This is a genomic window from Rodentibacter heidelbergensis (genome assembly GCF_002000125.1).
Lineage (GTDB): Bacteria > Pseudomonadota > Gammaproteobacteria > Enterobacterales > Pasteurellaceae > Rodentibacter > Rodentibacter heidelbergensis.
The window spans coordinates 1-57,671 of the sequence record NZ_MLHH01000002.1; the positions used below are offsets into that span (position 1 = coordinate 1).

Below are 57,671 nucleotides of genomic sequence, written 5' to 3' on the forward strand. Positions count from 1 at the left end.
ACAGATATTCAGCTTGTGACCGGAGAAGAGAGCGATTGCGGGTAGACGAGGATGAGTGTTTAATGTAGTCGTTATCGTTAAAGAAGAATAATAGTCATCGCAATAGAGCGATGTTGTGATAGAGCAAACAGATTAAGTTATCGAAGAATTATCCCGGCGGCGAGAGTGCGGTGGTCCCACCTGAATCCATTCCGAACTCAGAAGTGAAACGCTGTAATGCCGATGGTAGTGTGGGGTATCCCCATGTGAGAGTAGGGCACCGCCGGGTACAATTGAGATTAGAATTAAAATTGAAATTAAGATTAAAATTAGAAGAGTAGACAAGATATCCCCTGAGCAGAGCTTGGGGGATTTTTTATTGGGGTGGAACGATAAAAGATGAAAGATAAAAAATAAAAGGTAAAAAATAAAAGTGGTACAGGTGTCATAGGGCTGCAAACATCACAGATATTGTAGACATCACAAATATCGCGGGTATTACAAGCATCATAAACATCACAAAATAACTACCATAAGTGCCATAACTATCATATAAGCATTATCAGCACTGTAAGAACCATAAACATTGATACTAATACCAAGCCTCTCTCATATAGACTTGTATAACCAATCAACCAATCAACCAATCAACCAATCAACCAATCAACCAATCAACCAATCAACCAATCAACCAATCAACCAATCAACCAATCAACCAATCAACCAATCAACCAATCAACCAATCAACCAATCAACCAATCAACCAATCAATCAACCCCACTCTCCAATTTCCTTACTCCCTCTGAATGAACTTACCAACATAAAAACACCGGAAAAACTGACCGCACTTTCTGACGGTTTGTTGGTATGCGATTTCATTTTTGGCATGCAGGGGATGTTTGTTTTTGAGAAATAATAGTCTTTCAAATCTCATATAGTTCGAGTTCAAATTTAACGTTAACCTTATTAATCTTTTTGAGGAGATTAAAAATTAAGATTTGTTAATCAAGTTTTGTAACTTGATTAAAGTGTAAATCCTATTAAGTTTTGAGTTGTATGTTTTTTGTTCTCTAATATAATTACTTCCGTTTTTACGTTAAACAGGAATTTAATTATGAAAAAAATCTTTTTTAAATTGACCGCACTTGCACTCTCTACTTTTATTTTGAGCGCTTGTGGTGAGAAAATTTCGAGTGAAAAAGTGGAACAAACAAAGCCTAAAGTAATTTTCTTAGCTGGGGCGACGGGGGTGATTGGAGAGCCTTTAAGCAAAGCCTTGGTAGAAAAAGGGTATAAAGTTTATGGTACAACACGCAGTGAGAATAAGGCTAAAACTCTTGAAGAAATCGGGGTGACGCCGGTTGTTGTTGATGTTTTTAATGCACCGTTATTAGAAAAAGCTGTATTTGATGCCAAACCTGATGTCGTGATTAATGAGCTGTCTTCCTTACCAAAAGGGCTGAAGGAAGAAGAAATGGCAGAAGGTTTAAAACGTGATAGCAGAATTCGTATTGAAGGAACAAAAAATTTAGTCGCAGCTGCTGAGAAAGCGGGCGTGAAAAAATATATCGCTCAAAGTTTTATGTATTATGCACCAAGTGATAAAGCGGTAACAGAAGAGGGGGCATGGTATGACGAAAATGATGCGACTTATGGTGAGTCGATAAAATCGATCAAATCACTAGAAGCGCAGACGTTAGCAGGTAAATTTACACCCGTCATCTTACGCTATGGTTGGATCTACGGTGGTAAATCAGGCTTTGATATGGCACCGGAAGGTTATGCGGGAATTCATATTGATGCTTTGGTTGATGCCACGGTCCGAGCTGTCGAAGCAAATTTGAATGGGGTATATAATGTTGCAGAAGAGGGTCCGGTAGTGGATTCAAGCAAATTCAAAAAAGCCGTACCGGAATGGAAAGTAAAGTAAAATAAAATAATTTCTCTTTAACCTTATTGCTGAACCGCTCAATATCCTATGAGAGCCGGTTCAGCTGCCATTTTTATTTCACGATTTTATGAATAGCTTTTTTAAAAAACTTGTTGATGTTAAAGAGAATGAGGTCAAGGTATTGGTTTGGTCTTGGTTTTATGTGTTTGCTCTTTTTTTAGCCTATTATACCCTTCGCCCAATTCGTGATGAACTCGGGGCAGCAGGGGGTGTGAAATCCCTTCCTTGGCTTTTTTCCGGTACACTCGTTGCCATGTTGCTTGTTACGCCACTTTATGGCTATTTGGTGAAACGTTGGCCTCGTGAAAAATTTATCATGATTGCCTACCGTTTTTTATGTTGAACCTTGCCGTTTTCGCCTTCCTGATGGCAACCGCAAGCGGTGATATACTTGTATGGACCGGCCGTATTTTCTTTATTTGGGTATCGGTTTTTAATCTTTTTGTGGTTTCTGTATTTTGGTCATTAATGTCTGATGTGTTCACGACAGAACAAGGAAAACGCCTATTTGGTTTTTTAGCAACAGGAGCAACAATTGGGGGGATCACAGGCTCGGCTTTTGTTTCCTCTTTTGCCGCAACATTTAATCATTATATTTGGCTTGCTTTTTCCGTTTTACTGTTAGAAGTGAGTGTTTTTGCAACAAAACGTATCTCTGTTTTAGGCGCAAAAGAGGCACAAGACAATCATCATAATAAACCCATTGAGGGAAATATTTGGTCCGGTTTAATCCGTGTATTCCAATCTCCTTATTTACTCGGTATTTCTGCCTTTATTTTGCTTTATTCCATCACATCAACGGTGTTGTATTTCCAACAGGCCGACATTGTGAATGCGAATATCACAGATAAAGCGGAACGGACGGCATTTTTTGCCAATATTGATTTATGGGTAAATAGTCTAACCTTGCTTTTTCAATTAGGCTTAACAGGTCGATTGATGAAGTATTTTGGGATTGTTCCTGTATTAGCCATATTGCCATTACTCAGTGCTGGAAGTTTTGCCTTATTAGCAACCTATCCTAGTGTGATGGTTTTTGTTTTTGTTCAAGTTCTCAGACGGGTGAGTAATTTTGCATTTACCCGTCCGTCCCGTGAAGTGTTATTTACCCGTCTCAATCGTGAAGATCGTTATAAAGCTAAAAATGTAATTGATACATTAATTTATCGTTCAGGGGATCAAATTAGCTCTTGGGGCTATGCGGGTCTAACAGCCTTCGGATTAAGCCTAACAACAATTTCGTGGATAACCGTACCGATTTGTGGTGTTTGGTTTCTCTTAGCCCTTTGGTTAGCGAAAAAAGCGCAGCCTTACAAAAATTAAAAAACTTAAATAGAGTGGGGCGAGTTATTCGCCTCAAATTTAAACAACGTCCATTGATAATAAGGGCTACCGGCTTTTTGAATTCCCCCATAATTTTGCCATTCTGGATGATTGGGGGTATCCGGTAAACATTGCGTTTCTAATGCGATACCTGAAAAGTCGGTATATTCTCCGCCTTCTCTTGTTGGTGTGCCTGCAAGATAATTTCCCGTATAGACTTGTAACGCTGCTTGAGAAGTTCGGACTTCAAGCGTTAAATCCCCATTTGGCGAAATCAGCAAAACACAGGGTTTTTGCCAGGCTTTATTTACAATAAAAGAATGATCATAGCCTTTGGTTATTTTTTGCTCTTCTTGTAGAAAATCCTGTTTAATCGGTTTTAGCTGGCGAAAATCAAAACTCGTTCCAACAACATGTTTAAGAGGTGAATTGGGAATTCCTTCTCCATCTACCGGTAAATAAAAATCGGCATTGAGACGTAAATGATGTTCACGCACGTCCGAAGCCTGCACGGCATTTTCTAAGTTGAAATAGGCGTGGTTTGTGAGATTAAGAGCGGTATCTTTGTCACTTGTTCCTTCATATTCAATTTTCACCTCATTGTCTTCGGTGAGAGTGTAAGTTACTGCTACTTCAACATTGCCGGGAAAGCCTTGATCGCCATCAGGTGAAGAAAGGAAAAAACGAACCGAATTTTCACCGCACTTTTGCATTTCCCAACGGCGTTTATCAAAGCCTTCTCCTCCGTGAAGTTGATGTTCTCCTTGATTGGCCACCAGTTGGACTATCTCACCGTTTAATTCAAATTGTGCTTTGGCAATGCGGTTAGCATAACGCCCAACCGTTGTGCCTAAATAAGCTTGTTGAATGGGGTAATGTTCTATTTTACATCCTAATAAGACTTCTCGTAATTCCCCTTTGACAGGCACTTGGCAAGAAAGCCAAGTGGCTCCCCAATCCATTAATTGAATACGCATCCCTTTTTCATTTTGCAAAGAAATAAGCTGATAGGGCCTACCATCGGGTGCATTGAAGGTCGTTTTTTCTAGCATGATTTTCCTTAAAGGGTACGAACACCTTGCGATGCGGTGCAAACGTAAAATGTTTCTTTTAATCCTGTCGTTTTTTCGTAATTATCGGCAATAATCTGGCGTATTGCTTCTACTTTGTCATGAGGAGCAAGGGCAACAATACAACCCCCAAAGCCTCCGCCCGTCATTCTTGCTCCACCGGATTGGCCGATCACCAGCTGGGCTAGTTCGACCAAATAATCAATTTGTGGCACGGTAATTTCAAAATCATCACGCATTGAAGCATGGGATTGCCCCATTAATTCCCCTAATCGGGTTAAATTATTTTGGTTTAATGCGATGACCGCATCCAGTACCCGCTGATTTTCTGTCACGACATGGCGGGCCCGCTTTGCTACTAAAGGATCAAGTGCGGTCAATTTTTTCTCTTTTTCTTTAAATTGAGAAACGGAAACATCACGCAACGCTTTTACACCAAAAAATTCTGCGGCACGCTCACATTGTTGACGGCGGGTATTGTATTCACCGGTCACTAAATCATGGGGGACGTTAGAATTAACGATAATCACGGCAATGTCTTTCGGTATTGGTGTTGCTTTCGTTTCGAGGCTACGACAGTCGATCATCAAGAGGTGATCTTGAAGGCCCAATGCGGAAATGAGCTGATCCATATTGCCACAATTTGCGCCAACAAACCGGTTTTCTGCCTTTTGCCCAATCAAGGCAATATCCGTATGGGAAAGGGATAAATTCGACAATTGTTGGCAGAATTTGCCCACCGCCACCTCTAATGCGGCTGATGAGCTTAAACCGGAGGAAAGTGGGACATTGCCTGAAATCACTAAATTTGCCCCCTGTTTGAAATCAGGGCAACATTCTTGAATAAATTTCACCACGCCACGCACATAATTTGCCCATTTCTGAGGGCTTTTTTCTATTGTTTCATTAAGAGAAAATTCGTCCGTTTCATTTAAATCAGCCGCATAAACCTGCCAAATATGATCATCCCGTTTTGTTCCGCTAATTGCCGTACCAAAATTGATGGCACAAGGCATTACAAAGCCGTCATTATAGTCGGTATGTTCACCGATGATATTCACTCGCCCCGGTGCATAAACGGTAAGTGAAGGAGAAGTATGGTATTTTTGGCTGAAAATATGCTGTGATTGTTGGATTGGATCGGTCATATTATATCCTTTCATTTTCTTTATTTAGTATGGGTTGTTTCACGTTCTTTGTAATGAATTTCACTTAATGCACGCAATCTTTCTGCCGCTTGTTCAGCCGTTAAATCCCGCTGACTTTCTGCCAGCATTTCATAGCCCACCATAAATTTACGCACGGTTGCAGAGCGTAATAGTGGTGGGTAGAAGTGTCCATGAAGTTGCCAGTGGGCATTGTCTTCATCATTAAAAGGTGCTGCGTGAAATCCCATTGAATAAGGAAAGGAGGTTTCAAACAAATTGTCGTATTTCGTGGTTAATTTTTTCAATATCACTGCGAGATCTTTTGATTGTTCATCCGTTAATTCCGTTAAGCGTTTCACATGGTTTTTAGGAAGCAGCAGGGTTTCAAAAGGCCAAGCTGCCCAATAAGGGACAAGCGCCACCCAATGCGATGTTTCCACCACGATACGTTCTTTTAAGGCTAATTCACGTTCAACATAATCGACTAACATAACTGAACCGTATCGTTGGAAATAATCACGTTGGGTGCGATCTTCACGAGCGATTTCATTCGGTAAAAAACTGTTTGCCCAAATTTGCCCATGAGGATGAGGATTCGAACATCCCATAGTTTCGCCTTTGTTTTCAAAAATCTGCACCCATTGATATTTTTTACCCAGTTCTTGTAGCTGTGCTTGCCAAACTTTGATGACCTCTTCAATTTCAAGTGCGGTCAATAATGGCAAGGTTTTACTGTGATCCGGTGAAAAACAAATCACTCGGCTTTCACCACAGGCTTGTGAGCTTTGAAAAAGCGGATCATGAGATTGTTCCGGTGCGGGCGTGTCTTCTAAAAGTGCAGAGAAATCGTTTTTGAACACATAGGGTTTGTGATAATCAGGATTGCTCTCTCCGGTTATCCGCTTATTATTTGGGCAGAGATAACAAGTGGGATCATAATGAGGTTTTTGTGCTTCATTGATTTTTTCTTGCTGACCTTGCCATGGTCGCTTTGCCCGATGAGGGGAAATCAATATCCACTGGTCGGTGAGCGGATTATAGCGACGATGCGGATGATTCGTCGGTTCAAACACTTGCTTATTCATAATTTGACGTCCTCATTATTTTTATTAATTTGTAATCGATTACATTTTATAGGCTGTTAAGATACTCAACTTCATCAGAAAAAACCGTGATCAACCTCACAAAATCAAAATTAAGCCTGTGGATTTTGTGATCAGGGTTACAAAATGAAAAAGTAACCGTTTTCAAATTAGTGCGAAGTCTTTATGATAATGCCAGTTATTTGGAGAATATAATGATGAGTACTATTCATGATGTGGCCGAGCTTGCAAAGGTTTCTGTGGCAACGGTATCACGCGTATTAAATAATCATTCCTCTGTCAGTCCCAAAGCCCGGCTTGCCGTGCAGAATGCGATTTCACAATTAAACTATCAACCTAATGCCAATGCACAGGCACTGGCGGTACAAAATACCGATACGATTGGTGTGGTGGTGACGGATGTGACGGATGCTTTTTTTGCGATTTTGGTGAAAGCGGTAGACAAAGTGGCAGAGGCGCATCATAAAACGATTTTGATTGGTATCGGTTACCATCATGCGGAGAAAGAGCGTGAAGCGATTAATACCCTGTTGCGTAAACGTTGTAGTAGCTTGGTGGTTCATTCAAAGGCACTTTCCGATCAAGAATTGATTGATTATTTGAATAATGTAAAAGGCATGGTGATTATTAACCGTGTGATTAAGGGCTACGAACATCGTTGTGTGAGTTTAGATAATCAAAAAGGCACTTATATTGCAACGGAAATGTTGATTCGCCATGGTCATAAAAATATTGCTTATATTGGCTCAAACCATGCTATCTTCGATGAAGACGAACGCCGAACAGGTTACCTTGAAGCATTGAAAGCACATCATTATCCCATTGTCGAACATGCGATCACGCATAACTCACCGGATTTTGAAGGGGGCGAGCAAGCAATGATTGATTTGCTTAGCTATAACAAGGATTTAACCGCTGCCATTGCTTACAATGATTCTATGGCGGCAGGGGCGATTTCAGTATTAAATGAAAACAATATCAATGTACCTAGTCAGTTTTCGATTATTGGATTTGATGATATGCCGATTGCCCGTTATTTAATTCCTAAACTTACCACTATTCGTTATCCCATTGATTTAATGGCGAGTTATGCGGCTAATCTGGCATTGAGTTTGGTGGATCAAAAAGTGGAAACCCCGCCGGTTATTCAGTTTAATCCCACGTTAGTGCGTCGTTTTTCTGTTGAAACGGTCAGTTAAAATGTGATGGAAGTCACAAATTTCAATATTGTTTTGTAATCGTTTTCATTTATGTGAGTTTGATCACAGACTAAAAGGCGTTTTTTCAGTATGCTCGCTGACGAGTTGTAGAAGTAAATACATATTTTTGTTCACATCAACCTTCCAAGTAGGAGAGTTTTATGAAAAAAACAGCAGTATTAAGTGCAGTCGCATTGGCAATCGGTTTAAGTTCAGCAACAGCGGGTTATGCCGCAGATAACCGTATCGGTGTCACAATTTACAAATATGATGACAATTTTATGTCATTAATGCGTAAAGAAATCAATAAAGAAGCAGAGGCGTTAAAAGGTATTGAATTATTAATGAATGATTCTCAAAACGCCCAATCGATCCAAAATGACCAAGTGGATGTTTTACTTTCTAAAGGCGTGAAAGCGCTTGCAATTAACTTAGTCGACCCGGCCGCAGCACCGACCATTATCGGCAAAGCCAAACCGGATAACATTCCTGTGGTATTTTTCAATAAAGATCCGGGCCCAAAAGCGATTGGAAGTTATGAGCAAGCCTATTATGTGGGAACCGATCCAAAAGAATCCGGTATTATCCAAGGTGATTTAATCGCAAAACAATGGAAAGCAATGCCTGAATTAGATTTAAACAAAGACGGCAAAATCCAATTTGTTTTATTAAAAGGCGAACCGGGTCACCCTGATGCAGAAGCGCGTACCAAATATGTGATCGATCAATTAAATAAAGTGGGTATTCAAACTGAGCAACTTTTCATTGATACCGGTATGTGGGATGCGGCAATGGCGAAAGACAAAGTGGATGCTTGGTTATCTAGCTCAAAAGCCAATAGTATCGAAGTAATTATCTCCAACAATGACGGTATGGCATTAGGTGCTTTGGAAGCGACAAAAGCCCATGGCAAAAAACTCCCTATTTTTGGTGTAGATGCGTTACCTGAAGCCTTACAACTTATCAAAAAAGGTGAACTTGCCGGAACAGTACTCAATGACGGTGTTAACCAAGGGAAAGCGGTGGTGCAATTAGCCAACAATCTTGCCCAAGGTAAAGCCGCAACGGAAGGCACAAAATGGGAATTAAAAGATCGTGTTGTGCGTATTCCTTATGTTGGGGTAGATAAAGATAATCTGAATGAATTCTTAAAATAATAACGAATAATATAACCTTAGGGGAAGGGCATCTCTTCCCCGTTTTTAAATGAGGTTGATATGACGACTCAAAATTTAAGTCAAGATAGTGAAGTGCTACTCACTATGACGAATGTCAGTAAGTCCTTTCCCGGTGTAAAAGCCCTAGATAATGCAAATCTTACCGTCCATTCACATTCTGTTCATGCCTTGATGGGAGAAAATGGTGCGGGAAAATCCACATTATTAAAATGCTTATTTGGTATTTATGCGAAAGATGAGGGCGAAATTCTTTTTCTAGGGAAACCCGTTAATTTTAAAACATCAAAAGAAGCTCTTGAAAACGGTATTTCCATGGTGCACCAAGAGCTTAACTTGGTACGCCAAACCAGTGTGATGGATAACCTATGGCTTGGACGCTACCCTGTTAAAGGGCCCTTTATCGATCACGCTAAAATGTATCGGGATACCAAAGAAATTTTTGATGAATTGGATATTGATATCGATCCGAGAGAAAAGGTAGCGAAACTCTCTGTTTCTCAAATGCAGATGATTGAAATTGCAAAAGCCTTTTCCTATAACGCCAAAATCGTGATTATGGACGAACCCACTTCCTCTCTTTCTGAAAAAGAAGTGGAGCATCTGTTTAAAATCATTCAAAAACTAAAAGAAAGAGGTTGTGGCATCATTTATATTTCTCACAAAATGGATGAAATTTTCAAGATTTGTGACGAAATTACCATTCTACGCGATGGAAAATGGATTAACACGGTTTCAGTTAAAAATTCCACTATGGAAGAAATTGTGTCAATGATGGTGGGACGTGAGCTGACACAACGTTTTCCTGAAAGAACCAATGTACCAAAAGAAGTGGTACTAAAAGTTGAGCATTTAACCGCATTAAACCAGCCTTCTATTCAAGATATTTCTTTTGAATTGCGTAAAGGTGAAATTTTAGGCATTGCCGGTTTAGTCGGTGCGAAACGAACGGATATTGTCGAAGCCATTTTTGGTGTGCGAGAGCTAAAAAGTGGCACGATTAAGCTCAATGATAAAATTGTGAAAAATCGAACCGCACTTGAAGCCATTAATAACGGTTTTGCCTTGGTGACCGAAGAACGTCGTTCTACCGGTATCTATTCTAATCTCAGTATTGAATTTAATTCTTTGATTTCAAATATGAAGTCTTACCTTACCCCTTGGAAATTACTGAGCGATAAGAAAATGCGTAGTGATACGCAGTGGGTAATTGATGCAATGAATGTGAAAACGCCTTCACATAAAACCTCTATCGGCTCACTTTCAGGGGGAAATCAGCAGAAAGTCATCATTGGCCGTTGGTTACTTACCCAGCCGGAAGTGCTCATGCTCGATGAACCGACACGAGGTATCGACATTGGCGCAAAATTTGAAATTTATCAACTCATTCAAGAACTTGCCAAAAAAGACAAAGGTATCATTATGATATCTTCTGAAATGCCGGAGCTTTTAGGCACAACGGATCGTATTCTCGTCATGAGCAATGGCAGAATGGCGGGTATTGTAGAAACCGCAAAAACCTCTCAAGAAGAAATTTTGCAGTTAGCAGCGAAATATTTATAACAGAAAAGGAACGAATTATGAGTGCCTTAGACAAAAATAAATCCCTTGATCTCTTAAAACAAAATGCGATCTATTTTGTGTTGCTGATTTTGCTCGGCATCATCATTGCACAGGATCCTACATTTTTAAATTTAATGAATTTCAGTAATATCCTCACTCAATCCTCTGTACGTTTGATTATTGCGTTAGGGGTGGCAGGCTTATTGGTGACCCAAGGCACAGACTTATCTGCCGGTCGTCAAGTAGGGCTTGCGGCGGTGATTTCTGCAACCTTGTTGCAATCTATGGAAAATATGAATCGGGTTTTCCCTGATTTAGGCGAAATTCCTATTCCTGTTGTGATTTTGACGGTTTGTGCCGTTGGTGCGGTTATCGGCTTAGTGAATGGTTTGGTGATTGCTTATCTCAATGTTACCCCATTTATTGCTACAATGGGCACCATGATTATCGTCTATGGTTTCAACTCGCTTTATTATGATGCCGTAGGCGGCTCGCCAATTGCAGGATTTAACGAGAATTTCTCCGCTTTTGCACAAGGCTTCTTCCGATTTGGCAGTTTCAAACTCTCTTATATCACGATTTATGCCTCAATTGCGGCGTTCTTTGTCTGGGTAATGTGGAATAAAACCCGTTTCGGTAAAAACATCTTTGCAATTGGGGGAAACCCAGAGGCGGCTAAGGTTTCTGGGGTTAATGTGGCACGCAATCTTGTGGTGATCTATATTATTGCCGGGATGTTTTATGCTTTTGGTGGGATGTTAGAAGCAGGTCGTATCGGCTCGGCAACGAACAACTTAGGTTTTATGTATGAATTGGATGCGATTGCCGCTTGTGTGGTGGGAGGCGTATCATTTGCCGGTGGTGTAGGTACGGTAATTGGGGTGGTCACCGGGGTGATTATTTTCACCGTCATCAATTATGGATTAACCTATATCGGCGTTAACCCTTACTGGCAATATATTATTAAAGGAAGCATTATTATCCTCGCCGTTGCTATTGACTCCTTAAAATATGCGAAGAAAAAATAATAGAAGTAGATAAAATAATCAAGTTATCACAAAAAAATCCACCCATCGTTTGATGAAGGTGGATTTTTTTGTTCTCTTATTTTTGTGATTTCGTTGATCTTTTTCAATCCTACTGGCTGATTGTATGAGGTATTTTCACAGATATTGGAAAATTCTCTATGAAAATCGACCGCACTTTTATCCTTTCAAATTCCGATAAGTCAGAAAATAATAAGCCAGTGCGGCAATGATGACACAAGCGCCCATTGTCAATAGCATTGGGGCTGCGGTGTCCATTTTCATGGTGGCGACCAAACTCCCCATTACCGCACCGGTGGCAAAACGCACACTTCCTACCAAGGAGTTGGCGGTGCCGGACATGGTGGGGAATTTTTCTAAAATAGAGGCCATAGCATTAGAGGAAATCAGCGGATTTTGCCCAACGAAGAAAGCCACACCGATTGCCATCGCCCAAAAACCGAAATCAAAAAGTGCGGTTAAAATAAGCCACATTCCCGATAAAAATTGAATACTTAACCCAATACGAAGCATGGTTTCCGCCCCAAGTTTGGTGACAAACCGTCCGTTAAGGAAAGAGGCAAAAGTCATAATGGCGATATTCAGCATAAAGAAATAACCGAATTGATCCACCGGAATGCCATAAATCCCGATATACACAATAGAGCCTGCCGTGACAAAGGCAAATAATCCGCCAAATCCGAACGATGCGGTGAACATATAGCCCAGCACTTCTTTTTGCTTCCATAGGCTGATAAAGTTTCGAGCAATAATGTTCAAACGTAGGGGAATGCGATTTTCTTTTTTGTGGGTTTCGGGAATAATAAAAAATACCAGTAGGGCAGATAATGCGCCCATTAGGGCAATGACATAAAAAATCGCATGCCAATGAAAATATTTGACAATATAACCACCGATAATGGGCGCAATCAAAGGGGCAATCATAAATACCAAGGTGATGGTGGACATCACTTTTGAGAGTTCATTTTTGCTAAATAAATCTCGTAATAATGCGCCTGAAAGCACCACTGGTGCGGCACCAAAGAAACCTTGCACAAAACGAAGTACGGTGAAATTTCCAATCGCATTGATTTCTGTTAGCACCAAAGCGGTGATAGCACCAATAATCACCCCCAGCAAAATGATGGGTTTCCGTCCAAAGCTATCGCCGAAAGGCCCCCAAAATAATTGTCCGAACGCCATGCCATAGGCAAAGGCTGTGAGGGTATGTTGAACTTGTTCCGGACTAATTTTCAGATCTTTGGCAATTTCTAAAAAAGCGGGCAGATACATATCCACACCAAAAGGCGGCAACATGGATAATATGCCGAGGGTGACAATGAAGATAAAAGTCGGTTTAATGGTTTTACTCATTTTAGCTTCCCAGACTAGCAATTTCTTCAGGGGTGAGAGCGCGATATTCCCCTTCTTCTAGGTTTTCGTCTAAGATCACAGCGCCGATTTTCCAACGGTGTAATGCCTCCACTTTATTGCCAAGGGCGGCAAACATTCGTTTTACTTGGTGATAGCGCCCTTCCGAAATGGTGAGATTCACATTGTAATCATCTAAAATTTCAAGTTTTGCGGGTTTGGTGGGTGTTTTTTCTCCCCGTAACAAAATCCCCTCTTCAAAGGTTTGGGCATAATGCGCTTCAACCGGATCAGCCAAGGTGACCAAATAGGTTTTTTCACAATGATGTTTAGGTGAGGTGATACGGTGCGACCATTGTCCGTCATCGGTGAGTAAAACCAGTCCGGTGGTATCCACATCTAAACGTCCGGCACTGTGTAATTTCCCCGCCAGAGGATAATCAAAAAATTGATAAATGGTCGGATAGTCGCCATCCTCATTGGAACAAATATAACCTTGTGGTTTGTTCAACATAAAATATTGTCCGCTGTCCAGCCAAGTGAGCAAGGTTTCTTCAAAGTAAATCTCATCCTCTTGGGTGATTTTACGGGCGCTGTTTTTTTCAATTTCACCATTAATTTTGACCGCACTTTGGCGAATGGCTTTGGTGGCTTGAGAGCGGGTTAAACCGGTATTTTCGGCAATGAATTTATCTAATCGCATAAGGCATTCTCTTGCTTGAAATTGAGGTATTTTAAAGCATTTATATTGCTATCATGAATTGGCTTGGTTAAACCAAGCGACATAATCAAATTGATCATAATATTTCCTGCCATTCCAGCCTGAAAAGGCAAATAAATCGCCCACTTGATTTTGCTGTTCAAACCCTTTGATATAAAACGCACTGCGTAGCTCAGGATAAGGTTTGTGGGTGAAAACCACCTTGTTTTTAAAAGGAAGTTGATCAAATGCCACCAGATCGTCATAGGCAATGCCTTCAGCCCCGTCTTTATCGGTCATCATAATAAATAAATTATCCGGATTAATCCGAGCAGAACGGATTTGCCACTTTTCAGCGGCTTCTTGGGCATTGTGATAATGCATAAAATGAATACAGATATCCGCCAATTTAGCGACAGGATAGGCTTTATCTGTGGCGATAAATTCAAGGGATTGCAGCTGATAAAAATCGATATTTTGCAAATAACGAATAAAGTCTTTCGGGCTGATATAAAGATTAACAAAAGGCGAATTAAAGGGTTGGTTGAGATCGTGCAAAATAAATGCACCGACACAATTGGCAGAAAGCACGCTCATTCCCTGATTGGTTAAGCGTAATTTTAATTGATGATTGAGCGATTTTCTTTGTAATCGGTTGACGATATTTTTGACTTTTGAACGACACATACTTCCTCCTAAACTGCTTATCCTATCCTTTTTGGGATGCCGAATTCAATCAATAAATTTTGTAACCGATTTGTAAAAATTTGCGGTTCATCACAAATTTGAAGAATGAAAGCGAGTATAATCAGGCAATTTTTTCGATTTGGTTCTTAATGAACCAAATTCTGTATTACCACAACGGAGTATTGATATGAGCGAACAATTACGCCAAGCAGCATTGGATTTCCACGAATTTCCTATTCCCGGAAAAATTGAAGTCACCCCAACCAAATCATTGGCAACCCAACGTGATTTAGCCTTAGCTTATTCTCCCGGTGTGGCAGAACCCTGTTTAGAAATTGAAAAAGATCCCTTAGCCTCTTATAAATATACCGCAAGGGGTAATTTGGTGGCGGTGATTTCAAACGGTACAGCGGTGCTTGGATTAGGCAATATTGGTGCACTTGCCGGTAAACCGGTGATGGAAGGCAAAGGCGTATTATTTAAAAAATTCGCCGGTATCAATGTTTTTGATATTGAGGTGAATGAACATGATCCAGATAAATTAGTGGATATTATTGCTTCTCTTGAACCCACTTTTGGCGGGATCAATCTTGAAGATATTAAAGCACCGGAATGTTTCTATATTGAACAAAAACTGCGTGAACGAATGAATATTCCGGTTTTCCACGACGATCAACATGGCACGGCGATTATTAGTGCGGCGGCGATTATTAATTCACTTCGCATTATTGGTAAAAAAATTGAAGAGGTTCGTCTTGTGGCTTCCGGTGCCGGAGCCGCTTCAATTGCCTGTTTGAATTTATTGCTTTCCCTCGGAATGAAACGTGAAAATATCACGATTTGTGATTCAAAAGGGGTAGTTTATAAAAATCGTGGCGATCGCATGGATAAAACAAAAGAAGATTACGCCATTGAAGATAATGGTTGGCGTAGCCTTGCTGATGCTATTCCGAATGCGGATATTTTCCTTGGCTGTTCCGCAGCCGGCGCATTAACACAGGATATGGTCAAAACCATGGCGGCACACCCGATTATTCTTGCCCTTGCCAACCCTAATCCGGAAATTACGCCACCGGAAGCCAAAGCGGTACGTCCTGATGCCATTGTTTGTACCGGTCGCTCTGACTATCCAAACCAAGTTAATAACGTGCTTTGTTTCCCATTTATTTTCCGTGGGGCGTTAGATGTGGGGGCTACCACTATTAATGAAGAGATGAAACGTGCGGCAGTTTATGCCATTGCAGATTTAGCCTTAGAAGAACAAAATGAAGTGGTCACTTCAGCCTATGGTGGTGAAGGGGCAACATTCGGTGCGGATTATGTGATTCCACGTCCTTTTGATCCACGTTTGATTGTTCGTATTGCCCCTGCTGTGGCAAAAGCGGCAATGGATTCCGGGGTGGCGACACGCCCTATTTCAGACTGGAATGAATATAGTGAAAAATTGACGCAATTTGTTTATAAAACCAGTTTATTTATGCGTCCAATTTTTAGCCAAGCCAAATCGGCAAAACAACGCATTATTCTTGCTGAGGGCGAAGAAACCAAAGCCCTACATGCGGTACAAGAAGTGGTTTCTATGGAGCTTGCCTCACCGATTTTAATTGGTCGTAAAGCAGTGATTGAGGAAAAAATCAAAAAACTGGGTTTACGCTTGGAAGTCGGGGTAAACGTTGAAGTGGTGGATAATGAAAATAATCCACGTTATGAAGAATGTTGGAAATATTATTACCAACTCACCAAGCGCAAAGGCATCACCCCTGCCATTGCTAAACGTGTTGTGCGTTCAAATACCACGGTGTTGGCTTCTGTATTGGTGAATTTAGGCTATGCGGACGGATTAGTCTGTGGCCTGTTTGGTTCTTATGGTAAACATTTAGATTCTATTAGAGATATTATTGGCTTAAAAGAAGGCGTAAAAACCGTCGCGGCGTTAAATAGCCTTGTGTTGCCAAGTGGTAATGTTTTCTTAACGGATACCCATGTTAATGATGACCCAAGTGCCGAGGAATTAGCGGAAATTACCTTAATGGCGGCAGATGAAGTGCATCGTTTTGGTATTGAACCGGCAGTCGCCTTGCTTTCTCATTCCAATTTTGGCTCATCAAATACCCTTGGCGCACCAAAAGTGCGTGAAGCCTTGAAAAGGGTGCAAGAACATCATCCACAGTTAATGATTGATGGTGAAATGAGAGGGGATATTGCACTCTGTGCTGCACAACGCACAGAAGTGATGCCGGATAGCCCGTTAAAAGGTTCGGCAAACTTGCTTGTGTTCCCGAATTTAAGTGCCGCACGCATTAGTTATAGTTTATTGCGGGGCACTACCACGGCAGTGACCGTAGGGCCTATTTTGATGGGAATGAACAAATCAGCCCATATCTTAAACCCGAGTGCTTCTGTTCGCCGCATCATTAATATGGTGGCGTACGCGGCAGTAAAAGCCCAACAAGACTGATTTTATTCAGTTCAAAAGTGCGGTTAAAATGCTTAATGTTTTTTCGGTATTATGTAGCAGTTGCACAAAAGCCAAATTTCTTGTCTGATATGGGTAAGTTCTTTCCTCTCGCCCGCTTGCGGGAGAGAGACCGACGGAAATTGCGTTCGGCAATTTTCGTCAGAGAGAGGGAATTCGATGTAAATTTCCCCCCTCTCCCTCCGAAAATTCTACGAATTTTCTCCACCCTCTCCCGTAAACGGGCGAGGGGACTGAGAAGTATGCTCCATAATTTGTGCATTTGCTACATAATGTCGTGTTTTTGGCCGCACTTTTATTTTTATTTATCGGTTATTTATTCGCCAAAATCAAGGCCCTTGTAGGGGCAGGGTAACCTTCAATGGTTTTGCTGTGATCTTTAGGATCTAAAAAATCAATCAGACTTTCGTTTTCTAACCAATCGGTTTTACGCTGTTCTTCCAAGGTCGTTGGTGCAACATCAACACAGCGCACGTTGGAAAAGCCCACTTTTTCCAACCAGAGAATGAGTGCCGCAACGGAAGGAATGAAATAGACATTTTTCATTTTGGCGTAGCGATCTGCGGGGACAAGAACCGTATGGGCATCGCCCTCTACCACGAGGGTTTCCAGCACCAATTCCCCGCCTTTTTTCAATTGATTTTTGAGTTGGGTGAGATGGTCAAGGGGCGATTTTCGGTGATATAACACCCCCATTGAAAACACCGTATCAAATGCGCCGAGAGGTTGCATTTGTTCTATGCCGAGCGGAATAAGGTTGACACGGCGATCATTATTAAGGAGTTTACGAACCGCTTCAAATTGGCAAAGGAAAAGTTCGGTCGGATCAATACCCACCACCATTTTGGCACCTTCCCCCAACATTCGCCACATATGGTAACCACTGCCGCAGCCCACATCTAAAATGAGGCGATCTTTTAAGGGTGCAAGATGAGGCAATACACGCTGCCATTTAAAATCGGAACGCCACTCGCAATCAATATGAATTCCAAACAAATGATAAGGCCCTTTTCGCCATGGCATAAGCTGTTTTAAATGGTGGATAATACGCTGTTTTTCACCTTCTGAGAGGGGCAAAGTGCGGTCAGATTTTACGGCGTTTTTTAAATCGATACTTTCTGCCTGTAAATCAGGTAAAAAATCCACAATTTTTGACCATTTCCCATAATCACCATGGGTTTGTTTTTCCCATTCTTTTAATTGAAGAGGGAGCGTTTCAAGCCAATCAGAAAGTGGGCTTGTAGCAAGTTGTTGATAAAAAGGGCGAAAATCGATCATTTTGCTTCCTTATAAGCTTTTTCAGCCTGATTGAAGGTGTCTAAAATCTGTGCTTTGGGTTTGGCAGAAAGGAGAGAAACGATAACAATCGTCAGGCTGCTGAGGGCAAACCCCGGGATCATTTCATAAAGCTTAAACCAAGGATTTTCAGCAGGAATAAGGGCTTTCCAAGAGAAGACGGTGAGTGCGCCGATAATCATTCCGGCCATGGCGGCAGAAGCGGTCATTCGCCGCCAAAATAATGAAAACAAGATCACCGGCCCAAATGCGCTACCAAACCCTGCCCAAGCGAATTCAACGAGTTTTAGCACCTTGTTGTTTTCATCTTGCGCAATCCAAATAGCAATCGCTGCGATCACCAGCACCATCGCCCGACCAAGCCAAACCAATTCTTTTTCAGAGGCTTTTGGACGAATAAAGCCTTTGTAAAAATCCTCGGTAATCGAACTGGAGGAGATTAATAACTGTGCACTGAGGGTACTCATCACCGCCGCTAAAATCGCTGAAAGTAAAATGCCACTGATCCAAGGGTTGAATAATAATTTGGCTAATTCAATGAAAACTTGTTCTGGTTCATGGTTGACCGTGCCGGCAATATCGGGATTGGCGAAGAAATAAGGAATGGCAAAAAAACCAATTCCAATCGCACCGGCAAGACAGAGGATCATCCATGTCATACTGATTTGGCGGGCTTTAATAAGAGATTTCACTGAATAGGCTGCCATAAAGCGTGCCAAAATATGGGGTTGTCCAAAATAGCCTAATCCCCAAGCCGCAAGGCTTAATAAGCCTATGGCTGTCGTGCCATTAAATAATTGAGTGAAATTTTTATTTGCTGCCAGTTCTGCTTGTGTTAAAGCGAGAGAAAATTGGTTGAGATCACCAAGGCTGAATAACACAAAAATGGGGGTGAGAATGAGGGCAAAAATCATCAGGGTCGCTTGAATAGTATCTGTCCAGCTGACCGCTAAGAACCCGCCAATAAAGGTATAGGCAATGGTGGCGGCGGCGCCGAACCAAAGTGCGGTTGAATATTCCATCGAAAATAAATTTTGGAACAATTTTGCCCCTGCCACCACGCCAGAGGCACAATAAATGGTGAAGAAAACCAAAATAATGCTTGCGGAGAGGATTTTTAAACCTTTATTTTCCGCTCCAAAACGATGATGAAAATATTCAGGTAGGGTCAGGGCATTATGGTTAAATTCCGTATAAACCCGTAATCTGCCCGCCACTAAACGCCAGTTGAAATAGGCGCCGATAATTAAACCAATGGCAATCCATCCTTCCACTAATCCTGATAAATACACTGCACCGGGTAAACCCATTAATAGCCAACCCGACATATCGGATGCGCCGGCTGACATGGCGGTGACAAAGCTGCCTAAACGGCGTCCCCCTAAAATATAATCGGATAAATTATTCGTATAATAGTAAGCCAATACACCGATAAGGAGCATACCGAAAATATAGATCGTAAATGTGATGAGTGTTGGGTCAAAACCAAACATCAAAATAACCCCAGAATAGATGGAAAATTTGAGAAAGGGCGCATTTTACCCTATTATGCAATCTCTTAAAACAAGATTCAGAGAACACAGAATGGATGCCGTAGAATTATTAATGAATGTCACACCCAACGAAACACGCATTGCCTTAATGGAAATGGGCGTATTGAAAGAAGTCCATATAGAACGCCAAGCAAAGCGGGGGATTGTGGGGAATATTTATAAAGGCCGAGTGATGCGGGTATTGCCCGGTATGCAGTCTGCATTTGTCGATATCGGTTTGGAAAAAGCGGCATTTTTACATGCTTCAGATATTGTTTCTCACACCGAATGTGTTGATGAAAACGAGCAAAAACAATTTAAAGTAAAAAGTATTTCAGAATTGGTTCGGGAAGGACAGGATATTGTGGTGCAAGTCGTGAAAGATCCCCTTGGCACCAAAGGGGCAAGGCTTACCACGGATATTACCTTACCCTCCCGCTATCTTGTATTTATGCCGGAAAACAGCCATGTGGGCGTATCACAACGTATCGAAAGTGAAGAAGAACGGGCACGCCTTAAAGCTTTGGTCGAACCCTTTTGTGATGATTTAGGCGGTTTTATTATTCGTACGGCAACAGAGGGTGCGATGGAAGAAGAGTTGCGACAAGATGCGGAATTTCTCAAACGGCTATGGCGAAAAGTCTTAGAACGCAAAGCGAAATATCCTGCTCGCTCGAAAATTTATGGTGAACCGGCTTTGCCACAACGCATTTTGCGGGATTTTATTGGTACAAGATTGGAGAAAATCCGTATTGATTCCCACCTGTGTTTTAACGAAGTCAAAGAGTTCACCGATGAATTTATGCCGGAATTAAGTGAAAAACTGGTGCTTTATTCGGGAAACCAACCGCTCTTTGATGTGTTCGGCGTGGAAAATAGTATTCAACAAGCCTTAGATAAACGCGTGAATTTAAAATCAGGCGGTTATTTGATTATCGAACAAACGGAAGCGATGACAACAATTGACATTAACACCGGTGCATTTGTAGGCCATCGTGATTTGGAAGAAACCATTTTCAACACCAATATTGAAGCCACCAAAGCCATTGCCCAACAACTTCAGCTACGCAATCTTGGGGGTATTATTGTGATTGATTTTATTGATATGCACCTAGAGGATCATCGAACCCGTGTGCTGGAATCCTTACAAGATGCACTAGCCCATGATCGAGTTAAAACTAATGTGAACGGTTTCACTCAGCTGGGGTTGGTGGAAATGACGCGTAAGCGAACCAGAGAAAGCCTTGAGCATATTTTGTGTGATGAATGTCCAACCTGCCATGGGCGAGGGCAAGTGAAAACCGTAGAAACGGTTTGTTATGAAATTATGCGGGAAATTATCCGCGTTTTTCATTTGTTCAGTAGTGAACAGTTTGTGGTTTATGCCTCACCGTCAGTGGCAGAGTATTTGATCAATGAAGAATCTCATGGGCTACTGCCTGAAGTGCAAATGTTTATCGGTAAACAGGTTCAGGTGAAAACCGAGCCTTACTATAGCCAAGAGCAGTTTGATGTGGTGGTGATGTAAGTAAAAGTGCGGTCAAACAGGATGATAAGGATTGTAATAGGGGCATCATCGCCCCTATTTTTTTATATTATTGTGGTGAGCTTAATCGCCATTCACCTTGCGGGAAAATCGCCAGTTGTTGTGAATGGAAGGATTTCAGTGTGGAGCGGTGTCCTACGCTAATGATCGTCATTTGAGGCAGTTCGGCTTTTAATAGGCGATACATGGCTTCTTCTAACCCTTCATCCAGGCTGGCAGTGGCTTCATCTAAAAAGGCTACTTTAGGCTTATGCAATAATAATCGGGCAAATGCTAAACGCTGTTGTTCCCCAAGAGAAAGAATACGCGTCCAATCTTGCGTTTGGGTTAAGCGTTCTACTAAATGACCCAGAAAGACTTGTCGTAACATCTCTTCTGCCAAAGTGCGGTCGATTTCTGCTTCGTTTTTAGGATAAGCCAAGGCTGTGAGCAAACTGCCTTGTGGTAAATAGGGCTTTTGTGAGAGAAACAGTGCTTCTTGAGGACAATAAATTTTGCCTAAAGAAAAAGACCAAAGCCCGGCGGCAGTACGCAATAGCGTCGTTTTTCCCACCCCTGAATTTCCTTGAATTAACAGACTTGACCCTGCCGGTAAGCGGAGGTTGAGATCTTCAATGAGCGTTTTCCCGAAAGGATTTTTAATGCTTAAATGCTCGAAAATGACCTCATTTTCAGTAGGGTAAATGGCGGTTTGAGATTCTCGGTTTGCCATATCAATGGCATAAGTAAAGCCGGTTAAACGATCAAGGGTCGCTTTATAACCGGCGAAGTTATCATAGGTGTTACGGAAGAAAGATAAATTGGCATGCAATTTGCCAAACACCTGTAATGTTTGCATTAAATCGCCCAATTTGATTTGTTTTTCAAAATAGCGTCCTACTTGAATTAACAGAGGAAAGACCACAGAGGTTTGACTAACAATTAAATTGAACCCTGAGAATTTTAACATTCTAAATACAATATCCCACATATTGCCGATAACGGCACGGAATTGGCGATAAAGTTGATGATGTTCCACTTTTTCGCCGGCATAAAATGCGATGCTCTCGGCATATTCTTTAATGCGAATAAGGGAATAACGATAGTTTGCGTTTAATCGTTCATTGGCAAAATTGAGGTGGATTAATGGTCGCCCGAGCCAAAATGCAATTAATGTGGTTAAGATGACATAACCAAACACTAAAAAGACCATCATATGCGGAATTTCTTTCCCTAATATCATCATTGGACCAGCCAATCCCCATAACAAAACGGTATAGGAAATAATGGAGGTGACCGCATCAATCACGCCGGTGCTAAGTGAAAGGGTGGTTTTAACATAAGATTGAATGTCTTGCTGAATGCGTTGATCCGGGTTGTCTAAATTGGCAGATAAATATTGCGTTTTGTAATAGGCACGGTTTGCCATCCATTTACCAACAAGTTCATCATTGAGCCAACTAATCCAATCAATCACAAAACGTTGTTCTATGTAATAGCTGATTAAAGAGGTGGAAACAGCACTGGCTGCGATCACACAAAACAAGCCCATTTGTTGCCAAAAAATCGGTTCATTAAATTCTTGTAATGAGGTGTACATGTTGTTGTACCACTCAGAATGGACTAACCCAATACGCACGCTGACTAAGGTCAGTGCCACGATCAATAAGAAAAATAAGAGCGGTTTAATACTTCGCTTAGGCGAAAGATAGCCGCCGGCAAACAGCCAAAATTGTTTCCCCCAGTGAGTGAAACGTACTAATAGAAAAATGCCGAAACTAAATACTACGGCCGTTATTGTTAGGGTTTTTAAAATCCATAGGAGTGAGGTAATCGCCTCTTGTCCGTAATCCATAAAAGTATCCGTAAATAAATCCTATTATGTTGCTTTTGTCCAATCTTATTAACTTTATTGGTGTGGCGATGCCTTGCGTTTGACATCATCGGGGAAAAAACAAAGTGCGGTCATTTTAGGTGGAGTTTGTGATTAAGCAAGAAAAAAATGTGATTAAGTTATCATTTTTTGAGTTTGATTAAGTTTTCAAAAAATCAAGTTGTTATAATCCTTTTTAGTTAAATTTAGTTTATGAGGTCATCATGAGTGAAATTGCAATCACGATTAGTCTCCTTGCCCTTGTCGCCGTTATTGGTTTGTGGATAGGGCATTGGAAGATTAAAGGGGTCGGGCTAGGCATCGGCGGTGTGTTATTTGGTGGGATTATTGTGGCCCACTTTACGAACCAATATGGTTTAGCCCTTAATGAGCATACCCTACATTTTGTTCAGGAATTCGGCTTGATTTTGTTTGTTTATACCATTGGGATTCAGGTCGGGCCGGGTTTTTTTGCTTCTTTACGCCAATCGGGGCTAAAGCTTAATGGGCTGGCAATTTTAATTGTGCTGATAGGGTCGTTATCCGTTTTTATTTTACATAAAGCCGCTGATGTACCTTTGGATATCGCCTTAGGTATTTATTCCGGCGCGGTAACCAATACCCCCTCTTTAGGGGCAGGTCAGCAAATTTTGACTGAATTGGGGATGCCACAGGCCACTGCAACCATGGGGATCGCCTATGCGATGGCTTATCCTTTCGGGATCTGTGGCATTTTGCTCGCTATGTGGCTTATTCGTTTGTTTTTTAGAATTAAAATTGATGAAGAAGCCCAACGGTTTAATAAGGAAAGTGGGCAAGATAAAGAAAGCTTGCACACGATTTCTGTGAAAGTGATCAATCGCAATTTAGAGGGCATTAAACTTGTCGAGATCCCGGGCTTTGATGATGAACATGTGGTCTGTTCCCGTTTAAAACGGGGAGAAGAGGTTATCGTCCCTAAAGCGGAAACGGAAATTCATCTTGATGACATTTTACATTTGGTGGGGGATGAGCATGCCTTGAAAAAAATGCACTTGGTGATTGGTGATGAAGTGGATACACCGGTGATTTCCAGTGGCGGCGAAATCCGAGCCGAAAGGGTGGTGGTCACCAATGAGAAAGTGTTAGGGAAAAAAATTCGTTCACTTCATATTCATCAAAAATATGGGGTCGTGATTTCCCGTTTAAATCGGACAGGTGTGGAATTGGTGCCAAGTGGAAATACTTCACTTCAATTTGGTGATGTATTACATATGGTGGGGCGTACCGATGTGCTGGATAAAGCCATTTCGATTATTGGTAATGCCCAACAAAAACTTCAGCATGTGCAGATGCTACCGGTTTTTCTCGGGATAGGGTTAGGGGTTTTATTAGGCTCTATTCCTTTTTATATTCCGGGCTTCCCTGTTGCTCTTAAACTGGGGTTAGCCGGTGGGCCGCTAGTGGTGGCATTAATTCTTGCAAGAATTGGTAGCATTGGGAAACTTTATTGGTTTATGCCGCCCAGTGCAAACCTTGCTTTGCGTGAAATAGGTATCGTACTTTTCCTTGCCGTGGTGGGGTTAAAATCCGGGGGGAATTTTGTGGATACTCTAGTGAATGGCGCGGGGCTTGAGTGGATGGGCTATGGCATGTTTATCACCTTCGTACCACTCATGATTGTTGGCGTGCTGGCTCGTCTTTATGCCAAACTGAATTATCTGAGTATTTGTGGGCTACTGGCCGGTTCAATGACCGATCCTCCTGCTCTTGCTTTTGCCAATGAAATAAAAGAAGACAATGGGGCGGCTTCACTTTCTTATGCCACAGTGTATCCGTTAGTGATGTTTTTAAGGATTATTTCACCCCAGTTATTGGCGGTATTACTTTGGGTGGCTTAAGGAAAGCGTTAGAGCAATAAAAAATGGGTTGGTATTTTTGATACCAACCCATTTTGCTTGGAAAAGTGCGGTCATTTTTGAGATTGTTTTTACTTCACAAGCCCACCGCTGGCTTGAAGATCAGCATGATAAGAGGAGCGAACAAATGGCCCGCAAGCGGCATGTTCAAAGCCCATGGCATTCGCCTTTTCACGGAATTCATCAAATTCCTCAGGCGGTACATAACGTGCAACGGGCAGGTGATGGCGGCTTGGTTGTAAATATTGGCCTAAAGTCAGCATCGTCACTCCGTTATCACGCAGATCTTGCATCACCGCTAAAATTTCTTCATTGGTTTCACCCAGTCCCACCATCAAACCGGATTTGGTTGGAATATGCGGGAACATTTCCTTAAATTCACGCAGGAGTTTAAGCGACCACGCATAATCGGCCCCCGGACGAATTTCTTTATATAAACGAGGCACATTTTCTAAATTATGGTTAAAGACATCAGGTGGATTGTCTTTTAATTTTTCCAATGCTTGGGAAATGCGACCTCGGAAATCAGGCACTAAAATTTCAATTTTAATTCCCGGATTTAATGCCCGAACTTCTTTTACACATTCGGCGAAATGCCCGGCACCACGATCGGCTAAATCGTCCCGATCCACTGAGGTGATTACCACATATTTTAGTTTCATATCTTGGATGGTTTCAGCCAGTTTGCGAGGCTCTTGTGGATCAGGAGGCAAAGGTTTTCCGTGAGCCACATCGCAGAAAGGGCAACGACGGGTACAAATTGCCCCTAAAATCATAAAGGTAGCTGTACCGTGGTTAAAACATTCGTGTAAATTAGGGCAAGAGGCCTCTTCACAGACAGAATGTAAGCCGTGGCGACGCATTCCATTTTTGATACGATCAATTTTGACAGAACTAGCCGGTAGCTTGATTTTCATCCACTCCGGTTTTTTTAGTAATTCTTGGTTTGGATCGATATTTTTAACGGGAATAATGGAGGTTTTGGCTGCATCACGATATTTGACGCCCCGTTCCATTTTAAATGGCGTTGACATGATTTCTTTCCTAAAGAAAAATGCCTAGAAGCGGCATTTTTTATTGTAGAGGTTAAATTTGCGCTGCATTATAGCCCAAAAGTTCGACAAAGTGTTTAATTAATTTGGGCGAGACCTTGTCTAAGGTTGCCTCTTTTTTCTCGATAAAATCAGCAAGTTGACACATTTCCAAACCGGCATAGCCACAAGGATTAATGTAATGGAAGGGGGTTAAATCCATATTGATATTGAAGGCTAATCCGTGAAAGGAACAGCCTTTCCGAATACGCAATCCTAATGAGCAAATTTTTTTTCCATCAATATAGACACCGGGCGCATCGGCTTTGGGGTAACCCTCAATACCGTAATCAGCAAGAGTTTTCACCACCGATTGTTCAAGTGCGGTCACTAATTGACGAACATTTAAGTTTTGCTGGCGACGAATATCAATTAACACATACATCACCTGCTGACCGGGGCCATGATAAGTAATTTGCCCGCCTCGATCCGATTGCACCACGGGAATCTCACTGGTTTGTAGCAAGTGTTCGGGTTTGCCGGCTTGGCCTTGGGTAAATACCGGGGGGTGTTCAACCAACCAGATTTCATCAAGGGTGTCGGTTTGACGATTATCTGTAAAATTCTGCATTTTATGCCAAATTTCTTGATAATCCTGTAAGCCTAGTTGACGTACGATAAGTTGACGTTTGGTCATACTAAATCACCATTTTAACGCCTTCAACTTTAGCGAGTTCCTTATAGAGGGTTTCCACTTGTTCGAAATTTTGAGCAATCACATCAATGGAAACCGAATTATAAGTGCCTTTGCTGCTGCGTTTTTCTTTGGGAATATAATCCCCGGGGAGATATTTTTGCACGACGGCAATTAAATCCTGTGCTAAATTTTCACGATTAATGCCTGCTACTTTAAAGGTCATCGGTGCAGGAAATTCCATTAATTCTTTCAGTTTTTCGTAATCTTGTTCTGTGGCCATAATTATGCTCTATTTTGAGTGAGATAAAGGGCAGATCTGAAATCTGCCCCGTTTGAGATCATCGGTACCCTCATAAAATGGGGAAGTGCGGTTAAATTTCAAGGTGTTTTAGAAAAGGCTTTTTACGGTGAGGACTAACCAATCCCAAGCATTGCCAAAAAATCCGCCTTCTTTGACTTCTTGCATTGCCTGTAAATTCACCACCGCCACATCTTTGCCATCAAGTTGATAAATCACTTTACCCACCACTTGACCTTTTGCCAATGGGGCTTGTAAGTATTTGTTATCCAATTCATAACGGGCTTTTAATTCCGCTTGTTTGCCTTTTGGCACGGTAATGAAACTGTCTTGTAATACCCCGAGTTTTACATTGCTTTCATCGCCATAGTAAACCGGTTGTTCGGAAACCTCTTTATTGGCCTCAAGGGTTTTTAATGTTTCAAAGTTGGCAAAGCCCCATTGCAATAATTTCTTACTTTCTACTTCACGGCCTTTATATGTCGGCACGCCCATCACAACGGAAATTAAACGCATATTGCTTGGATTGGTTGCTGAGGCCACAAGGTTATAGCCTGCCTGACTGGTGTGACCGGTTTTCATGCCGTCTACATTCATGGTTTTATCCCACAATAAGCCATTACGATTAGGTTGTTTGATCTTATTGAAGGTGAATTCTTTTTCCGCATAAATTTTATATTCTTCCGGTGTGTCACGAATAATATGCGCACCGATAATCGCCATATCACGGGAGGAAGAGTATTGGTTTGGATCATCTAGCCCATGAGGCGTTGTAAAGTGAGTATTTTTTAAACCAAATTGCTGGGCGTATTGGTTCATCGTATCCACAAAGTTTAATACAGTGCCTGATGTATGCTCTGCTAATGCCACGCTGGCATCATTACCGGAAACAATAATCACCCCCTTATTGAGATCTTGCACTGAAACCTGTTGATTGAGGTTTAAGAACATTTTAGAGGAATCCGGGAAATTGCGTCCCCAAGCGCTTTCCCCGATGGTAACCATATCGGTATTGTGAATTTTCCCCTGTTTTAAGGCTTGTCCGACCACATAGCTTGTCATCATTTTGGTTAATGAAGCGGGATATTGACGTTGATCCGGATTTAACGCCGCCAGTACGGCACCGGAGTGATAATCCATCAGAATATAGGTTTGCGCATTCACTTGTGGAGGTGTGATGCCATATTGCATCTCTTCTTGGGCGATAGCTGTGGAGGAGGCAGCAAGCATACCTGAAAGAAGAAGGGTTTTCGTGAATTTAGCACTTTGCTTTAACATAGTATTTCCTTAATCAAGTCTTAATTTTTATGAGTATAAACGATGAGCGGGTTCTCACCGGCGATTTTTTGTAATTGCGTTTTTAACTCTGTGGTGCGTTGTTTATCTTCCAATGGCCCAAAATGAATTTCATATTTGCCGTTGCGATGATTAACTTGTGCATTAATATTATCCAGTGCAAGGCGCGAAATCATCGTATTCGCTTGTTTTTCGCTAGAGAAATTTAGCATTTTTAAGGTGTAGCGCTCTTTAAATGTTTTAGGCTCATTTGAGCGATCTTTTCCCTCATTGTTCGCTATGTTGATAAGGCGTTCGGAAGCTGCCTCTGTTTTCGCATGTGCAGCGAGAGTTTGTACGCCTGCGCCGGAAATATTGCCATTAGGGGCAACATGTAATGCTTCCACTTTCACTTTTCCTGTTCCCCGTGCGATCAAGCCGATTTCTTTTGCTGCCGCATGAGATAAATCAATAATGCGATCTCGGCTAAAAGGCCCTCGGTCATTAATACGCACAATGGTTTTACGGTTATTGCTTAAATTGGTGACCAAAGCATAAGAATTCATGGGTAAGGTTTTATGGGCCGCTGTATAGCGTGTTGAGTTATAAATCTCACCGTTTGATGTGCGACGCCCATTAAATTTGTGATGATAATAACTGGCGATCCCTGTTTTGGAATAATTTTTTGCCGTTTTATGGCTGTGAGTGGTATAGGTTTTGCCTCTCACCGTATAACTTGTTGATGAATGCGCCTGTGTGCTTGGCTTAAGGTTTGCCCCTTTAATACCATATAATTTATCCGTATCGTTTTTTGCCTGAGCAGGGGATATACCCATAGAGAGGGTCAAAAAAAGTGCGGTCAATTTTATCAGTGTTTTGAATATCATAAAGTGAGTTTTCCATTAAGTCATATTTTGTATAAGAACCTTAAACACCTCAATTAGTTCCCATTGATAAATTTTGTGCGATGAGTATGGATAGACATCACCAAGCCGAAACTTGCCATAATCGCCACATAAGAGGTGCCACCATAGCTAAATAAAGGTAATGGCACACCGACTACGGGTAAAATCCCACTTACCATACCAATATTAACGAATAAATACACGAAAAAAATCAGCGTGGTAGCGCCGGCTAAAATTCGTCCAAAAGAGGTTTGGGCATTGACTGCAATCATTAAGCCTCGAACGATAATGAACAGATAAATCGCAATGAGAATACCAAAGCCGACCATGCCATGCTCTTCACTCATCACTGCAAAGATAAAATCAGTGTGAGGTTCGGGTAAAAACTCTAATTGGGATTGCGTTCCCTGCATCCAGCCTTTCCCCCAAATTCCCCCTGATCCGATAGCAATTTTAGATTGCAAAATATGATAGCCCGCACCCAGTGGATCTTTTTCCGGGTCAAGTAGGGTTAATACACGGGTACGCTGATAATCATGCATTAAATAAAGCCACATAATGGGGATAAACCCGGCTAATCCGATGATGGCAGCCAAAATGAGCCACCAACTCATTCCTGCAAGGAATACCACAAACAAACCGGAAGCACTGACAAGAATAGAGGTGCCGAGATCCGGTTGGATCGCCACTAATAATGTAGGGATGAGTATCATCGCAATGGCAATAAAGGTTTCGCTTAATTTGGGAGGAAGAGGACGGTTACCCAAATAAACCGCAACCATTAATGGCACGGCAAGTTTTACAATTTCCGAAGGTTGAAAACGGATAAAACCGAGATCTAACCACCGTTGTGCCCCTTTACTGGTTGTTCCGATAGCATCAACCAAAATGAGTAAAATAAAGCCGATGAGATAAAGGTAAGGGGCAATGCGTTGATAAAACTTCGGTGGTAATTGTGCCATGACAAGCAACACGATAAAACCAAGACAAACTTGGATAATTCGGTTTCGGAACATGGTTTCATTGGCGCCGGATGCACTATAAAGCACCAACATGCCATAGCCTGTAATGGCGATAAGCCCCAGTAATAGCCAAAAATCTAAATGTAGCGGCCTCCATAGACGAAGCCAAAGTGGTGTTTTTTCTTCCATTATTCGGTTTGTCCGTTTTCCGGTAATAATTCGTGGGAGGATTTAGGTAATGTATTATCCGTAGCGCTTTTTTGTGCGATTTCCGGCAGGCGTTTATTAAGATAATAATCCATAATTTTACGCACAACAGGGGCGGCATTGCTTGAACCTCCGCCTGCATTTTCCAAGATAATTGCCACCACCATTTGTGGGTTTTCATAAGGGGCGTAGGCGGTAAACCAAGCATGATCGTGTAATTCTTTTTTCAACCCGGCGGCATTGTATTTTTGGTTTTCTTTTAAGCTGAACACCTGTGCTGTACCGGATTTACCTGCAACATGGTAATTAGTGCCCGCAAAGGCTTTTCGACCCGTCCCGGCGGCGGAATTCACGACATTAAACATTCCCCGCTTTGCCGCATCCCAATAGGCCTGTTTCGGTTCGGTAATATCTTCATAAAGTAGGGGATCGCGGTAAGGCTCAATGGTTGCTCCTTCAATAGATTTCATTAAATGAGGCGTATTCACTTTCCCGTTATTGACTAAAATAGCGGTGGCTTTGGCAACTTGGAGTGGTGTGGCCGTCCAATAACCTTGACCTATCCCAACCGAAATAGTATCCCCTTGTACCCACGGGCGTTTATAACGTTTTTGTTTCCATTCTTTGGTGGGCATGTTGGCGGAAACTTCTTCATTAATTTCTATCCCTGTTGGTACACCAAAACCGAAACGTTTCATCCAAGAGGATAGGCGGTCGATCCCCAGGTTATAAGCCACTTGATAGAAATAGGTGTCGGATGATTCGGTAATGGCTTTGTTTAAATCCGTATAACCGTGTCCGGATTTTTTCCAATCACGGAAACGTTTTGTGGTATTTGGCAAGATCCAATAACCGGGGTCAAAGATAGTGGTATTTTGATTGACGATATTTTCCGTTTGTGCCGCCACAGCAATAAAGGGTTTTACGGTGGAGGCCGGGGGGTACACACCTTGGGTTGCACGGCTATAAAGCGGACGGCCAGGATCTTCTAATAAACGCTTATAATCTGCACTGGAAATGCCATCTACAAATAAATTATTGTCATAGCTTGGGGTGGAAACCATGGCTAATACACTGCTGTCTTTAGGATCTAATACCACCACAGCGCCTTTTTGTCCGCTCAGTAAATCGGTGATGTAACGTTGAAGCGCAAGATCGATGGTTAAGTGGATACTTTTTCCGGCTGAGGCGGGTTGTTCCCGTAATTTACGCACCACTTTCCCCCGGTTGTTAATTTCCACTTCCTCAAAACCGGTTGTGCCGTGTAATTGCTCTTCGTAATAGCGTTCAATCCCCAGTTTTCCCATATCGTGAGAACCGGCATAATTGGCGAATTTTTCCTCTTTTTTCAGCCGCTCCACATCTTTATCGTTAATTTTTCCCACATAGCCGAGAATATGGGTCATCACATCACCATAGAGGTAATTGCGTTTAAAATAAGGGCGAACCTCAAGGCTTGGAAATTGGTATTGATTAACGGCAAAACGGGCAATTTGTTCTTCCGTTAAATTCGGTTTGAGCATGATTGAAGTATAACGGGTGCCACGGCGGCGCTCTTTTTTGAAATTTTCAATATCCTCGTCCGTGAGCCCCACAATATAACGGAGTTCATCAAAAGTGCGGTCTAAATTTTCCGTTTTTTCAGGCACGATATAGAGCCCAAAAAAGGTCAGGTTTTCGGCTAAAAGCTCACCATAACGATCATAAATCAGCCCACGGGTTGGCGGAACCGGTAAAAGTTTGATTCGGTTACCGTTAGAGCGGGTCTGGTAGGTATCAAAATTCATGACTTGAAGATGATAGATATTGGCAAATAACACAGTAGTGAGGGCAAGAATACCAATAAATGCCACTAATGTTCGGCGTGCAAAAAGATTTCGTTCCGCTTTTTTATCACGAATCGGCTCATGGGGTGGGGCAATGAAGAACTTTTTTAAATTCATCTAAAATTGACCGCGCTTTATTCTCGATGATAAGGATGGTTTGTTGTCAGCGACCACGCACGATATAAACTTTCTGCCACGACCACACGCACCAACGGGTGAGGGAGGGTTAAAGGCGAAAGTGACCAACTTTGTTCTGCTGCCGCTTTACATTCCGGTGAAAGCCCTTCCGGCCCGCCAATGAGTAAGCACAGATCACGTCCATCATTTTTCCAGGCTTCCAACTGCTCGGCAAGCTCCGGCGTTGTCCAAGGTTTACCGGGAATATCAAGGGTGATGATTTTACTTTTACCGCAAGCATTTAGCATTGCCTTGCCTTCTTGTTCCAAAATCCGCTTAATATCCGAATTTTTGCCTCGCTTTCCGGCCGGAATTTCAATCAGTTCGAAAGGCATATCTTTAGGGAAACGGCGTTGATATTCCGCAAATCCTGTGGTGACCCAGGCAGGCATTTTGGTTCCGACAGCAATTAATGTGATTTTCACAACGTTTCCTTCTATAAATGAGGGATAAATTTAACGGTATTTATGACCGCACTTTATGCCCAAAGTTTCTCTAATTGATAAAGTTCTCGGGCATCCCGTTGCATAATATGAACAATGGTTTGACCTAAATCGACCACAATCCAATCTGCGGTATTCTTCCCTTCTTCCCCAAAGGTTTCGATGCCGGCTTTCTTACATTCAGCGATTAAATTGTCTGCCATCGCCGCCACTTGACGGCTTGATGTGCCGGTACAGATCACCATATTTTCAGTGATAGAGGATTTCCCCCGCACATCAAAATGCACAATATCACTGCCTTTTAATCCCTCTAGGGTGTCTATGATAAATTTAACTAACGACATGATTTTCTTTCCCCATAAAAGTGCCGAATTCTATCATTGAATCCGCCCAAGGACTAGGTCGGGGAAAGAAAAAGTCTGATAAAATACAAAGGATGCTCGCACTTTGTTTTAAAATCCGTAAGATCTTTTTTATGAAAATAGAGGTATTCGAATAATCTAACAATGACATATAAAAATAATCAATCCGTTTTGGTGGTGGTTTATTGTAAACATTCCAAGCGGGTGTTAATGCTACAACGCTGTGATGATCCTGATTTCTGGCAATCGGTTACCGGTTCAATGGAAGAGGGCGAAACCCCAAGGGAGACGGCAAAACGTGAACTGAGGGAGGAAGTTGGATTAAAAATTTCGGAAAATTCGACCGCACTTTTTGATTGTCATCAATGTGTAGAATTTGAAATTTTTCCCCATTTCCGCTATAAATACGCACCGAATGTGACCCACTGTCGTGAACATTGGTTTTTATGTGCAGTGGAAAAAGAATTTGTGCCGCAGTTAACGGAACATTTGGCGTTTAAATGGGTTTCTATCGCTGAGGCGGTAGCAATGACGAAATCGCCGAATAATGCGGCGGCAATAAAACAATATCTCAATTTATTGAAAGATTAAAATATAGAAGGAAATCAAATGGCAGGTCATAGTAAGTGGGCTAATATTAAACACCGTAAAGCGGCACAAGATGCACAACGTGGTAAAATTTTTACTAAGTTAATTCGTGAATTAGTGACAGCAGCAAAATTAGGCGGGGGCGATGTGAGTGCGAACCCCCGTTTACGGGCTGCGGTGGATAAAGCACTGAGTAATAATATGACGCGTGATACGATTAATCGTGCGATTGATCGGGGGGTCGGTGGTGGCGATGACACCAACATGGAAACCAAAGTTTACGAAGGGTACGGCCCGGGTGGCACGGCGGTAATGGTAGAATGTTTAAGTGATAATGCCAACCGCACCATTTCTCAAGTTCGCCCGAGCTTTACCAAATGTGGCGGTAATTTAGGCACAGAAGGCTCTGTAGGCTATTTGTTCAGCAAAAAAGGCTTAATTTTAATTAATGAAGCCGATGAAGATGCTTTAACCGAAGCGGCAATTGATGCCGGTGCAGAGGACATTCAGCCGCAAGATGACGGTTCGTTTGAAATCTACACGGCTTGGGAAGAATTAGGTAACGTGCGTGATAACATTGAAAAAGCCGGTTTTAAAATTCAAGAAGCGGAAGTCACCATGATCCCTTCTACAACGGTTGCCCTTGATCTTGAAACCGCACCGAAACTGCTTCGTTTAATTGAGATGTTAGAAGATTGTGATGATGTGCAAAACGTCTATCACAATGGTGAAATTAGCGACGAAGTTGCTGCACAACTTTAATCTAAATGGGTAGAAAGACTACCCATTTTTTTATGGAAAGTAATGAGTATTATTTTAGGTATTGACCCCGGTTCTCGAGTGACAGGTTATGGGGTGATTCGCCAAACCGGTCGCCATTTGGAATACCTCGGTAGTGGGGTGATTCGCACGCAAGTGGAGGATCTTCCCACTCGTTTAAAACGTATTTATGCCGGCGTTACGGAAATTATCACGCAATTTCAGCCGGATATGTTTGCAATCGAACAGGTTTTTATGGCGAAAAATGCCGATTCGGCCTTAAAACTGGGGCAAGCTCGGGGGACGGCCATTGTTGCTGCTGTCAATCATGATTTACCGGTGTTTGAGTATGCGGCACGTTTGGTGAAACAAACAGTGGTGGGGATCGGTTCTGCCGACAAAATACAGGTTCAAGAGATGGTGATGCGTATTTTAAAACTCTCTGCGAAGCCTCAAGCGGATTCTGCCGATGCTTTAGCCATTGCCATTACGCATGCTCATTCAATGCAACATTCATTGCATATCGCAAGTTCTGTAAAAATAACAGAAACACAAGAAAAAATGACCGCACTTTTAAAGACTCGATATAGTCGGGGTCGCTTTCGATTAAAAATTTAACTGGATGTTCGTCCAGTTTTATTTTATGCTATGGGGCAAATTTTGTGCCTTATGGATAAACTATGATTGGTCGTTTACAAGGGGTTTTGTTAGAAAAACAACCACCCGAAATTTTACTTGATGTTCAAGGCGTGGGCTATGAATTGCTTTTGCCGATGACAAGTTTCTATAATTTGCCGGAAATCGGACAAGAAACCACCTTATTTACCCATCTTGTTGTGCGTGAAGATGCGCATTTACTTTTTGGCTTTGCACAAAAAACAGACCGTACTTTATTCCGAGAACTGATTAAAACCAATGGGGTTGGGCCTAAACTGGCGTTAGCAATTCTTTCAGCGATGTCGGTGGATCAATTTGTTTATGCCATTGAGCGGGAAGAGCTTTCCAAACTGACGAAAATTCCGGGGGTAGGGAAGAAAACAGCAGAGCGTTTACTAGTGGAATTAAAAGGGAAATTCAAAGGGGTGAAACAAAGTGATTTCTTTGTAGAAAGTTCGCATATCCCAGCGGAATCTTCCCCATTATCTGTACAAGAAAACGCCATTGATGAGGCGGTTGCGGCATTGATTGCTCTCGGATATAAACCAACTGATGCAGAGAAAATGGTGAAACGTGTTGGAAAAGCGGAATTAACCAGCGAACAACTTATTCGAGAAGCCTTAAAAGCCGCATTATAATTAGAGTTGAATGATGATTGAAACCGATAGAATTATTAGCGGTCAGGCTAAATTTGATGAAGAAGTGCTTGATCGTGCTATTCGCCCTAAATTATTGGCGGACTATGTAGGGCAACCTCAAGTGCGGGAACAGATGGATATTTTCATCAAAGCCGCTAAATTGCGTCAAGATGCGTTGGATCACCTACTGATTTTTGGCCCACCCGGGTTAGGAAAAACGACATTGGCGAACATTGTTGCCAATGAAATGGGGGTGAATATTCGCACAACTTCCGGCCCTGTTCTTGAAAAAGCCGGGGATTTGGCGGCAATGTTGACCAATCTCGAACCTCATGATGTTTTATTTATTGATGAAATTCATCGCCTTTCTCCCGCCATTGAAGAAGTGCTTTATCCGGCAATGGAAGATTACCAGTTAGACATTATGATTGGTGAAGGGCCGGCAGCCCGTTCGATTAAATTGGATCTTCCGCCTTTTACTTTGGTGGGCGCAACTACTCGGGCAGGTTCTTTAACTTCCCCTTTGCGTGATCGTTTTGGTATTGTACAACGGTTAGAATTTTATTCTGTTGAAGATTTAACCGCCATTGTGGCACGAAGTGCGGGCTGCTTAAACCTTGAGTTAGAAAAAGCAGCGGCTTTTGAAATTGCCCGCCGTTCCCGTGGCACACCGCGTATTGCCAATCGACTTTTACGTCGGGTGCGTGACTATGCCGATGTGCGTAATGGCGGTGTGATTTCTGTGGAGATCGCCAAACAAGCACTTTTAATGCTGGATGTGGATGATGCAGGGTTTGATTATTTAGACCGGAAATTACTTTCAGCGGTGATTGAGCGCTTCGATGGTGGGCCAGTAGGCCTAGATAATTTAGCAGCAGCCATTGGTGAAGAGCGTGATACCATTGAAGATGTGTTAGAACCCTATCTCATTCAACAGGGGTTTTTACAACGTACACCTCGTGGGCGGATAGCCACCTCACAAACCTATCGTCATTTTGGATTACAAAAACTAACGGACTAGATATAAAAAAAGCTTATTGGGATAGCCAATAAGCTTTTTCAGTTTGAAGTTAAAATTAATTATCTTCCTCAGAATAGTTTTTCATATTATTCAATCTTGCCAAACCAATGTTGCAACTTTTTAACTGAGTTGCTAATTCCATCTCAAGAATTTGTTTTTTGCTTTGATTGAGCTTGTTTTTAATTTTGCTCACTTGTGTGTGGGTGCCCGGTTGTTTTTCTGCTTGGGCAATTAAGTTCTCTGTTTCTTTAAATAATTGCGCGCATTGTTGAGGCAATACATCACTTTTTTGTTGTGGTGCCGCAATCACTGAAAATGATATTGCTGAAAAAAGTGCGGTCAAAATAACGGAAATTTTTTTCATTGTAAAATCCTTTAGGGAAATGTCTCCAAAAAAATCTGCCTGAAAATAACAAAATATCCCACCAATGTCTAGCCATAAAGCAAAATAATGGGAAGAAAATAGTATTTTTGTGATATGTATCAAGGAATAGGGGAGGAGAGAAGAAAGGAGAACAATTAAAATAATTTAATAAGTGTTATTAAATATTTTTATGTCATACAAAAAAGTAACGGTTAAAATTTAAACCAATTCTAACCGTACTCTGATAATCACTTCAAATCAATTATTCCGCTTTCGCTTCTGTTTCTTCTGCAACTTCAGGTGAAGTTTGTGCATTGTGATGGTTATTATTGTGATGAGAAACAGAACGAGCGGGAACAACTGTCGATATAGCGTGTTTATAGACCATTTGATTAACTGTGTTTTTTAATAAAATCACAAATTGATCGAATGACTCGATTTGACCTTGTAATTTAATTCCGTTGACGAGGTAAATAGAAACAGGAATACGCTCGCGACGTAATGCATTTAAATAAGGATCTTGTAAAGATTGTCCTTTTGCCATTTTGCTATCCTTTTGTTTTTGTTGTTATGAAATGCAGACAGAAAACTGTCGTTTTTCGATCGCAACCAATATAACAATAAATCCTGAATTTGTCTATTTGCTTTCCCGTAACTTTTTCAGGACCGACTTCATTTTTTCATCAAGCGGGGCATGTAAACGCAACATTTCATCGGTTTTAGGGTGGGCAAAATAAATAGAAAATGCGTGCAAAAATAAACGGTTTAATCCCAATATTCGCATTTTTTCATCAAAATCTTTGTCGCCATATTTGTCATCTAAGGCAATAGGGTGTCCCGCATATTGGGTATGCACACGAATTTGATGAGTTCGCCCGGTTACGGGGGAGGCTTTTACTAATGTGGCGTTCGGATAACGTTCTTCAATTGCAAAACGGGTTTCGGAAGGTTTACCCTGTTCATTGACGCGTACAATACGCTCGCCACCGGCGAGTTCATTTTTAAGTAACGGGGCTTTCACGATTTTGACATGGGATTGCCATTGTCCCCGTACCAGTGCCAAATAATCTTTTTGTACGCTTTTTAGACGAAGCTGTTCATGCAGATTGCGAAGTGCGGAACGTTTTTTGGCAATCAGTAAAATCCCGGAAGTATCTCTATCCAAACGATGCACTAATTCTAAAAAACGGGCCTCAGGTCGTAAGGCTCGGAGGGCTTCAATCACACCGAAATTTAGTCCGCTACCGCCATGTACCGCAATACCGGAGGGTTTATTGAGCACGATTAAACAGTCATCTTCAAATAAAATGTGGTGTTCAAGACTAGCCACTTTATTTAAATTTTTGGAGAGCGGGAGAGGATTTTTTTCAGCCGTTTTCACTGGCGGTAGGCGTACTACATCACCGCTTTGTAATTTATATTCAGGTTTAATTCGTCCTTTGTTTACCCGCACTTCACCTTTACGAACGATGCGATAAATTAAGCTTTTTGGCACCCCTTTAAGTTTTGCCAATAAATAATTATCTATGCGTTGCCCTGCCTCATCTTCACTAATGGTGAGCATTTTTACGGAGGCGTTGATGATATTTTCTTTTTGTTCCGTCATGTTTTTACCTTTTGAAAATTGGTGGGGATCATATCATAAAAGCGTTTTTGAGGGTAATTCTCACCTTGCTAATTTATCGATTTCTATGGATAATAGAGCGTCTTTTTATGCGTAAAATTTAGCATAAGAAATGACAAATTTTAGTTGGTGGAAACTCAATGCAGCATTTGGCATAAGACATTGATAATCAACATTTTTCTCTAAATAAATATGCCGCTTGCAACGCGTGGGAAACATCGCGTTGTTTTATAAAACAATCCTTTCATTGTTTCATAACGTTATCAATGCACCCAGCAACATACAATCGTGAGATTGACTGGCGCGAGAAACACGAGGTCGATAGCGAAGCAAAGTGCGGTTTATTTTGAGGTTGTTTTTACTATTTAAAAAAGAGAATTGACAATGAAAAGAATGTTAATTAATGCAACGCAAAAAGAAGAGTTGCGTGTGGCGCTTGTCGATGGACAACGCCTTTTTGATTTGGATATTGAAAGTCCGGGTCATGAACAAAAAAAAGCGAATATTTACAAGGGAAAAATCACCCGTGTGGAGCCGAGTCTTGAGGCCGCATTCGTGGATTATGGGGCAGAGCGCCACGGTTTTTTACCGTTAAAAGAAATTGCTCGAGAATATTTTCCGGCCGATTATGTTTTCCAGGGCCGTCCGAATATTCGTGATATTTTGAGCGAAGGCCAAGAAATTATTGTTCAAGTCAATAAAGAAGAGCGTGGCAATAAAGGCGCGGCACTGACGACCTTTGTTTCTCTTGCCGGCAGTTATTTGGTTATTATGCCAAACAACCCTCGTGCAGGGGGGATTTCTCGCCGTATTGAAGGCGATGAACGCACAGAATTAAAAGAGGCATTAAGTGCTTTAGAGGTGCCGGAGGGCGTAGGGCTTATTGTTCGAACCGCCGGTGTAGGCAAGTCAGCAGAAGAATTACAATGGGATTTAAAAGTCTTATTACACCATTGGGAAGCGATAAAACAGGCTTCACAGAGTCGTCCTGCGCCGTTTTTAATTCATCAAGAAAGTGATGTGATCGTTCGTGCGATTCGTGATTATTTACGCCGGGATATTGGTGAAATTTTAATTGATAGCCCGAAAATTTTTGAAAAGGCAAAAGCACATATCAAACTGGTTCGTCCTGACTTTATTAACCGAGTAAAACTTTATCAAGGTGAAGTGCCGCTGTTCAGCCATTATCAAATCGAATCTCAAATTGAATCGGCTTTCCAGCGTGAAGTGCGTTTGCCGTCCGGTGGCTCAATTGTCATTGATGTGACGGAAGCGTTAACGGCGATTGATATTAACTCTGCCCGCTCAACTCGTGGGGGCGATATTGAAGAAACTGCGCTGAATACAAACCTTGAGGCGGCGGATGAAATTGCAAGACAATTACGTTTGCGAGATCTAGGGGGATTGGTTGTCATTGACTTTATTGATATGACCCCTGTTCGCCACCAACGAGAAGTGGAAAACCGTATTCGTGATGCCGTACGCCAAGACCGGGCTCGTATTCAAATTAGCCGAATTTCCCGTTTTGGTTTATTGGAAATGTCTCGTCAGCGTTTAAGTCCGTCCTTGGGTGAATCTTCTCACCATATTTGCCCTCGTTGTCAGGGAACGGGGAAAGTGCGAGACAATGAATCCCTTTCTTTATCTATTTTACGTTTAATTGAAGAAGAAGCACTAAAAGAGAACACTAAACAGGTTCACACCATTGTACCGGTACAAATTGCCTCTTATCTTTTAAATGAAAAACGTAAAGCGATCAGTAACATTGAAAAACGCCATGATGTAGATGTGATTGTGGTGCCAAATGAAACCATGGAAACCCCGCACTTTAGTGTGTTCCGAGTGCGTGATGGCGAAGAGGTAAATGAACTCAGCTATAATTTAGCAAAAATTCATTGCTCACAAGATGATGTAGGCGAGGAAGCTTCGGCTTCTCGACACACTGAACCACAGGCAGTACAGGAAGCCGCAGTGGAAAGTGCAGCGGTATCTCTTTCTATTTCGGAAGCCGCACCAACGCCGTCAGAGCGTAAATCCAGTGGTCCTTCATTATTGGCGAAAATAATCGCTAAAATCAAAGGGTTGTTTGCATCTGAGCCTGTTGAGGATGAAAAAAATAAAAAACAGCATCCGCGCAATCATCGCAATAACCGTCAGCGCCGTACTCAGGAACAACGTAATACGCCACGCCGAGCTAAAACAGAAACTCACAACGTGGAGAAGTTAGAAGAGGAAAATGTACGTTTAACGCGTGAGCGTAATCAACGTCGTACTCGCCGCCATCATCCGATGACAGATGATAATCTGACGGAAAGTGCGGTCAATTTGGCGACTGTTTCTGAGAATAAGGGAGAGGAAAAAGTAGAACAAACGCCAGCACGCCGTCAGCGTCGTGATTTAACGAAACGTGTTCGTATTGAGGACAGTGCGCCGAGCGTTGAAGCGGTACAAACCGTTCAAGCGGAAGTAGAAGAAAAACCGACTCGTCAGGAACAACCGGAGCATAAGGAACGTCAAGAGCGTCAGCGTCGTACACCACGTCATCTGCGTGTGGCGAATAATCAACGCCGTCGCCGTTATGAAACAAAATCACCAATGCCATTATTTGCAGCGGTCGTTTCACCTGAATTAGCAAGCGGTAAGGTATGGGTGGATTATTCAACGGTAAACACCTCAACGGAGAAAGAAAATCAATTCTTATCCGTGGATGAATTGCTTGAGCAGGAAAAAACGAAAAAAGGGTTTATCACCCCGGCGACCGGTATTGTGATTGAAAGTAACCCGGTGGAAGTCAAACCTGCTTTAGATTTTATCACTCAACCTGCGAATGAATCGGTACAGAAGAAAGTGCAAGAATCCTTAGATCGTCTTCAAGCGGAGGAAAAAGTGAAAGCAGAAGCTGAAGCCCTTTCACCGATCTCGGTAGAAGCGGAACAGGTTGATACGCATAATACCGTTGAATTTGTTCGTACTTATGAATTCAATGGTCGTTTGGGAACCGTGTCTTCAGCATTGCACACTAAAGCGGAAATGACCTTGGCAAAAGCGAGCGAAGAGGTAAACGATTCTTTCCCTATTGTCGAATGGATGGAATCCCGTTATTACTTCTATGGTAAAGGATCGGCGGGACATCACAGTGCGATAAGCCATGTCTATTCTGAAGCCACTCAAGCTAAGGCGGAATAAGAAAATAAAATTGGTGCGTTATGCACCAATTTTTTTGCCAGAAATTGAATTAAAATTAACCACTTGATAAAAATATTATTTTTTATCCTTGACGAGGTAGGATAAAAACTTTATTATTCACCCCGCTTCAAAACGGAGGAATGGTCGAGTGGTTGAAGGCACCGGTCTTGAAAACCGGCGAGGGTTTACGCCCTCCGTGAGTTCGAATCTCACTTCCTCCGCCATCAAATCTTTAGAAAGTCGTAAGTTAGCTATTTAGAACAATAACTTACGGCTTTTTTATTGCCTATTAATCCCTTTACTACCTATCATTCTCGCTCATGCTTTGTTGGTGGATAACGAAGTGTTTGACGTAAATTTGACATTCAACTAGTGCCAGCATTGGGGGGAATGGTTAGGATTTTTTCTTTTTGTGATTTCTCATTTTCTATTCAATAAATAGCGGCTGTTTTTCGTGGAATTGGCTTTTTAACGGCTTTATCTTTGCGAAATCAGCCAAAATATGATACTTTTCTCGCGCGAATTTGAACTCTCAACACAAAATAATATGAGCGAAGGACAACAACATTTAAGCCAATCTGAAAATACTAAAAAATCTTTTTTTCAATCGTTATTTGGTCGCTTTTTTCAAGGCGAATTAAAAAATCGTGAAGATCTTGTGGAAGTCATCAGGGACTCTGAGCAAAATGACCTCATCGATCAAAATACGCGAGAAATGATTGAAGGGGTCATGGAAATCGCCGAACTTCGCGTGCGTGATATTATGATCCCCCGCTCTCAAATTATCTTTATTAAAGATGAACAAGATTTAAATGCCTGCTTGAATACCATTATTGAATCGGCCCATTCACGTTTTCCGGTGATTGCAGATGCCGATGATCGGGATAATATCGCAGGGATCTTGCATGCGAAAGATCTGCTAAAATTCTTGCGTGAAGATGCAGAAGAATTTGATATGGTAAAACTTTTGCGACCGGCAGTGATTGTGCCGGAAAGTAAACGGGTTGATCGAATGTTGAAGGATTTCCGTTCAGAGCGTTTTCATATGGCAATTGTTGTCGATGAATTTGGTGCGGTATCCGGTTTGGTGACGATTGAAGATATTTTAGAGCAAATTGTGGGGGATATTGAGGATGAATTTGACGAAGAAGAAATCGCTGATATTCGCCAGCTTTCCCGCCATACTTATGCCGTGCGAGCCTTGACGGATATCGATGATTTTAATGAAAAATTCAATACCGCCTTTGATGATGAAGAAGTGGACACCATTGGCGGGCTTATCATGCAAGCCTTTGGCTATTTGCCGAAACGGGGTGAAGAAATCCTTTTAGGTAATTTGCAATTTAAAGTCACTTCTGCTGACAGCCGGCGTTTAATTCAGTTGCGTGTCACCGTACCGGATGAACATTTGTCGGATATGACAGAGGTCGAAGAAAAAAGCGAGTAACGGCCTTTGCTCGAACGGTTTTCCCCTCATTTTGTTGAGGGGATTTTTATGTGATTAAAATAAAATGAAACATTTATTAACTTATTTCATTGCCATTATCTCCGGTATTATCGGGGTTTTTGCCTTTTCCCCTTTTGATTATTGGGCAATGGCCTATCTCTCTTTATTCGGATTACTGTATGTCGCAAAAAGTGCGAAAAAATCTACCGCACTTTTAGGCACTTTCCTATGGGCCATGGGCTTTTTCTGCTTTGGGGTCAATTGGTTGAATGTCAGTATTCATCAGTTTGGTGGTGCATCTCTTGGCGTCAGTTATTTCCTCGTGGCATTGCTTTCTGCCTATCTCTCCCTTTATCCGATGCTTTTCACCTATCTCGTTCAACGTTTTCAAGTGCAAAGTGCGGTGATTTTTGCGGTCATTTGGACATTTACAGAGTTTTTACGGGGATGGGTATTGACCGGTTTTCCTTGGTTACAATTCGGTTACACGCAAATCGATAGTCCCTTTGCCAGCATTGCCCCTCTCTTTGGTGTTGATGGATTAACTTTCTTTACCGTGTGGGGAAGTGCGGTCATTTTTAACGGCGTTTTGGCGTTAGTTAAAGAAAAAAATCTCAAGTTGTTATTGGCAAATGGGGTACTTTTTACCACAGTCGGTGGTTTGGCCGCTTATGCTCAAAAAATAACCTTCGTGAAACCTGTTGAAGATAAAGCCATCACGATTACCCTTGCCCAAGGGAATATTGAGCAAAATTTAAAGTGGGATCCCGAATATTTCTACTCCACCTTGGAAATCTACCAAAAATTAATTGCACAAAATTTAGGGAAAAGCGATCTGATTATTCTGCCGGAATCGGCGCTACCGACTTTAGAAAATCATATTGTTCCTTTTTTTGAAAGCCTTGAGCGTGCGGCAAAAGAGCAGAACACGGAAATAATGATTGGCACGGTGTATCAACATGAACAATCAGGCAAATTGCTGAATTCGATTGTTACGGTAGGTAACCCTGATTTTCCTTATCATCTTTCTACAAATAATCGATATAGTAAACATCATTTAGTGCCTTTTGGTGAATATGTCCCGCTGGAAAAGTGGTTACGCCCGTTAAATTCGGTATTTAATTTACCGATGTCGGCTTTTCAAAGCGGCGAGGCAATACAACCTTCTTTGATGGCAAAACAGCGTGCTTTTTCACCGGCGATTTGTTATGAAATTATTTTTGGTGAACAAGTGCGTGAAAACCTGAAAAAAGAAACGGATTATTTACTGACGATTTCCAATGATGCCTGGTTTGGCGATTCTATCGGGCCTTGGCAGCATTTACAGATGGCGAGAATGAGAGCATTGGAGTTGGGGAAACCTTTAATTCGAGCCACGAACACCGGGATTTCCGTGTTTATTGGGGCGAGAGGTGAAATTTTAGCGCAAGCACCACAATTTATCGAAACGACACTGACTTATCATATCGCCCCAACCGAAGGGAAAACGCCTTATTCTGTATTAGGCAATATGCCGCTTTATGGCTTGTCTTTGTTGTTTTTAATGTTGCGTGGTCTGATGACGTATGTTCATCGCCGTATGAACCTTTCGTTAAAACCATAGTCAAAACGACCGCACTTTTATGGATGAGTTTACTCATCACAAGTTGAATATTATCGGTGGTGTGATAAAACCGCCTCAAAACATGAGATTTGAATGAATCAAAATCTAATTGAAGTTAAAAACCTCACCTTTAAACGAGGTGAAAGGGTGATTTACGATAACCTGAATTTGAAAGTCCAAAAGGGCAAGATTACGGCGATTATGGGGCCGTCAGGTATCGGAAAAACCACCTTATTGAAATTGATCGGCGGACAGTTACAGCCGGAAAAAGGGGAAATTTGGTTCGATGATAAAGAGATTTGTCGTCTTTCCAACAGTGAACTCTATGAGGTTCGTAAGCGTATGGGCATGTTATTTCAATCCGGTGCGCTTTTTACCGATATTTCCACTTTTGATAATGTGGCCTTTCCTATTCGGGAACACACCCGTTTGCCGGAAAAGTTAATTCGCCAGATTGTATTGATGAAATTGGAAGCGGTTGGGCTGCGTGGTGCCGCACAATTGATGCCTTCTGAGCTTTCCGGTGGGATGGCTCGCCGTGCGGCACTGGCTCGAGCGATTGCCCTCGACCCCGATTTGATGATGTTCGATGAACCTTTTACAGGACAAGATCCTATCAGCATGGGCGTGATTGTCAGTTTAATTAAGCGGTTAAATGAAGCCCTTAACTTAACCTCTATTGTGGTTTCCCATGATGTACAAGAGGTGTTAAGTATTGCGGATTACGCCTATATCATTGCGGATAAACGGGTTATTGCAGAAGGGACTTCGGCACAGTTACTTGAAAGCCAAGATCCACAGGTCTTACAATTTTTAAAAGGCGAAGCGGATGGGCCGGTGAAATTCCATTATCCCGCTGGAAATTATGTGGAGGAATTATTCCAATGATCGTTGAAACAATTTCTTCTCTTGGGCGTAAGGTCATTCGTTTTTTTCGTGCTTTAGGACGAGCCGGCTTTATGCTATTTGGGGCATTGGTGGGGAAACCGCAATTGCGCCAACATTTTCCGCTTTTAATTAAACAGCTACACGTTTTAGGCGTGCAATCCTTGCTGATTATTTTACTTTCCGGTTTGTTTATCGGAATGGTGCTCGGCTTACAAGGCTATGTGGTACTGGTGGATTTTTCTGCAGAAACGAGTTTAGGGCAGCTGGTGGCATTGTCGCTTTTGCGGGAATTAGGCCCGGTTGTAACCGCACTTTTATTTGCAGGGCGTGCCGGTTCGGCATTAACGGCAGAAATCGGTTTAATGAAAGCCACCGAGCAGCTTTCCAGCCTTGAAATGATGGCTGTCGATCCATTGCGTCGGGTGATTGCTCCCCGTTTTTGGGCAGGCGTTATTGCGATGCCGATCCTTTCTATTATTTTTATTGCGATCGGTATTTGGGGCGGCTCACTGGTTGGGGTGGACTGGAAAGGTGTGGATGCAGGAAGTTTTTGGTCTGTCATGCAAAATTCCGTAAGCTGGAGCTATGACATTCTCAATGGCTTGATTAAAAGCCTGTTTTTTGCTATCGCAGTGGTGTGGATTGCGTTATTTAACGGCTATGATTGCGTGCCGACTTCGGAAGGAATCAGTCAAGCCACAACTCGAACCGTTGTACATGCTTCGTTAGTGGTACTCGGGTTAGATTTCATCTTAACTGCCATGATGTTTGGGGCAGGTTAAAAGGATATTGTTATGCGACAAACTGTTAAATATGAATTTTGGGTCGGATTATTTTTGTTACTCGGCATTGGCGCACTCGTGTTTTTAGGATTGCGTGTCGCCAACGTGCAAGGTTTTGGAGAGAATAAATCTTATACCGTAACAGCAACTTTTGATAACATTGGTGGACTAAAAGTCCGTGCACCGTTAAAAGTTGGGGGCGTAGTGATTGGTCGGGTGAGTAGTATTGAATTAGATGAGAAAACCTATTTACCGAAAGTGAACATTGCGATTAATGAAGAATATAATGAAATTCCGGAAAATAGCGCCTTATCCATTAAAACATCGGGGCTTTTAGGCGAGCAATATATCGCATTAACAATGGGATTTGATGATGGTGAAACGGCGATGTTGAAAAACGGTAGCCAAATTCAAGATACGAAATCGGCAATGGTATTGGAAGACCTGATTGGTCAATTCCTTTACGGCGACAAAAAAACGGAAGGGAATGCGGAAAACGCAGAACCGACAGGAAAATAACAGTAATCTTTAATGAGGAGATTTATGATGAAATTCATTCATTTGAAAAAATGGTTGGCGGTTTTTGCTTTTGCAATGACAGCCGTTTTTATGACCCGCACGACAATGGCGGCAACCAGTCCTTATGTTTTAATGCAACAAGCATCAGATAAATTGTTTGCTGACATTAAAAACAATCAGGCAAAAATTAAACAAAATCCAAACTATTTGCGTACCATTGTGCGTAATGATTTATTACCTTATGTGCAAGTGAATTATGCGGGTTCCTTGGTGTTAGGTTCACACTTTAAATCTACCACACCGGAACAACGTGAAAAGTTCTTTAAAGCCTTTGGTGATTTTATTGAACAAGCCTATGCACAGGTGTTAACGGCATACAGTAACCAAAATATTCAAATTGAACCGGCAAAAGAGGTAGGCGATAAGAATTTGGTGAGTATTCGAGTGAATATTCTTCAAAATGGTGGCGCAGCACCGATTAAATTAGATTTTAAATGGCGTAAAAATAGCAAAACAGGCGAATGGCAAGCCTATGATATGGTGGCTGAAGGCGTCAGTATGGTGGTAACCAAACAGAATGAATGGAGCGGTATTTTACGCCAACAAGGTATTGATGCATTAACGGCTCAAATTCAAAAATCCGCAGCTCAACCTGTCACATTAAGTAAATAATCTCATGGCGACATTAAATTGGGATTTGGTGCAAAACAATGATAAGATAGCGATCCGATTTTCTGGGGAGCTATCTCGTAACACGTTGCTAGCCTTGTGGCAGCAACGTGCTTCTTTTTTGTCTGAGGCGAGGCTAAGTCAGCCGACGATTGAATGGGATTTAACAGAGATGACAAGAATTGATTCTGCAGGTTTTGCCTTGCTTTGTAATTTCTTGCATATCAGTCAACAATTGCCGAAGAAAAGAGTACGGTTAGTCAATCCGCCTCAGCAATTATTAACCCTTGCGGATTTAGTCAATTTATCCGATTGGCTTTCTGCTTTTATTGAACATGATTAAAATGGAAATCTGAATGGAACTGAAAGAAATCGAACGAATTTTAAAAGAAGCGTTAAAAGTTGATGGAGTCTATGCGCAGGGGGAAAACGCCCATTTTGGTGTGATAGTTGTCAGTGATGAACTGGCTGCACTGTCTAAGTTAAAACAACAACAAGCGGTTTATGCACCTCTTATGCCTTACTTTAGCACCGGTGAAATTCATGCTTTAACCATCAAAACCTACACCACTGAAAAGTGGAAAAGGGATCGTCTTTTACATCAATTCAGTTAAGTTAATATTAGGATTTCTTATATGGAAAAATTTCGTGTTTATGGCGGACAATCCCGCCTAAGTGGTACCGTCACGATTTCCGGTGCTAAAAATGCCGCCCTTCCTATTCTTTTTGCCAGTATCTTAGCGACCGAGCCGGTAAAACTCACTAATGTACCGGAACTCAAAGATATCGAAACCACCCTTAAAATTTTGCGTAAGTTAGGTGTCGTGGTGGAGCGTGATGAAACCGGTGCGGTTTTATTGGATGCGTCAAAAATCGATCATTTTATCGCCCCTTATGATTTAGTTAAAACCATGCGTGCTTCTATTTGGGCGCTAGCTCCTTTGGTTGCACGTTTTCATCAAGGTCAGGTTTCTCTTCCGGGAGGTTGTTCTATTGGCGCACGTCCGGTTGATTTACACATTAGCGGCCTTGAAAAAATGGGAGCGGAGATTACGCTTGAAGAAGGCTATGTTAAAGCACAGGTTGCCGATCGCTTGTTAGGAACCCGTATTGTGATGGAAAAAGTGAGCGTCGGGGCAACATTATCTATCATGATGGCAGCGACTTTGGCAAAAGGCACCACGGTGATTGAAAATGCAGCCCGTGAACCGGAAATTGTCGATACCGCTGATTTCCTCAATAAAATGGGCGCGAAAATCAGTGGTGCGGGTTCGGATCATATTACGATTGAAGGGGTAAACCGTTTAACCGGTTGTGAACATAGTATCGTACCGGATCGTATTGAAACCGGGACATTCTTAGTGGCAGGCGCTATTTCCGGCGGACGTGTTGTTTGTAAAAATACAAAAGCGGATACCTTAGATGCCGTTATTGATAAATTGCGTGAGGCCGGGGCACAGGTTGATATCACAGAAGATACCATTACTTTGGATATGTTAGGCCAACGTCCGAAAGCGGTGAATATCCGAACAGCGCCTCACCCGGGCTTTCCAACGGATATGCAGGCGCAATTCACCTTATTAAATATGGTGGCACAAGGGACGAGTATTATCACCGAAACCATTTTTGAAAATCGTTTCATGCATATTCCGGAACTCATCCGTATGGGGGGAAAAGCCGAAATTGAAGGCAATACTGCAGTATGCCATGGCGTAGCCCAACTTTCCGGTGCGGAAGTGATGGCAACAGATTTGCGTGCATCAATTAGCTTAGTGTTAGCCGGCTGTATTGCAACAGGTGAAACCATCGTTGATCGGATTTACCACATTGATCGTGGCTATGAACATATTGAAGAAAAACTTCGTTGCTTAGGGGCGAGAATTGAGCGTTTTTCTGACGCATAGGAAAAACGCCTTGCCGAAAAGTGCGGTCAAAATCATGAGTGTTTTACGCATTTAGCTTATTTAGAGAAGGGCTGTTCTCTTTATCTTGGGGAGAACAGCCCTTTTTATTTATGGTGATGAACTAGAGCATTGGTGAGCATTCCTATTACTGAGAAAATGTTGTGATTACTCCAAGGTGTTAAGAGGGGGGAAAAATCAGGCTTCCTATTTCATTACCATAAATAACACTAGGTTAATTGACAAATAATGTCTATAATAACTGTAAATTTAAACAGATAATATAATGCTATGGATATTTCTGAATTACTTGACGGTTTGAATGATAAACAACGTGAGGCGGTGACCGCACCGCTTGGCAACTATTTAGTATTGGCCGGGGCGGGAAGTGGAAAAACCCGTGTATTAACCCATCGTATTGCCTGGTTGGTGGCGGTGGAAAATATTTCTGAAGGCAGCATTATGGCGGTGACGTTCACCAATAAAGCCGCAGCAGAAATGCGTCATCGTATTCAAAGCACATTAAATCAATATTCCAATTCAAATTTATTGGGTATGTGGATTGGGACTTTCCATAGTATTGCACATCGTTTATTACGAGCGCACCATTTAGATGTGGGGTTACCACAAGACTTTCAAATTTTGGATTCAGAAGATCAACTTCGTTTGGTGAAACGTTTGTTGAAATTGCATAACTTTGATGAAAAAGCTTTTCCACCCAAACAGGCTTGTTGGTACATCAATAATAAAAAAGATGAAGGTTTACGACCACAAGAGATCGAAGATTTTAATGATCGCCAAGAGCGTGAATGGATTAAAATTTATCAGATCTACCAAGATACCTGTGATCGGGCAGGTTTGGTGGATTTTGCAGAATTGCTCATTCGTGCTTATGAATTATTTGCCAAAAAAACGCTGATTTTGCAGCGTTATCAACAGCGTTTCCAACATATTTTGGTGGACGAATTCCAAGATACCAACAAAATTCAATATCAATGGCTTAAAATTTTTGCAGGGCAAACAGGCAAAGTGATGATTGTGGGCGATGATGATCAATCTATCTATGGCTGGCGTGGGGCTCAGATTGAAAATATCCAAAAATTTCTTAAAGATTTTAAAGGAGAAACCATACGCCTTGAGCAAAATTATCGCTCTACCGCCAATATCCTAAAAAGTGCCAATGAATTAATCGCTAATAACTCCGATCGTCTTGGTAAAAATTTATGGACAGAAGGGGAAAAAGGCGAACCTGTTGGAATTTACGCCGCATTTAATGAATTAGATGAGGCAAAATTTGTGGCCTCCCAAATTCAAGATTGGATTGAAAATGGCGGAAAGTTGGATGACTGTGCCGTGCTTTATCGCAGTAACAGTCAATCCCGTGTGATTGAAGAAGCCTTAATCCGTTGTCAAATTCCTTATCGTATTTATGGGGGGATGCGCTTTTTTGAACGCCAAGAAATTAAAGATGCGTTGGCTTATTTGCGTTTGATTAATAACCGTCAAGATGATGCCGCTTTTGAACGGGTGATCAATACGCCCCCTCGTGGTATTGGTGATCGTACCTTAGATATTTTGAGAAACTTAACCCGTGAGCGACAAATTACCTTATGGCAAGCGATACAGGTTGCCATACAGGAAAATAGGCTCACAGGCCGTGCCAGTACGGCCTTATTACGTTTCCAAGAACTGATCAATGCCTTGGCATTGGATACCTCAGAGATGCCACTTTTTGCTCAAACGGATTTTGTGATTAAACACTCCGGTTTATATGAAATGTATAAACAAGAAAAGGGTGAAAAAGGTGAAGTTCGAATTGAAAACTTGGAAGAATTAGTCACTGCTACCCGTGAATTTGTAAAACCGGATGAGGCTGATGAGATGGCAGAGCTGACGGCCTTTTTAACCCATGCCTCCCTTGAGGCGGGGGAAGAACAAGCATCGCCGCACCAATCTTGTGTGGAAATGATGACATTACATTCCGCCAAAGGGCTAGAATTTCCACGGGTATTTATGGTTGGCGTAGAGGAAGGATTATTTCCAAGTTTCCGTTCTTTTGAAGAACCGGGGCGCTTAGAAGAAGAGCGCCGTCTAGCCTATGTAGGGATTACCAGAGCAAAGCAAAAACTGACGATTTCTTATGCGGAAAGCCGCCGTTTATACGCAAAAGAAGAGCGGCATTTGCCTTCCCGCTTTATCGCTGAGTTACCACAAGACTGCATCCAAGAAATTCGTTTACGGGGAACCGTAACCCGAGCGATGAATTTAGCCAAAGTTGGCACGTTGACTGCTTCCGTAGACAGTGAAAATGAATGGAAAATGGGACAAAAAGTCAAACATGAAAAGTTTGGTTTGGGTACGGTGATCAATGTTGAGGGAACGGATAATAACACAAGATTACAAATCGCTTTCCAAGCACAAGGCATTAAATGGCTGATTGCCCATTTGGCAAAATTAGAGAAAGTGCGATAGGTTTTATCTCCAGAGAATATGGCGGCTGAACCGGCAAAAGCCCCTTGGTATATTCTGGAAAAGCATAATTAATAACAATTGATGATTTGAAAAAAGGGGAAAAAGTGCGGTAGAATCCGAAAGCATTTTATTTTAGGTATAGCGACTTTATGGTAAAAGTGCGGTGAAAATGACCGCACTTTTGCTTTCTATTACAGAGTGATTGCATGTTTAAATTTATCTTCAAACGAATTTTAATGGTGATTCCAACCTTTATCGCTATTACTTTTGTCACCTTTGCTCTCGTACATTTTATCCCGGGAGATCCGGTGGAAATTATGATGGGCGAACGTGGGTTAACACCTGAAGTTCATCAGCAAATGATGCGTCAATTAGGGTTAGATCTTCCTTTGTATCAGCAATATTTCAACTATATTGGCAATGTGCTTCAAGGGGATTTTGGTGCTTCATTTCGCACTCAACAACCGGTTCTGAGCGAATTTTTTACCCTTTTCCCCGCTACGGCAGAATTGGCTTTTTTTGCACTCTTTTGGTCGCTACTCGGTGGCGTGATATTAGGCACGATCGCCGCAGTAAAAAAAGACAGCTGGATCTCTCATACGGTCACTACTTTGTCATTAACCGGTTATTCCATGCCCATTTTCTGGTGGGGCTTAATTCTGATTTTATATGTATCCCCTGCCTTAGGTTTACCACAAGGGGGGCGTTTAGAGAATGATTTTTGGATTGACACGCCAACCGGGTTTATGTTGATTGATACTTGGCTTTCCGGTGTGCCGGGGGCTTTTGAAAATGCAGTCAAATCGCTGATTTTGCCGGCGATTGTGTTAGGTACGATCCCCCTTGCTATCATTACCAGAATGACCCGCTCGGCGATGTTAGAAGTATTAGGTGAAGATTATATTCGCACAGCGAAAGCAAAAGGGTTGAGTTATCCCCGAGTGGTGATTGTGCACGCTTTGCGTAATGCCTTAATTCCGGTAGTGACCGTGGTGGGGTTAATTGTCGGTCAGCTGCTTTCCGGTGCGGTATTAACGGAAACTATTTTCTCATGGCCGGGTATCGGTAAATGGATTATTGATGCCATTCATGCGCGGGATTATCCCGTGCTACAAGGTTCTGTGTTAATTATCGCCACAATCATCATCGTGGTGAATTTAACCATCGATTTACTTTACGGCGTGGTAAATCCGCGTATTCGTCATTAATGGTGGGTGAAAAAATGACAGAAACGACATCAATGTTAGCGCCTAAAACACCTCTACAAGAATTTTGGTTTTATTTTAAGCAAAATAGAGGGGCGCTTATCGGGTTAACTTTTATTTTAATCGTGGCATTAATTAGCCTCTTTGCGCCTTATATTGCCCCTTTTGATCCCGCTGAGCAAAACCGCAGTGCACTTTTATTACCACCGGCTTGGTATGAGGGCGGGAATGCGGCCTATTTACTGGGAACCGATGATATCGGTCGGGATATTCTCTCTCGTATTATTTATGGCACGAGAATTTCCGTATTTGCCGGGTTTGTGATCGTGATCCTTTCTTGTTTATTGGGAACGAGTTTAGGGTTGTTGGCAGGTTATTACGGTGGGCTGTTAGATACGGTGATTGTGCGTTTAATTGATATTATGCTTGCCATTCCTAATTTATTACTGACGATTGTTGTGGTATCCATTCTTGAACCTTCTTTAGTGAATGCAACATTGGCGATTGCGGTGGTTTCCATTCCAAGTTATGTGCGCTTAACCCGAGCGGCGGTGATGAATGAAAAAAATCGGGATTATGTCACCTCTTCAAAAGTAGCGGGAGCCGGTGTTTTACGTTTGATGTTTATTGTGATTTTGCCTAACTGTTTAGCGCCACTGATTGTGCAAATGACCATGGGTATTTCTAATGCTATTTTGGAGCTTGCTACTCTGGGTTTCCTCGGTATTGGGGCAAAACCACCTACACCGGAACTTGGCACGATGCTTTCTGAGGCTCGTAGTTTTATGCAGGCGGCGAATTGGCTTGTCACTATTCCGGGATTAGTGATTTTATCCTTGGTATTAGCATTTAATTTAATGGGGGACGGTTTGCGTGATGCCCTCGATCCAAAACTGAAACAATAGGGGAGCGCTATGGCATTGTTAGAAGTCAAGGATCTTTCTGTTCATTTCGGTGAGAAAGACAGCGCTTTTAAAGCGGTAGATAGAGTGAGTTATCAAGTCGAGCAAGGAGAAGTGCTGGGCATTGTGGGCGAATCCGGTTCGGGGAAATCCGTGAGTTCCCTTGCCATTATGGGGTTAATTGATTATCCGGGAAACGTGTCGGCAAAATCCTTAGTCTTTGAGGATAAAGATTTATTAACGTTGAGTGATAAAGACAAGCGTTCTCTCATTGGCGCCGATGTGGCAATGATTTTCCAAGACCCGATGACAAGCCTTAATCCAGCCTATACGGTAGGTTTCCAAATTATGGAAGCGCTCAAAATTCATGAAGGCGGTTCAAAGCAATCACGCCGTGAACGCACTTTGGAGCTTCTACGTTTGGTTGGCATTCCCGATCCACAATCACGCATTGATGTTTACCCTCACCAACTTTCGGGCGGAATGAGCCAACGGGTGATGATTGCCATGGCGATTGCCTGCAGACCTAAATTACTGATTGCCGATGAACCAACCACCGCATTGGATGTAACTATTCAAGCACAAATCGTGGATCTGCTACTCGATTTACAGAAAAAAGAGTGTATGTCGCTCATTTTAATTACCCACGATCTTGCACTCGTTGCCGAAGCGGCACATCGCATTGTGGTAATGTATGCCGGTCAAGTGGTGGAAGAAGGCCGTGCTGAGGAGATTTTCCGAGAACCAAAACATCCTTATACCCAAGCTTTATTGCGATCTTTACCGGAGTTTGCTGAAGGAAAATCACGTTTACAATCCCTGCCCGGGGTTGTGCCGGGGCGTTATGACCGACCAAGCGGATGTTTATTAAACCCTCGTTGCCCTTATGCAACGGAATATTGCCGCCAAGTTGAGCCTGAATTACATCAGTTCGGTGAGCGTAAAGTGAAATGCCATACCCCACTCAATGGGAATGGAGAACCGGTTGCATGCAGTAAAGGAGAATAATCAATGACAGATCCTATCAAAGAGAATACGCCTTTATTGAATGCTATCGGGTTAAAAAAATACTATCCGGTTAAAAAAGGTTTATTGGCAAAACCTCAGTGGGTAAAAGCGTTAGACGGTGTTTCTTTTCAGTTAGAAAAGGGCAAAACTCTTGCTGTGGTAGGGGAATCCGGTTGCGGTAAATCCACCTTGGGGCGTTTGCTTGCGATGATTGAGCAACCCACAGAGGGCGAACTCTATTATAACGGACAGAATTTTTTAGAGAATAATGCAAAGACCAAAGCCTTACGCCGTAAGAAAATTCAAATTGTCTTTCAAAATCCTTATGCCTCATTGAATCCACGCAAGAAAATAGGCGCAATTTTGGAAGAGCCACTTGTTATCAATACAAAACTTTCTGCTCAACAACGTAAGGAAAAAGTCCTTTCGATTATGGAAAAAGTGGGATTACGTTCGGAATTTTACGATCGCTATCCTCATATGTTTTCCGGTGGACAACGCCAACGTATTGCCATTGCTCGAGGCTTAATGTTAGAACCGGATATTGTGGTGGCTGATGAACCGGTATCGGCGTTAGATGTATCGGTACGGGCGCAAGTGTTAAATCTAATGATGGATTTACAGGATGAATTAGGGCTTTCTTATGTGTTTATTTCTCACGATCTTTCTGTGGTGGAGCATATCGCCGATGAAGTGATGGTGATGTATCTCGGGCGTTGTGTGGAAAAAGGCAGCACAGCACAGATTTTTTCTAATCCACAGCATCCTTACACACAAGCCTTACTTTCGGCTACCCCCCGTCTTTCACCGCATTTACGCCGTGAACGTATTAAATTAACCGGGGAATTGCCAAGCCCGATTAATCCGCCAAAAGGTTGTGCTTTTAATCCTCGCTGTTGGAAAGCCACTGAGAAATGTCGTGAAGAAAAACCTATCTTATCGTCTTATCCTGATGGTAAGCTTATCGCTTGTTTTCATCTGGATTGATGTTGGCATCATAAAATTCGTCATCAGATAGGTGCGTTTTTAAAAATAGCGGAATAGCTAACACTTTCCCAAAAACAACCGCACTTTGGTTTTATCGATCCAAAGTGCGGTTAATTTTTATTGGGTTTTTATTTCACTTGATTAATCAAAAATTGAGTGAGTAAGGAAACCGGGCGGCCGGTTGCCCCTTTGTTGGCGCCTTGCAGCCAGGCGGTGCCGGCGATATCTAAATGAGCCCAACGGTATTTTTTCGTGAAATGGGATAAGAAAGCCCCAGCAGTGCTTGCGCCCCCCCAACGTCCACCAATATTAGCGAGATCGGCGAAAGGGGATTTGAGCTGTTCTTGATATTCTTCCCCTAATGGCAAACGCCAAGCTTTATCTGTGGTTTGCTGTGCGGCATTGAGTAAGTCACTGACAAGAGCTTCATCTTCAGACATTAAACCGCTGTTATGTTGCCCCAATGCCACCACACAAGCACCGGTGAGGGTGGCGACATCGATCACTAATTCCGGATCAAAGCGTTCCACATAGGTGAGGGCATCACACAGGACAAGGCGACCTTCTGCATCGGTATTGAGTACTTCCACCGTCAAACCATTCATGGTGGTGAGAATATCCCCCGGGCGATAGGCATTGCCATCGGGAAGGTTTTCACAACCGGCAAGTACACCAATCACATTTAAAGGCAAATTCAGTTCAGCGAGCACTTTCATTGTCCCGAATACCGAAGCCGCACCGCCCATATCATATTTCATTTCATCCATATCTGCGGCAGGTTTTAACGAGATCCCACCGGCATCAAAGGTTAAACCCTTGCCAACAAGAATAATCGGTTTCGTATTTTTATTCGGTGCATTGTTAAAGTGAAGCACTGACATATAAGCGGGGTTTGTCGATCCTCGAGAAACCGCAAGATAGGCATTCATCCCTAAATCCGCCATCATAGTTTCATCAATGACTTCAAGGGAAAGTGCGGGAGATTTTTCCGCTAAATTTTTCGCTTGGCAGGCAAGATAGGCAGGGTTGCACACATTTGGTGGCATATTGGCGATATCCCGTGCTGCTTTCACGCCGTTTGCAATGGCTTGAGCGTGGGCGATAGCGAGTTTTGCCTGTTGGCAATCGCTGTTGAAAATGAACGTTTCTAAGGTGATTAATTCGGCTTTTTGAGATTTAAATTGATCGAATTGATAGTTGCTATGTTCAATGGTTTCAATGGCGAAGCGAACATTCCAATAAAGGTCACGATGGCTGAGTTCTAGCTCGGTTAAATAACACACCGCTTCACGAATATTGCTCTCTTTTAAGGCTTTTAGCATCGCTTGAATAAGTTGTTTGTATTGACGCTCGCTAAGTTCACCTTTTTTACCA

Annotated in this window: 53 protein-coding genes, 1 tRNA gene and 1 rRNA gene (1 of these 55 running past the window's edge); 33 read left to right on the plus strand and 22 right to left on the minus strand. The window is 42.1% G+C overall.

Annotated elements, in window-relative coordinates:
* The first annotated feature begins 152 nt into the window (after nucleotides 1-152).
* From rrf to BKK48_RS00260, 5 genes are all read left to right on the plus strand, one after another.
* Nucleotides 153-268, plus strand: a 5S ribosomal RNA gene (gene rrf, locus BKK48_RS00245).
* Nucleotides 269-598: 330 nt separating this feature from the next.
* Nucleotides 599-895 carry a PT domain-containing protein gene (locus tag BKK48_RS10105; protein WP_279625930.1) on the plus strand — a complete coding sequence of 99 codons (297 nt, stop codon included), beginning with the start codon at nucleotides 599-601 and terminating at the stop codon, nucleotides 893-895.
* Nucleotides 896-1,093: 198 nt separating this feature from the next.
* Nucleotides 1,094-1,909 carry an NAD-dependent epimerase/dehydratase family protein gene (locus BKK48_RS00255; RefSeq protein ID WP_077426226.1) on the plus strand — a complete coding sequence of 272 codons (816 nt, stop codon included), beginning with the start codon at nucleotides 1,094-1,096 and terminating at the stop codon, nucleotides 1,907-1,909.
* An 88-nt stretch (nucleotides 1,910-1,997) separates the two neighbouring features.
* Entirely contained in the window at nucleotides 1,998-2,273 is a 276-nt protein-coding gene (locus BKK48_RS09995; RefSeq protein WP_208604168.1) for a hypothetical protein, read from the plus strand.
* Nucleotides 2,267-3,253, plus strand: a complete 987-nt coding sequence (locus tag BKK48_RS00260) for an NTP/NDP exchange transporter (protein WP_208604169.1) — start codon at nucleotides 2,267-2,269, stop codon at nucleotides 3,251-3,253. Before BKK48_RS09995 ends, BKK48_RS00260 begins: the two co-directional genes overlap by 7 nt.
* Nucleotides 3,254-3,258: 5 nt before the next feature.
* Here BKK48_RS00260 and galM read toward each other — a convergent pair whose 3' ends face one another.
* Genes galM through galT form a run of 3 tightly spaced genes read right to left on the minus strand, consistent with a single transcriptional unit; the run spans nucleotide 3,259 to nucleotide 6,556 of the window.
* Nucleotides 3,259-4,305 (minus strand): galactose-1-epimerase, encoded by a 1,047-nt coding sequence (galM, locus tag BKK48_RS00265; protein WP_077426227.1) that lies wholly within the window; start codon nucleotides 4,303-4,305, stop codon nucleotides 3,259-3,261.
* A gap of 8 nt (nucleotides 4,306-4,313) precedes the next feature.
* Nucleotides 4,314-5,471, minus strand: a complete 1,158-nt coding sequence (gene galK / locus BKK48_RS00270) for a galactokinase (protein ID WP_077426228.1) — start codon at nucleotides 5,469-5,471, stop codon at nucleotides 4,314-4,316.
* A 20-nt stretch (nucleotides 5,472-5,491) separates the two neighbouring features.
* Nucleotides 5,492-6,556, minus strand: a complete 1,065-nt coding sequence (galT, locus tag BKK48_RS00275) for a galactose-1-phosphate uridylyltransferase (protein ID WP_077426229.1) — start codon at nucleotides 6,554-6,556, stop codon at nucleotides 5,492-5,494.
* A gap of 215 nt (nucleotides 6,557-6,771) precedes the next feature.
* On the opposite strand from galT, the gene BKK48_RS00280 reads away from it, so the two are divergent.
* The 4 genes from BKK48_RS00280 to mglC all read left to right on the plus strand — a co-directional run bounded on the left by BKK48_RS00280 (nucleotide 6,772) and on the right by mglC (nucleotide 11,539).
* Nucleotides 6,772-7,773, plus strand: a complete 1,002-nt coding sequence (locus BKK48_RS00280; RefSeq protein WP_077426278.1) for a substrate-binding domain-containing protein — start codon at nucleotides 6,772-6,774, stop codon at nucleotides 7,771-7,773.
* 161 nt (nucleotides 7,774-7,934) lie between these two features.
* Nucleotides 7,935-8,930 (plus strand): galactose/glucose ABC transporter substrate-binding protein MglB, encoded by a 996-nt coding sequence (mglB, locus tag BKK48_RS00285; protein ID WP_077426230.1) that lies wholly within the window; start codon nucleotides 7,935-7,937, stop codon nucleotides 8,928-8,930.
* A 60-nt stretch (nucleotides 8,931-8,990) separates the two neighbouring features.
* On the plus strand, nucleotides 8,991-10,511 hold the full coding sequence (gene mglA / locus BKK48_RS00290; protein ID WP_077415059.1) for a galactose/methyl galactoside ABC transporter ATP-binding protein MglA: 1,521 nt from the start codon (nucleotides 8,991-8,993) through the stop codon (nucleotides 10,509-10,511).
* 17 nt (nucleotides 10,512-10,528) lie between these two features.
* A complete protein-coding gene (gene mglC / locus BKK48_RS00295) occupies nucleotides 10,529-11,539 on the plus strand; it encodes a galactose/methyl galactoside ABC transporter permease MglC (protein ID WP_077415057.1) in 1,011 nt (336 codons plus the stop codon).
* Nucleotides 11,540-11,716: 177 nt separating this feature from the next.
* Here mglC and BKK48_RS00300 read toward each other — a convergent pair whose 3' ends face one another.
* The 3 genes from BKK48_RS00300 to BKK48_RS00310 are packed head-to-tail and all read right to left on the minus strand — an operon-like array spanning nucleotide 11,717 to nucleotide 14,294.
* Nucleotides 11,717-12,910, minus strand: coding sequence for a Bcr/CflA family multidrug efflux MFS transporter (locus tag BKK48_RS00300; protein ID WP_077426231.1), 1,194 nt, complete (start codon nucleotides 12,908-12,910; stop codon nucleotides 11,717-11,719).
* A gap of 1 nt (nucleotide 12,911) precedes the next feature.
* The gene (gene rsuA / locus BKK48_RS00305; RefSeq protein WP_077426232.1) at nucleotides 12,912-13,610 is read right to left on the minus strand and encodes a 16S rRNA pseudouridine(516) synthase RsuA; all 699 of its coding nucleotides are present in this window, start codon (nucleotides 13,608-13,610) and stop codon (nucleotides 12,912-12,914) included.
* A gap of 51 nt (nucleotides 13,611-13,661) precedes the next feature.
* The gene (locus BKK48_RS00310) at nucleotides 13,662-14,294 is read right to left on the minus strand and encodes a DUF1919 domain-containing protein (RefSeq protein WP_077426233.1); all 633 of its coding nucleotides are present in this window, start codon (nucleotides 14,292-14,294) and stop codon (nucleotides 13,662-13,664) included.
* 187 nt (nucleotides 14,295-14,481) lie between these two features.
* Here BKK48_RS00310 and BKK48_RS00315 point away from each other — a divergent pair, with 187 nt between their 5' ends.
* Nucleotides 14,482-16,752 carry an NADP-dependent malic enzyme gene (locus BKK48_RS00315; RefSeq protein WP_077426234.1) on the plus strand — a complete coding sequence of 757 codons (2,271 nt, stop codon included), beginning with the start codon at nucleotides 14,482-14,484 and terminating at the stop codon, nucleotides 16,750-16,752.
* Nucleotides 16,753-17,082: 330 nt separating this feature from the next.
* On the opposite strand, the gene cmoB is transcribed toward BKK48_RS00315, so the two are convergent.
* Together cmoB and putP are read right to left on the minus strand one after the other, a co-directional pair.
* On the minus strand, nucleotides 17,083-18,048 hold the full coding sequence (cmoB, locus tag BKK48_RS00320) for a tRNA 5-methoxyuridine(34)/uridine 5-oxyacetic acid(34) synthase CmoB (protein WP_077426235.1): 966 nt from the start codon (nucleotides 18,046-18,048) through the stop codon (nucleotides 17,083-17,085).
* Nucleotides 18,045-19,559 (minus strand): sodium/proline symporter PutP, encoded by a 1,515-nt coding sequence (gene putP, locus BKK48_RS00325; protein ID WP_077426236.1) that lies wholly within the window; start codon nucleotides 19,557-19,559, stop codon nucleotides 18,045-18,047. The genes cmoB and putP overlap by 4 nt, the downstream gene beginning before the upstream one ends.
* Before the next feature lie 91 nt (nucleotides 19,560-19,650).
* Here putP and rng point away from each other — a divergent pair, with 91 nt between their 5' ends.
* Nucleotides 19,651-21,126 carry a ribonuclease G gene (gene rng / locus BKK48_RS00330; RefSeq protein WP_077426237.1) on the plus strand — a complete coding sequence of 492 codons (1,476 nt, stop codon included), beginning with the start codon at nucleotides 19,651-19,653 and terminating at the stop codon, nucleotides 21,124-21,126.
* Between the two features lie 67 nt (nucleotides 21,127-21,193).
* Here the strand turns inward: rng and BKK48_RS00335 are convergent, their stop codons facing one another.
* Nucleotides 21,194-22,978 (minus strand): ABC transporter ATP-binding protein/permease, encoded by a 1,785-nt coding sequence (locus tag BKK48_RS00335; protein WP_077426238.1) that lies wholly within the window; start codon nucleotides 22,976-22,978, stop codon nucleotides 21,194-21,196.
* A gap of 242 nt (nucleotides 22,979-23,220) precedes the next feature.
* Here BKK48_RS00335 and BKK48_RS00340 point away from each other — a divergent pair, with 242 nt between their 5' ends.
* Nucleotides 23,221-24,876, plus strand: coding sequence for a putative transporter (locus BKK48_RS00340; protein ID WP_077426239.1), 1,656 nt, complete (start codon nucleotides 23,221-23,223; stop codon nucleotides 24,874-24,876).
* Between the two features lie 89 nt (nucleotides 24,877-24,965).
* Here BKK48_RS00340 and lipA read toward each other — a convergent pair whose 3' ends face one another.
* The 9 genes from lipA to rsfS all read right to left on the minus strand — a co-directional run bounded on the left by lipA (nucleotide 24,966) and on the right by rsfS (nucleotide 33,059).
* On the minus strand, nucleotides 24,966-25,928 hold the full coding sequence (lipA, locus tag BKK48_RS00345; protein WP_077426240.1) for a lipoyl synthase: 963 nt from the start codon (nucleotides 25,926-25,928) through the stop codon (nucleotides 24,966-24,968).
* A 52-nt stretch (nucleotides 25,929-25,980) separates the two neighbouring features.
* A complete protein-coding gene (gene lipB, locus BKK48_RS00350) occupies nucleotides 25,981-26,622 on the minus strand; it encodes a lipoyl(octanoyl) transferase LipB (RefSeq protein ID WP_077426241.1) in 642 nt (213 codons plus the stop codon).
* A gap of 1 nt (nucleotide 26,623) precedes the next feature.
* Nucleotides 26,624-26,902 carry a DUF493 family protein YbeD gene (gene ybeD, locus BKK48_RS00355; protein WP_077415039.1) on the minus strand — a complete coding sequence of 93 codons (279 nt, stop codon included), beginning with the start codon at nucleotides 26,900-26,902 and terminating at the stop codon, nucleotides 26,624-26,626.
* 108 nt (nucleotides 26,903-27,010) lie between these two features.
* A complete protein-coding gene (locus BKK48_RS00360; protein ID WP_077426242.1) occupies nucleotides 27,011-28,198 on the minus strand; it encodes a D-alanyl-D-alanine carboxypeptidase family protein in 1,188 nt (395 codons plus the stop codon).
* A 20-nt stretch (nucleotides 28,199-28,218) separates the two neighbouring features.
* Nucleotides 28,219-29,082, minus strand: coding sequence for a septal ring lytic transglycosylase RlpA family protein (locus BKK48_RS00365; protein ID WP_077426243.1), 864 nt, complete (start codon nucleotides 29,080-29,082; stop codon nucleotides 28,219-28,221).
* Between the two features lie 53 nt (nucleotides 29,083-29,135).
* Complete coding sequence (gene rodA / locus BKK48_RS00370; RefSeq protein ID WP_077426244.1) at nucleotides 29,136-30,251, minus strand: rod shape-determining protein RodA; 1,116 nt, start codon at nucleotides 30,249-30,251, stop codon at nucleotides 29,136-29,138.
* Nucleotides 30,251-32,212 carry a penicillin-binding protein 2 gene (gene mrdA / locus BKK48_RS00375; protein ID WP_077426245.1) on the minus strand — a complete coding sequence of 654 codons (1,962 nt, stop codon included), beginning with the start codon at nucleotides 32,210-32,212 and terminating at the stop codon, nucleotides 30,251-30,253. The genes rodA and mrdA overlap by 1 nt, the downstream gene beginning before the upstream one ends.
* Before the next feature lie 17 nt (nucleotides 32,213-32,229).
* A complete protein-coding gene (gene rlmH, locus BKK48_RS00380) occupies nucleotides 32,230-32,697 on the minus strand; it encodes a 23S rRNA (pseudouridine(1915)-N(3))-methyltransferase RlmH (protein WP_077426246.1) in 468 nt (155 codons plus the stop codon).
* A 53-nt stretch (nucleotides 32,698-32,750) separates the two neighbouring features.
* Complete coding sequence (gene rsfS, locus BKK48_RS00385) at nucleotides 32,751-33,059, minus strand: ribosome silencing factor (RefSeq protein WP_077420501.1); 309 nt, start codon at nucleotides 33,057-33,059, stop codon at nucleotides 32,751-32,753.
* Between the two features lie 162 nt (nucleotides 33,060-33,221).
* Between rsfS and nudB the strand changes: the two genes are divergently transcribed.
* The 5 genes from nudB to ruvB all read left to right on the plus strand — a co-directional run bounded on the left by nudB (nucleotide 33,222) and on the right by ruvB (nucleotide 36,740).
* Nucleotides 33,222-33,668, plus strand: coding sequence for a dihydroneopterin triphosphate diphosphatase (nudB, locus tag BKK48_RS00390; RefSeq protein WP_077426247.1), 447 nt, complete (start codon nucleotides 33,222-33,224; stop codon nucleotides 33,666-33,668).
* A gap of 18 nt (nucleotides 33,669-33,686) precedes the next feature.
* Nucleotides 33,687-34,427, plus strand: coding sequence for a YebC/PmpR family DNA-binding transcriptional regulator (locus BKK48_RS00395; protein ID WP_077426248.1), 741 nt, complete (start codon nucleotides 33,687-33,689; stop codon nucleotides 34,425-34,427).
* Between the two features lie 42 nt (nucleotides 34,428-34,469).
* Complete coding sequence (gene ruvC / locus BKK48_RS00400) at nucleotides 34,470-35,042, plus strand: crossover junction endodeoxyribonuclease RuvC (protein WP_077426249.1); 573 nt, start codon at nucleotides 34,470-34,472, stop codon at nucleotides 35,040-35,042.
* Nucleotides 35,043-35,104: 62 nt separating this feature from the next.
* Nucleotides 35,105-35,719 (plus strand): Holliday junction branch migration protein RuvA, encoded by a 615-nt coding sequence (ruvA, locus tag BKK48_RS00405; RefSeq protein ID WP_077426250.1) that lies wholly within the window; start codon nucleotides 35,105-35,107, stop codon nucleotides 35,717-35,719.
* A gap of 13 nt (nucleotides 35,720-35,732) precedes the next feature.
* Entirely contained in the window at nucleotides 35,733-36,740 is a 1,008-nt protein-coding gene (gene ruvB, locus BKK48_RS00410; protein WP_077426279.1) for a Holliday junction branch migration DNA helicase RuvB, read from the plus strand.
* A 55-nt stretch (nucleotides 36,741-36,795) separates the two neighbouring features.
* On the opposite strand, the gene BKK48_RS00415 is transcribed toward ruvB, so the two are convergent.
* The 3 genes from BKK48_RS00415 to rluC form a co-directional block, all read right to left on the minus strand.
* Nucleotides 36,796-37,104, minus strand: a complete 309-nt coding sequence (locus BKK48_RS00415; protein WP_077426251.1) for a DUF5339 domain-containing protein — start codon at nucleotides 37,102-37,104, stop codon at nucleotides 36,796-36,798.
* A gap of 262 nt (nucleotides 37,105-37,366) precedes the next feature.
* Nucleotides 37,367-37,648 carry an RNA chaperone Hfq gene (hfq, locus tag BKK48_RS00420; RefSeq protein WP_077426252.1) on the minus strand — a complete coding sequence of 94 codons (282 nt, stop codon included), beginning with the start codon at nucleotides 37,646-37,648 and terminating at the stop codon, nucleotides 37,367-37,369.
* Between the two features lie 93 nt (nucleotides 37,649-37,741).
* Nucleotides 37,742-38,710, minus strand: a complete 969-nt coding sequence (rluC, locus tag BKK48_RS00425) for a 23S rRNA pseudouridine(955/2504/2580) synthase RluC (RefSeq protein WP_077426253.1) — start codon at nucleotides 38,708-38,710, stop codon at nucleotides 37,742-37,744.
* Between the two features lie 402 nt (nucleotides 38,711-39,112).
* Between rluC and rne the strand changes: the two genes are divergently transcribed.
* The 16 genes from rne (at nucleotide 39,113) to BKK48_RS00505 (ending at nucleotide 56,297) form a co-directional block, all read left to right on the plus strand.
* The gene (gene rne / locus BKK48_RS00430; protein ID WP_077426254.1) at nucleotides 39,113-41,914 is read left to right on the plus strand and encodes a ribonuclease E; all 2,802 of its coding nucleotides are present in this window, start codon (nucleotides 39,113-39,115) and stop codon (nucleotides 41,912-41,914) included.
* Between the two features lie 134 nt (nucleotides 41,915-42,048).
* Nucleotides 42,049-42,138: transfer RNA gene (locus tag BKK48_RS00435), tRNA-Ser, on the plus strand.
* A gap of 323 nt (nucleotides 42,139-42,461) precedes the next feature.
* Entirely contained in the window at nucleotides 42,462-43,361 is a 900-nt protein-coding gene (corC, locus tag BKK48_RS00440; RefSeq protein WP_077426281.1) for a CNNM family magnesium/cobalt transport protein CorC, read from the plus strand.
* A 64-nt stretch (nucleotides 43,362-43,425) separates the two neighbouring features.
* Entirely contained in the window at nucleotides 43,426-44,964 is a 1,539-nt protein-coding gene (gene lnt / locus BKK48_RS00445; protein WP_077426255.1) for an apolipoprotein N-acyltransferase, read from the plus strand.
* 93 nt (nucleotides 44,965-45,057) lie between these two features.
* Entirely contained in the window at nucleotides 45,058-45,852 is a 795-nt protein-coding gene (mlaF, locus tag BKK48_RS00450; protein ID WP_077426256.1) for a phospholipid ABC transporter ATP-binding protein MlaF, read from the plus strand.
* Nucleotides 45,849-46,634: a lipid asymmetry maintenance ABC transporter permease subunit MlaE gene (gene mlaE, locus BKK48_RS00455; RefSeq protein ID WP_077426257.1), complete on the plus strand. Its 786-nt coding sequence runs from the start codon at nucleotides 45,849-45,851 to the stop codon at nucleotides 46,632-46,634. The genes mlaF and mlaE overlap by 4 nt, the downstream gene beginning before the upstream one ends.
* Nucleotides 46,635-46,646: 12 nt before the next feature.
* Nucleotides 46,647-47,153, plus strand: a complete 507-nt coding sequence (mlaD, locus tag BKK48_RS00460) for an outer membrane lipid asymmetry maintenance protein MlaD (protein WP_077426258.1) — start codon at nucleotides 46,647-46,649, stop codon at nucleotides 47,151-47,153.
* A gap of 24 nt (nucleotides 47,154-47,177) precedes the next feature.
* Nucleotides 47,178-47,825 carry a phospholipid-binding protein MlaC gene (mlaC, locus tag BKK48_RS00465; RefSeq protein WP_077415085.1) on the plus strand — a complete coding sequence of 216 codons (648 nt, stop codon included), beginning with the start codon at nucleotides 47,178-47,180 and terminating at the stop codon, nucleotides 47,823-47,825.
* A 4-nt stretch (nucleotides 47,826-47,829) separates the two neighbouring features.
* A complete protein-coding gene (locus tag BKK48_RS00470; protein ID WP_077426259.1) occupies nucleotides 47,830-48,165 on the plus strand; it encodes an STAS domain-containing protein in 336 nt (111 codons plus the stop codon).
* Between the two features lie 13 nt (nucleotides 48,166-48,178).
* Nucleotides 48,179-48,436 carry a BolA family protein gene (locus tag BKK48_RS00475; protein WP_077426260.1) on the plus strand — a complete coding sequence of 86 codons (258 nt, stop codon included), beginning with the start codon at nucleotides 48,179-48,181 and terminating at the stop codon, nucleotides 48,434-48,436.
* Nucleotides 48,437-48,457: 21 nt separating this feature from the next.
* On the plus strand, nucleotides 48,458-49,726 hold the full coding sequence (gene murA, locus BKK48_RS00480; protein WP_077426261.1) for a UDP-N-acetylglucosamine 1-carboxyvinyltransferase: 1,269 nt from the start codon (nucleotides 48,458-48,460) through the stop codon (nucleotides 49,724-49,726).
* Between the two features lie 288 nt (nucleotides 49,727-50,014).
* Nucleotides 50,015-52,195: a DNA helicase II gene (gene uvrD / locus BKK48_RS00485; RefSeq protein ID WP_077426262.1), complete on the plus strand. Its 2,181-nt coding sequence runs from the start codon at nucleotides 50,015-50,017 to the stop codon at nucleotides 52,193-52,195.
* A 206-nt stretch (nucleotides 52,196-52,401) separates the two neighbouring features.
* Nucleotides 52,402-53,403 carry an ABC transporter permease subunit gene (locus tag BKK48_RS00490; RefSeq protein WP_077426263.1) on the plus strand — a complete coding sequence of 334 codons (1,002 nt, stop codon included), beginning with the start codon at nucleotides 52,402-52,404 and terminating at the stop codon, nucleotides 53,401-53,403.
* 14 nt (nucleotides 53,404-53,417) lie between these two features.
* Nucleotides 53,418-54,305, plus strand: a complete 888-nt coding sequence (locus BKK48_RS00495; protein WP_077426282.1) for an ABC transporter permease subunit — start codon at nucleotides 53,418-53,420, stop codon at nucleotides 54,303-54,305.
* 9 nt (nucleotides 54,306-54,314) lie between these two features.
* Nucleotides 54,315-55,310 (plus strand): dipeptide ABC transporter ATP-binding protein, encoded by a 996-nt coding sequence (gene dppD, locus BKK48_RS00500; protein WP_077426264.1) that lies wholly within the window; start codon nucleotides 54,315-54,317, stop codon nucleotides 55,308-55,310.
* 3 nt (nucleotides 55,311-55,313) lie between these two features.
* Nucleotides 55,314-56,297, plus strand: a complete 984-nt coding sequence (locus BKK48_RS00505; protein WP_077426265.1) for a peptide ABC transporter ATP-binding protein — start codon at nucleotides 55,314-55,316, stop codon at nucleotides 56,295-56,297.
* Between the two features lie 128 nt (nucleotides 56,298-56,425).
* Here the strand turns inward: BKK48_RS00505 and BKK48_RS00510 are convergent, their stop codons facing one another.
* Nucleotides 56,426-57,671 carry the 3' portion of a leucyl aminopeptidase gene (locus BKK48_RS00510; RefSeq protein WP_077426266.1) on the minus strand. 230 nt of this gene lie beyond the right edge of the window, so only the last 1,246 of its 1,476 coding nucleotides appear in the window; its start codon lies beyond the right edge, outside the window; the stop codon is at nucleotides 56,426-56,428.

Bases quoted from the DNA above. Each gene is read 5' to 3' on its own strand.
- mlaF (WP_077426256.1), top strand. From the start codon at position 45,058: ATGAATCAAAATCTAATTGAAGTTAAAAACCTCACCTTTAAACGAGGT.
- BKK48_RS00335 (WP_077426238.1), bottom strand. From the start codon at position 22,978: ATGGATTACGGACAAGAGGCGATTACCTCACTCCTATGGATTTTAAAA.
- BKK48_RS00490 (WP_077426263.1), top strand. From the start codon at position 52,402: ATGTTTAAATTTATCTTCAAACGAATTTTAATGGTGATTCCAACCTTT.
- BKK48_RS00310 (WP_077426233.1), bottom strand. From the start codon at position 14,294: ATGTGTCGTTCAAAAGTCAAAAATATCGTCAACCGATTACAAAGAAAA.
- mglA (WP_077415059.1), top strand. From the start codon at position 8,991: ATGACGACTCAAAATTTAAGTCAAGATAGTGAAGTGCTACTCACTATG.
- mlaE (WP_077426257.1), top strand. From the start codon at position 45,849: ATGATCGTTGAAACAATTTCTTCTCTTGGGCGTAAGGTCATTCGTTTT.
- putP (WP_077426236.1), bottom strand. From the start codon at position 19,559: ATGTTTGGTTTTGACCCAACACTCATCACATTTACGATCTATATTTTC.
- rsfS (WP_077420501.1), bottom strand. From the start codon at position 33,059: ATGTCGTTAGTTAAATTTATCATAGACACCCTAGAGGGATTAAAAGGC.
- rne (WP_077426254.1), top strand. From the start codon at position 39,113: ATGAAAAGAATGTTAATTAATGCAACGCAAAAAGAAGAGTTGCGTGTG.
- lipA (WP_077426240.1), bottom strand. From the start codon at position 25,928: ATGTCAACGCCATTTAAAATGGAACGGGGCGTCAAATATCGTGATGCA.
- rluC (WP_077426253.1), bottom strand. From the start codon at position 38,710: ATGACGGAACAAAAAGAAAATATCATCAACGCCTCCGTAAAAATGCTC.
- lipB (WP_077426241.1), bottom strand. From the start codon at position 26,622: ATGACCAAACGTCAACTTATCGTACGTCAACTAGGCTTACAGGATTAT.
- BKK48_RS00360 (WP_077426242.1), bottom strand. From the start codon at position 28,198: ATGTTAAAGCAAAGTGCTAAATTCACGAAAACCCTTCTTCTTTCAGGT.
- BKK48_RS00470 (WP_077426259.1), top strand. From the start codon at position 47,830: ATGGCGACATTAAATTGGGATTTGGTGCAAAACAATGATAAGATAGCG.
- BKK48_RS00280 (WP_077426278.1), top strand. From the start codon at position 6,772: ATGAGTACTATTCATGATGTGGCCGAGCTTGCAAAGGTTTCTGTGGCA.
- uvrD (WP_077426262.1), top strand. From the start codon at position 50,015: ATGGATATTTCTGAATTACTTGACGGTTTGAATGATAAACAACGTGAG.
- BKK48_RS00415 (WP_077426251.1), bottom strand. From the start codon at position 37,104: ATGAAAAAAATTTCCGTTATTTTGACCGCACTTTTTTCAGCAATATCA.
- BKK48_RS00260 (WP_208604169.1), top strand. From the start codon at position 2,267: ATGTTGAACCTTGCCGTTTTCGCCTTCCTGATGGCAACCGCAAGCGGT.
- hfq (WP_077426252.1), bottom strand. From the start codon at position 37,648: ATGGCAAAAGGACAATCTTTACAAGATCCTTATTTAAATGCATTACGT.
- BKK48_RS00315 (WP_077426234.1), top strand. From the start codon at position 14,482: ATGAGCGAACAATTACGCCAAGCAGCATTGGATTTCCACGAATTTCCT.
- mrdA (WP_077426245.1), bottom strand. From the start codon at position 32,212: ATGAATTTAAAAAAGTTCTTCATTGCCCCACCCCATGAGCCGATTCGT.
- ruvB (WP_077426279.1), top strand. From the start codon at position 35,733: ATGATTGAAACCGATAGAATTATTAGCGGTCAGGCTAAATTTGATGAA.
- murA (WP_077426261.1), top strand. From the start codon at position 48,458: ATGGAAAAATTTCGTGTTTATGGCGGACAATCCCGCCTAAGTGGTACC.
- galM (WP_077426227.1), bottom strand. From the start codon at position 4,305: ATGCTAGAAAAAACGACCTTCAATGCACCCGATGGTAGGCCCTATCAG.
- cmoB (WP_077426235.1), bottom strand. From the start codon at position 18,048: ATGATCGATTTTCGCCCTTTTTATCAACAACTTGCTACAAGCCCACTT.
- mlaD (WP_077426258.1), top strand. From the start codon at position 46,647: ATGCGACAAACTGTTAAATATGAATTTTGGGTCGGATTATTTTTGTTA.
- BKK48_RS09995 (WP_208604168.1), top strand. From the start codon at position 1,998: ATGAATAGCTTTTTTAAAAAACTTGTTGATGTTAAAGAGAATGAGGTC.
- rsuA (WP_077426232.1), bottom strand. From the start codon at position 13,610: ATGCGATTAGATAAATTCATTGCCGAAAATACCGGTTTAACCCGCTCT.
- BKK48_RS00475 (WP_077426260.1), top strand. From the start codon at position 48,179: ATGGAACTGAAAGAAATCGAACGAATTTTAAAAGAAGCGTTAAAAGTT.
- rng (WP_077426237.1), top strand. From the start codon at position 19,651: ATGGATGCCGTAGAATTATTAATGAATGTCACACCCAACGAAACACGC.
- corC (WP_077426281.1), top strand. From the start codon at position 42,462: ATGAGCGAAGGACAACAACATTTAAGCCAATCTGAAAATACTAAAAAA.
- ruvC (WP_077426249.1), top strand. From the start codon at position 34,470: ATGAGTATTATTTTAGGTATTGACCCCGGTTCTCGAGTGACAGGTTAT.
- BKK48_RS00255 (WP_077426226.1), top strand. From the start codon at position 1,094: ATGAAAAAAATCTTTTTTAAATTGACCGCACTTGCACTCTCTACTTTT.
- nudB (WP_077426247.1), top strand. From the start codon at position 33,222: ATGACATATAAAAATAATCAATCCGTTTTGGTGGTGGTTTATTGTAAA.
- mglC (WP_077415057.1), top strand. From the start codon at position 10,529: ATGAGTGCCTTAGACAAAAATAAATCCCTTGATCTCTTAAAACAAAAT.
- lnt (WP_077426255.1), top strand. From the start codon at position 43,426: ATGAAACATTTATTAACTTATTTCATTGCCATTATCTCCGGTATTATC.
- BKK48_RS00365 (WP_077426243.1), bottom strand. From the start codon at position 29,082: ATGATATTCAAAACACTGATAAAATTGACCGCACTTTTTTTGACCCTC.
- galK (WP_077426228.1), bottom strand. From the start codon at position 5,471: ATGACCGATCCAATCCAACAATCACAGCATATTTTCAGCCAAAAATAC.
- dppD (WP_077426264.1), top strand. From the start codon at position 54,315: ATGGCATTGTTAGAAGTCAAGGATCTTTCTGTTCATTTCGGTGAGAAA.
- ybeD (WP_077415039.1), bottom strand. From the start codon at position 26,902: ATGGCCACAGAACAAGATTACGAAAAACTGAAAGAATTAATGGAATTT.
- ruvA (WP_077426250.1), top strand. From the start codon at position 35,105: ATGATTGGTCGTTTACAAGGGGTTTTGTTAGAAAAACAACCACCCGAA.
- BKK48_RS00395 (WP_077426248.1), top strand. From the start codon at position 33,687: ATGGCAGGTCATAGTAAGTGGGCTAATATTAAACACCGTAAAGCGGCA.
- BKK48_RS00505 (WP_077426265.1), top strand. From the start codon at position 55,314: ATGACAGATCCTATCAAAGAGAATACGCCTTTATTGAATGCTATCGGG.
- mlaC (WP_077415085.1), top strand. From the start codon at position 47,178: ATGATGAAATTCATTCATTTGAAAAAATGGTTGGCGGTTTTTGCTTTT.
- mglB (WP_077426230.1), top strand. From the start codon at position 7,935: ATGAAAAAAACAGCAGTATTAAGTGCAGTCGCATTGGCAATCGGTTTA.
- BKK48_RS00340 (WP_077426239.1), top strand. From the start codon at position 23,221: ATGAGTGAAATTGCAATCACGATTAGTCTCCTTGCCCTTGTCGCCGTT.
- BKK48_RS00300 (WP_077426231.1), bottom strand. From the start codon at position 12,910: ATGAGTAAAACCATTAAACCGACTTTTATCTTCATTGTCACCCTCGGC.
- rodA (WP_077426244.1), bottom strand. From the start codon at position 30,251: ATGGAAGAAAAAACACCACTTTGGCTTCGTCTATGGAGGCCGCTACAT.
- galT (WP_077426229.1), bottom strand. From the start codon at position 6,556: ATGAATAAGCAAGTGTTTGAACCGACGAATCATCCGCATCGTCGCTAT.
- BKK48_RS00495 (WP_077426282.1), top strand. From the start codon at position 53,418: ATGACAGAAACGACATCAATGTTAGCGCCTAAAACACCTCTACAAGAA.